Here is a 57,671-nt window from a genome sequence, read left to right on the forward strand (position 1 = left end):
TTTATGGCTCTAAAAGATTTATCTACTATTGATATGTATTTACGACGTTGGATTATTAGTGCAAGTCTTAGCGTGGAACATTCTTTAAAAGTCAATATATTAAAAGATATACAAGAAAAAAATATTGATGAATTCAATATAGTAAGTGAATATATTGCAAAATATCCTCGTATTATAACAGAGCTTGATAATAGACGATCTACTGCGTATGTGAAAACCCTATTGGGTAAGTATAATCACCCTAATTATCCTATATATGTTTTTCTAGAAGTGATTCCATTTGGAGAATTCGTTAATTTTTATAAGTATTACTGTGCAAAGTATGAATATGATGGATTTAATTGTACATTGCTGGACAATATAAGAAATATACGGAATGCTGCAGCTCATAGCAATTGTGTTATTCATGATTTAACAAATAAAGCTGGGTTTTACAATAATTATTTAGTTTCTCGAGTTGTTAAGTTGTTGGCAGGTGTGAAAAAGAGAACTATTCAAGACAGGTTGAAAAATAAATGCGTGCAAGATTTTATTTCGCTGCTTATTGCGGTGGATGATGTTATAAAGAGTGAGGATTTAAAGAATCATTGTTTACAGGAAATCAAGGAATTGTTTGACGGTAGGATGGTTAGGAATAAGGATTTGTACAAGTCGTCTACGTCATTGCAGCAGATGTATATTTTTTGTAAAGAGATTGTACATAATGTACAGCCATCATAGTAATTTATTAAATACGATTTGAAAACGAAAGTTTTGCGGGCGATGCATTTATGCGTCGCCCGATTTTTTTCTGATTACATCTGAATTAGTTAGTGGTATTTTTGCTGGAGGTGCGTATGACAACAATCTTTAATGTGGCATCGTACATCCTTGATATTGCTGGAACTATTACTACTATGAAGCGTCAGAAGTTAGCTTACTATTCGCAAGCGTATTCTTTGGCTACTACTGGATATCCATTATTTAACGAGGATTTTCAGGCATGGAGAAATGGTCCTGTTTGCCCAGAATTATTCGCATTGCATCGCGGTAAGTTTTTGATTCGTAAAGGGGAGCTTGTGCTTCCTAGCACTGATAAGTTGAATGATGATTCTTTAACAGATGGCCAAAAGCTTCTTGTGGAAAAAGTGTGCAAAAAGTTTGCTGAGTGTTCTGGTAGTGATTTGAGTGCTATGACACATCGTGAGGATCCATGGAAGAATGCTTATGATGCTACTAATAGTTCGGCAATATGCGTTCAAAAAATTACTAAAGATTCTTTGAAAGATTACTATTCAACTCATAATTTTTTGCGGTAAGCGCTGCGTAGTAGGAGATGTGCAGTAAGAGCTGCATTTTCGATATGTAATACACTTCTACTTATGCGTTGTCTAAGCGACCAAAACAGCACGTGCGTGAGTAGTTTAGGTCGCCTACGCAAGAAAATCCGGTCTAAACATCACGCGCGCGAGTAGTTTAGGCCGCGCGTCTTTATTGTCGTGCACTTCGTCTTAGTGCGAATCACGAATTCTGCCAATTGTTATAGCTGTTTGCAGCACATAAGCGGCGCGCGGATCCGTAGCATCCCATCCTGTAGTTTGCGCAACTTTACGTAAACGGTAACGAACAGTATTTGGATGCACATTAAGTTCGTGTGCTGTTTGGTCAAGAGCTCCACCAAAGCGTAAGAACATGTCAATAGTTTCCAGAGTCGGATCGTCATGATTGTAAGGAGCCAAACTTTGATACACCTTGTTGTAAAGAGTATCAAAAGCTGTGGCATCGCCAATAAGCGCTCGTTCTGGAAGCAAATCATCTGTGTGAATGATTTGCGGCAAATGCTTTACTGCTGGAGCAACAGCAATCGCGGCAAGAGTAGCAGTAAGAGCGGAAGAAATCTGCTCAACGCCTTCAACCATGCTGCTAACACAAATCGTCTTATGAGAATTCTCAAAAACTTTGCACAGCTTCTCTAAAGCCTGATCGCTAGGATTTTCGCGCACAGCAAGCAGAATAATATGAGAAGGCGCTGCAAAAGTAGAAGAATTTTTCGTAGATGCTGATATCAGTGCTTGCGTTTTTTGCCAAGCTCCCGTAATGCGCTGCAAAGCACTACTTTGTGTGCGCTCAACTATTGCATCATACGCATTGCAACTACCAAGCTGTGGCCAAATATTTCGACGCAAAGTGTCAGTGTTATCAGGTGGAATATCTGGTGCTGGCTTGCGATTTGGTCCGTCATCTGGCTTAATTGCAGTGCCGAAAGTTCCTGCAATAACAATAACTTTTGGCGAATCTGACCATTGAAGTAAATGCATGAAAGCGTCAATACGAGCGTCTGCAATACCATTCATTAAACACGTGGCAATAATCGAGTGTAATTGCAAGCGCATCGCCGCGTCAAAAACTTGGCCATCACGATTGTCGAAAATTCTAAGCGGTTCCGAGCTAGTTGATTTTTGCGCGCTGGGCAATGGAGTAAAACTCGGTGAATTATTACCTTTAGTATTTTCAGAAGATTGACTTGAATGACTCGAACGACTTTGATTTGATGAAAGACGATGCCACAAGTGGTGTTTGTGCTTTTCTTCGTTTTCTTGCTCTGCTTTAGATTGCTTTGCTGTAGAAGAGCTTTCTTGATCATTTGATACAGCGTTTACTTGCGTTTTGTTTAACTGTTGATTTTCAAGAGAATTGGCAATATTAGAATCCTCCGCGTGCTTTTCTGCTGCCTGTACGCTTGCTAGTATCGAAAGAAAATCGTTACTAAGTAAGCTGTTTCCTGCAAGTTTATCTTCATAATTTTCTTCGGACATAACAGAAGAAGCAGCGCTGCTATCTTGCGCAAACTGAGGTGTATTCTTCTCGTCCATCTTATGCCTTTGATCCTAACATTCTCTACTATTATAGCGCGATTGAGTAAAAGTATCTCGCCAAAAAGTAAGTGCTACAAAGCAGAAAACAAAAGCTAACGGTAGCATGTGTCGCTCAAAATTATTAGCTGGAGCAAGAATCATAACTCCAACCAGCAAGGCAAGTGGAATGTGCCATAACAATGTGCGCCAACGGCGAAGAATAATTTCTGCAACACCAATAAGTAGTGTAAAAATAACGAAAGTATTTCCGTGAATTGGCCAACTTAAAACAGGAATATCACTAAACGTGCTAATATCTTCTGCAAATTTAGTTCGCCACTTAGGATTCCAATATTTAATCCAATCAGATTTGTGTATGCTGTCAGTGTCTATGTAATATTCTGGCCCAACATACGGGCGGTCAAAAATATCAAAGTATCCGTAAGTCTTCGCAAGAAAAGCGTCAGTTGCAACGAGTGGACTATGCGTAATCATTTGCCACCAAGCGAAATCTAATTTACGAATATTATCTTTAGTAACGTATCGCCAACGATAACTCACTTTTTTAGACTGCAATCCGGAAGATTTCACAGGATCTGCGTCATAAGGTTTGTATGCTTCTGCAGTTTGATCCAGATTAAAAATTGGTGCAATAATGCGCTTTGCGCTACGCGGTATGCTATGCGGATCGAGCTTAGCTATACGTGCAATTTGTTGTAACTGAATGCCGCGACTCTCAATAGGATCGCCGCTAATAATAGCACCGCTCGAAATAAGCATAATTAACGAGCCGTGAATCACAACGATTGGAAGCAAAATTCCGCAAACCCACAAACGCCAGCGTTTGCGCTCAAAAATAATCAAAAGCACGAATTGAACAACCAGAATATACCAAGCGTATTTTGCAGCAATAAGCATTACGCACACTGAAACAATTAATTCCAAAACAGTGTGAAGTCTAGGCTTTTGCGCATTTGGCTTTGTGCTAGGTGTATTTTTAGTGTCCTTCGCATGATAGCAATTAGTTAACTCGTAATTTATACCAAACCACCAAACAAAAGCGAATGCAAAAAGCGGAGATTTTGTAAGCGCAATAGTTGAGCACAACACAAGCGGATTAAGTAAAAACATAAGCAGAATAACGAATCTTGCAAAAGTTGTTGTGCTGCAATTTGTTGAGCTAGATTCTGCATCAAGCCAAGGTTTGTTTAAGAAGCGGTGTGCTGTTGCAGAAACGCACCATGCTGCAAATACAAATTGTGCAAAGGCAAGAACTACAATTCCAGCGTCGTTTGAGTCGGTAAAGTATCTGGAGACTGCTGTTGTTGCGCCATAAATAACAGTTAGAACAATGTTGTGCTGATTTGTTAAATAAGTTGGATAAGTTGGCCACAAGTAGTGCGCAGTTGGGTAAATATCCATTGGGACAAAGCTAAAGAAGCCGATATAAGGCTGATCTAAGCCTGTAATTTTATTCCAAGTCCAACTGTACTCACGAATTTGCGAGCATATATCTGCACCGTATGCGGCAAGTAACGTAACTGGAACCCAAATCCAGCCCACGAAAAAAGTAAGAAGTAGGTTTCTTCTGTTGCGAGTGGAGTGGTTAATGAACCATTTAGCGCAATTAAAAAATAGTTTTGCAAATTTTAAAAGAAAATGCGAAATATTGCGGAAAATAGTGTGTTTAGTAGTAAATTTTTGTAATTTTGACTGTTTTTTATTTTCGCTATTTTTTCTTAACGCAATTGATTTTATTAATTTCGTAAAACGTTGATATTTAGGCAAAAACTTTTTATTTTTACCGTAGTAAATAAGCGCAGTCAGTATTAATGCGTATATTATGAAGGCAGCAACGAAAATAAAAGCATTAACCAACGAAAAATCAGCGATTGATCCTAAATGAACTTTAATATCTTGACTGCGGAAAATTGGTCCCAAGCTAGTGCAAAAAGCAAGTACAAAGCATAGCAAAGCAGCAAGAGTGTAATCTAAAAAACGTGCTACAACTGCACGCAATTTGCGCGGCTTTTCGTACTGCGTTTTGCGACGTATGCGCTCCATGTGTTAACACCTGCTTAATTGATGCTCAGCTACTTTGTTTGCTATTGCGCGCAAAACATGCAATGACGCGCGCAAAAATATAATCTGATGTAAATTATACATATGACTATTTTTTCTTCGCAAAGTGTGGCATTGATGACGCAGACCTCAGAAGTAGCAGATCTGGTAAAATATTTCGCAATTACAGATTCTACGCAAAATATTGCGCGAGAAATGATACAAAAAGGCGAAATAATCGCGCGAGATGACGGAAAGCCAGCAATAGTTGCGATTGTGGCAGACGAGCAAACAGCAGGAAGAGGACGATTAGGGCGTGCGTGGGTAAGCCGTGCGGGAGAAAGCTTTTTAGTTTCATTCGTAACGTTGCTGCCGAAGTCAATTGTTATGGACGCAAGTCACAATGGGTGGCTGCCTATTATTGCAGGGCTTGCAGCGCGTGACGCACTTCTAGAAACGTTTAAAGAGTGCGGAAGCTCGCCGATGCACGGTGATGCTTGCGCGATAAAACTTAAATGGCCTAACGACGTGTTTTTGCACGATTGTAAAGAAGGCGGAATATTAACAGAAATTGTAGCTGATCCAAGCAAAGATGATGTTGTTGGAGTAATTTTTGGAATCGGATTGAACTTGTGTGTGCCTAAAGAAGTGCTGCCAATTAAAATGGCAACTTCGCTGCAAATGCATATGACTGATTTGCCGGAAGCTAAAGAATTGCGTGATACGATTGCTGCGAAAATCGTTACTGGATTGCGTTCTAGACTTGGTGATTTTATGCGCGATTATCCAAGCAACGCTGCAGATTTGCTTCAAGAAGTAAATGGTGTGTGTTGGACTCTTGGGCGCGAAGTTAACGTGCATCCAGTTGACGGAAGCGTGGTGACAGGAACTGCTGTGCGGCTTGGAGAAGATGCGTCGCTTACGATTCGTGAGGCATCTGGCGAGGAGATTGTGGTAAAAAGCGGCGATGTGCAGGCCGTTTCGTATGAAGAGTGAGATTTAAAGAAAGCGAGCGACAACAAACGCCGGGAAAATTCCCGGCGTTTGTTGTCGTTTTTGTGTTTTGTGGAAACATTTGCCGGAAATTTTCCGACAAATGTTCCCGTTTAGAGCATTTAGGTTTAGTTGTTACGCGCGCTTTTTGTTAAGTGCGTTGTACAAGCCGGAGCAAGCTGCGCTCGCAACAAAAGCCTTAATCAAATCGCCAATCATGAAGATAATCAAGGTTGCGGCGGCAGTTGAAAGTGGCATGCCAGTTAGGTAGCTTTGACCGAAAATGCCGAATGCGTAAATCACGATCGTGCCGATTATAGAAGCTACAGAGTAAGTGCAGAAGCGTGCGAAAGTCTTCTTGAAGGAGTTTTCTGGCATCATTGCGTCAAGAGCTACGTCAAATACGCGCTTCAAAGCTGCGGTTGCAGCAACGCCAAAAATGAAACCAGCTAAGAATCCTGCAGTAGGGCCAACAAAAACAGCCCAGCCGCCCTTAAAGCCAGCAAACACAGGCAAACCTGCTGCGCCAACAGCAAGATACATAACCACAGAAGCTACGCCTTCGCGCCAGCTCAACGTTAAACCAATAATGCACAAAACAAGAGTTTGCAACGTAATAGGCACAGGAGTAATAGGAAGATAAATTGCGCCTGCCATAGTAGAAAGAGCCAAAAGCACAGTGAGAAGCGCTGGCTTTGCAAGCCATGCTGCAGCTACTTTCAACTTATTCGCAACGTTTGAATTTGCTGATGCTGTTGTTGCATTATTTTGATTTATGTTAGTCATGAAAACCTTCTTTTGGTTATTTCCGGTTCGCCGTTTGCAGCTAATAGGTTGTCAATTAAACGGTTTTGCCGGTTGTTTTCCGTTTCGCTAATCACATTACGTGTTATAAAAATCATGTGCATTGGAGAAGTGTACAAAATTTTGCTCTAGCTTTTGTGTATGTCGACTCATCCGTAAACGCAACTTTTCTAATATCTTGTAACGTATGGTTACGAATATCAAAAAAATCCTCATCGCAAACCGCGGTGAAATTGCCTTGCGAGTTATTCGCACGGCTCACGAAATGGGCATTTCTACCGTTGCTATTTACGCACCGACTGATCGCAACGCGCAGTTTGTAGAAATGGCAGACGAAGCGTACGCACTTTCCGGAGACACATATCGCGATACTTATTTAAACGAAGATGCGATTCTTGACATTATTAAAAGAAGCGGCACGGATGCGGTGCATCCGGGTTACGGTTTCCTTTCGGAAGTTGCGTCTTTTGCGAAAAAAGTTAACGATGCTGGAGTTATTTGGATTGGTCCTCGTCCGGAAGCGCTTATTGATTTGGGAGATAAGATTACGGCTCGTCGCGTGGCAGTTCGTGCGAAAGTGCCGCCAGTTCCAGGAATTTCGGAGCCTGTGAAAGATATTCGAGAACTTTTAACTTTTGCGCAAACTCACGGCTATCCAGTGATGATGAAGCGCACGGATGGCGGCGGCGGACGCGGCATTACAGTCGTTCGTAACGATGACGAGTTGCGAGGCTTTTATATGAATCACGACGCTCTTCAAGGCGGCGATTTAGACGAATATTTTATTGAGCGTTTTATTGACAAAGCTCGCCACGTAGAAACGCAGTGCGGCCGCGACGCTCACGGAAATTTCACCGTATATTCCACGCGCGATTGCTCGGTGCAGCGCCGAAACCAAAAGCTGGTTGAGGAGGCTCCTGCACCGTTCTTGACTGACGATGAAAAGGATCAGCTTTACCGATATTCTCGTAACCTATTTGAAGCTGTTGACTACGTTGGTCTTGGCACGTGCGAATATATGGTGACTTCTCAGCATAAAGTCTACTTCTTGGAAGTTAATCCGCGATTGCAAGTTGAGCACACGGTTAGTGAGGAAGTTAGTGGACTTGATTTAGTGCGAGAACAGCTCAATATTGCTGACGGCGGCGAGTTGATTAAGGATCCAGAGCCTCGCGGACACAGCTTCGAGCTTCGCATTACTTCGGAAGATCCTGCTACGAATTTGACTCCAAGTTCCGGCACTTTGACGAAAATAAAGTGGCCTTCCGGTCCTGGTATTCGCGTCGATTTTGGCGTTGAAGTTGGCGATAATATTTCGCCAAAATTCGATTCGATGATGGGCAAGCTTATTATTACTGCGCAAAGTCGCGAAACTGCTGTTGCTCGCGTGCGTCGCGCTTTGAAGGAACTTTGTATTGAGGGCGTGCCAACTCCTGCGAAACTTTTTGAGCAGATTTTTAACGACCCTGAGTTTACGGCGGAAAATCACAGTTTTGATGTGTCTACTAAGTGGATGGAACGCAAGTATTTGAACCGCGTTCCTGCAGCTTCTTTGGGCGGTCAGCCGGCTTCGCTTGTTTCTGGAAAGTCTGCGGATGAATCCGAAAATAAGCAGCCTGCAATGGAATCCTTCATTATTGAGGTTGATAATAAGCGCGTAAAGCTTACGATTCCGCAAGATATTGTTGACAATTTGACTGGTTCTGCGCGAGTTCGTAGCGTTTCTAGAGCTTCGCAACCTTTGCGTGGACGTTCGCTTCGCGGAAGTACTCATAAATCTGAAGAACAAAAGCAGATTCCTGGCGTAATCGCAGCGCCTATGCAAGCTGTTATTACGCGCGTGAATGTTGCTGAAGGTCAGCAGGTTGCCAAGGGTGATTTGCTTGTGGTGCTTGAGTCTATGAAAATGGAAAATTACGTTTACGCGCCGGCTGCAGGCACGGTTACTGGAATTTTTGTTGGGCCTGGTGACGGCGTGGAATCGGGCGCAAAGCTTGTGACGATTGACATTTCTGGTTCAAATAATGGAGATTCGTCTGAAGGTGAGAAGTCTTCCGAAAAGCCGGAAGGAGAGCAGAAATGAGCGCTTTAGTAAAAGAAAAGTCTGAAATTTCAGAGAAAAGTGTGAATAATTCTGACGATACAAACTTGCAGCCTCGTCGCGGAAAAGCTGCAGTTCAGCACGCAGCACAACTTGCTCGTGACGCAGAACAAAAAGCTTGTGAGCGTCAGCACGCAAAAGGAAAGTCAACTGCAAGAGAGCGTCTTGACTTGCTTTTTGACACCGGATCGTTCGTGGAAATCGGACGTTTTAACGGCGGTGACATAAATAACGACGTTGCAGGATGCGCTGTAATCACCGGTTTTGGCGAAGTCTATGGCAGAAAAGTTGCAGTTTACGCACAAGACTTTTCTGTGCGCGGTGGAACTTTAGGCAAAGCTGAGGGCGAGAAAATCTGCCATCTTTTAGATATGGCTGTTGAACTTCGCGTGCCAGTTGTTGCCGTAATTGATTCCGGCGGCGCTCGCATTCAAGAAGGCGTGAGCGCGCTTATGCAATACGGGCGTATCTTCAAAAAAACTTGCGAAGCAAGCGGCTTGATTCCGCAAATCTCAATTATTCTGGGGCCTTGCGCTGGTGGTGCTGTGTATTGCCCTGCATTGACGGATTTGATTATTATGACTCGCGAGCACTCAAATATGTTCGTAACTGGCCCGGATGTTGTTAAAGCTGCAACCGGCGAGGCGATTAGCATGGACGATTTGGGCGGCGGTCTTGTACATAACGCAACTTCCGGTGTCGCTCACTATTTGGGAGAGGATGAAGCTGACGCAATTGACTACGCGCGCACAGTTTTGGCTTATTTGCCATCTAGCTGTGAGGTAGAGCCTCCAACTTTTGCATATTCTGCTACTCGTGCCGATCGCGAAACTGCGCGCGAGTTGGCGAATATTGTGCCGGATAACGACCGTCAGCCTTACGATGTGCTCGACGTGATTCGCAGAATTGTCGACTACGGTGAGTTCGTGCAAGTGCAGGAATTGTATGCTGCTTCTGCAGTGGTTGGTTTTGCTTGCATTGAGGGTCATCCTGTTGGAATCGTGGCAAATCAGCCGAAGGTGAACGCTGGTATTTTGGATGTAAATTCTTCCGAAAAAGTCGCGCGATTTGTGCGATTGTGCGACGCGTTTAATTTGCCTGTGGTGACTCTAGTAGATACTCCTGGTTATAAGCCTGGTTCAGATCAAGAGCACGCAGGAATTATTCGCCGAGGTGCGAAAGTGATTTATGCGTACGCGAATGCGCAAGTTCCGCTGGTTACAGTTATTTTGCGCAAAGCTTTCGGTGGAGCTTATATCGTTATGGGTTCCAAGTCGATGGGTGCGGACGTAAATTACGCGTGGCCAACCAGCCAGATTGCAGTTTTGGGTGCGCAAGGTGCCGTAAATATTATTCACCGCAAGGATTTGCAAAAAGCTAAAGAGCGTGGGCAAGACGTTGCAGCTCTTAGAAAGCAGCTGGTTGACGAGTATGAGGCGACTACTGTGAACGCAAATCTTTCGTTGGAAACTGGTCAGATTGACGCAATGATTGACCCGGAGCAGACTCGCGATATGATTGCCGGCTCATTGAAGCTTTTGCGCAGTAAAAAGCGGGTTTCCAGAACTGGAAAGCATCACGGAAATCAGCCAATGTAAGTGATTTATAAAAATTATAGGGGTTATCAAACTTATAACTAAAAACTATAGAACTTACAAAACTTATAAACCTTACAAAACTTACAGAATTTATAAAACTTATCCAAATCAACGAGAAGGAAACATCATGACAACATACTTTTTCGACCAACTCGCTAATAATCCGCACGCACTCGTGTTTGCAGGTCAGTCGACTCCGTGGGTTGAAGCTTTGCGTGAGCTTGGTTCAGACGAAGAATTAAACGCAGAACTTCATGAGTACGAAGCAGGCGCAAAAGCTTTGCTATCGCCAATTTATTCTGAGCTTTTAGCAAATGCAGGCGGCGACATAAACGTGTTTGACGCGCTAGAAAATAAGCATATTAACGCTGCAAACGCGCTTCTTAGTGTGCCTGGAATTACGCTTGCACAATTCGGTGCAGTGCGCGACTTAACAAATCTTGGATACAACTTTGAAGTAAACAAGCCGTGCGCAGTTTTGGGTCATTCTCAAGGCGTAATCGCAGCAGAAATGGTAAAAGCTCGCATAAAAGCAAAGTCTTGGCAAAAAGCTCGCGCGCAAATCGAAGAATTACTTGCAATTGCCTACTTAATTGGAGCTGCAGGAGATCGTGAATCTCGAATGCTTGAAATTACTGGTGACGGCGAGCACACGCCAATGCTGTCACTTAAAGGAGTTACTAAAAAGCAGGCAGAAGCGTTAATTTCACGCGTAGAGCGCACGCGCGGTGAAGTGTCAATTGCTGTTAAAAACGCTTACAATCACGTGGTTATTGCAGGATACCCGGAAGATATGGAAGCTGTTGCAAACGAAGCGCAAAAAGAAACAAAGCGTTCGAAAAAATTGCGCGAAATGAAAGTTCGCGGTGGAGCTGTATTTGCGCCAGTTGCTGAATATTTGGATGTTACAGTGCCATTCCATTCGCCAATGCTTCAATCTGCAGTTGAGCAGGTAGTAGAGTGGGCTAGTGAGGCTGGTTTGAACACTACAGTTGCGCGCGAATTGGCTGATGCTGTGCTTGTAACTCCTGTTGATTGGGCTGCGCAAATTGGCGAAGTTTTGGAGCAGAACGACGCGCGCTCGCTTTGGATTTTAGACATGGGTCCTAGCGAGGTGCTCGGAAAGCTTACTGGAGTGCTTGTGCAAGGAACCGGCGCTGGAATCGTAGAGGCTGCTACATTGCGCTCTCGCGCTGAGCTTTCAACAGCTGACTCAGCTTCTGAACCAGAGCGTACAGGCTGCTGGGCTGCTTTTGCGCCTCGAGTAATCAACACGCCTGCAGGACGCAAAGTGCTTACCAAATTTAGCAAGCTTACAGGCAAAGCTCCTGTGCTTCTTGCAGGAATGACACCAACGACAGTAGAGCCGGAAATCGTTGCTGCAGCAGCAAATGCAGGCTACTGGGCTGAGCTTGCTGGCGGCGGTCAAGTAACTGCAGAAGTTTTCGATCGTCATATGAAGTCGCTTGAAAATCAGCTTCGCGAAGGCGCAACTATCGAATTTAACGCCATGTTTATGGATCGCTATCTGTGGAATTTGCAATTTGGTTCGAAGCGAATCGTGCCAAAAAAGAGGCAGTCGGGAGCTCCTATTGATGGTGTAGTTATTTCTGCTGGCATTCCAGAACTTGACGAAGCCAAGGAATTAGTAGCATCTTTACAAGCTGATGGATTCCCTTACGTAACGTTTAAGCCTGGAACAGTTGACCAAATTCGTCAAGTTGTGCGAATTGCTAAGGCTGTTGCTCCAGCCACGATTATTGTACAGGTTGAGGGCGGTGCTGCAGGTGGTCACCATTCGTGGGAATCTCTTGACGATTTGCTTATGACAACTTACGCGCAAGTGCGCGAGTGCGAAAATTTGGTGCTTGTTGCAGGCGGTGGTATTGGCACTCCTGAGCGTGCTGCAGACTACATTTCTGGCGAATGGGCGAATGAATACGGTTTGCCAAATATGCCAGTTGATGCTGTAATGATTGGCACAGCTGCAATGACAGCTAAGGAAGCACATACAAGTCCTGAAGTAAAGCGTATGCTTGTGGAAACTCCGGGTATTGCGATGCCGAAATCTTCTAGCATTGAAGGTTTTGATGAGGATTCGTTCGCACCTTTGGGTGAGCGTTGGGTGCCTTCTGGCAAAGTGATTGGCGGTGTGACGAGTGGTTTAAGCCATTTGCACGCAGATATTTACGAGTTAGAAAACGCTTCTGCTCGCTGCGGTCGATTGCTCGTTCGTATGATGAAACATCCTGAAGAGCTTGAAGCGCGTCGCGATGAAGTAATCGAAGCACTTAACTCTACTGCAAAACCATATTTTGGTGACGTAGAAAGCATGACTTACGCACAATTTGCTCAACGTTTCCTAGATTTGGCATACCCTTGGGTGGATCCGACTTACGTAGATCGCTACATGCATTTGTTGCAGCGTATTGAAGCGCGTTTAATTAATCAAGATTCAGGCGAATTTACTTCTATTCTGCCTTCTATCGAAGAAGTTTCTAAGCACCCTCAAGCTGCTTTATATACGCTGATTGACGCGTTGCCTCAAGCTCGCGAGATGAACGTTGTGCCAATGGATGCCGCTTGGTTCCCAACTTTGGTGCGCGAATACCCTAAGCCAATGCCATTCGTGCCAGTTATTGACAACGATTTGTTGCGTTGGTGGGGTCAAGATCAGCTTTGGCAGTCGGAAGATTCGCGTTACTCGGCAGACGCTGTGCGTGTAATTCCAGGACCGATTTCCGTGGCTGGAATTACGACTATGGATGAGCCGATTGCCGATATTCTGGGACGTTTTGAAGCAGCTATGCTCAATCGTGCAGAATCTGGCTCGGAAACTGGAGTAGAAGCAGAAAATAAGGAAAATGCGGCGAGCAAGTCTTCAAAATCTGCTTTTAGTCAGATTGCTGATGCTAAAAACGTTGAAGCTTACGTGCGCGCATGCCCGAATATTTCTTGGGTTGGTCATGTAACTGCAAACCCTGCTTACGGAACATCTTTAGGAGACGAAAATTACGTAATTACAGTAACTTCTAGTAATAATGACGTAATTTCGCTTGATTTAGATATTAAGCTAGATACATTCTGGGATAATCAAGAAAATCAGGAAGCAAAACACTCTACAAAAAACGCTGCAAACTCGCCAAAACGCAAGCACGCGGTACGAGATATTGTAATTCCGCTAACTGTTGATGCAAGTCAAGCTGGAATCATACCAGTAGTTGACCGCGAACGTTTGCCAAAGCACGTGTACGAAATGCTTGCAGCAACCGCAGGTATTGGAAATACTGCGATTACTGGCGATGTGCTTGATGCTATGCCTAAGGTTGAAACAGTAAAAGAAGATGGCAGTTTGGCAAAATTGCCGGAAGATTTGCTTGCAGAAGGTTATAGAGATTTCCCGTTTGGATTGGTTCATTCTTCCTATACTTTCTCAAGAAATCTTGGAATTGACCACGAGTCTGCTACTGCTGGAAGACTTCCAGATGGATTGCTTGCTTCTCGCATTGTGCCAGACGCGTTAGTAGGTCCTGCTTGGCCAACTATTTACTCAGCTTTGGGTTCCGTAATGGTTGATGGCTACCCGATTATTGAGGGTCTGCTTAACGCTGTTCACCTAGATCATTTAGTAGAGCTTGACGTCGATGCTGAAGCCTTTAAAAAGTATGTCGACAAGCGAATTAATTTACTAGGCTGGGCTGAGCCGTATGCAGAATCCGCTTCTGGACGCGTGGTAACTATTCACGTAGTGCATACTGCAGCTGACGGCACGCGACTTGCTCACGAAACTGAGCGTTTTGCTATTCGTGGACGAAGCTTCAGCAATGCGCTTCCTGCTCCAGCTGCGCAATATGGCGAAGCTGCAGGATTGCACGGATACGAAATTGAAGACACGCCTCGCAGAGCTTTGCGCAGAGTAGTCGTTCGCGCTCCTCACGATATGACCGCTTTTGCGCGTACTTCTGGAGATTTCAACCCAATCCACACTTCTAAGCGAGGTGCTGCAATTTCCGGTCTTTCTGCTCCTTTGGTACACGGTATGTGGCTTTCTGCAACAGCTCAACATGTGGCTCAAGCAGTTGATGAAAAAGGTGCTCGCTACGAGCTCATTGGCTGGTCCTACAACATGTACGGCATGGTTCAGCTTGATGACGAAGTAGAAATCACAGTTGAGCGCGTTGGAAAAGTTCGTCGCGGCGGACTTGCTTTGGAAGTTACGTGCAGAGTTGATGGGCAAATCGTGTCTAAAGCAAGCGCGCTTACTCGCGCTCCACGTGCAGCATTCGTATACCCAGGTCAGGGTATCCAAAAACAAGGAATGTCGCTGGATGAGCGCGCAAAGTCGCCTGCTGTGCGCGATACTTGGGAGCGAGCAGACAAGCTTACTCGCGAAAAGCTTGGATTCTCAATCCTCGCGGTCGTGCGCGATAATCCAAAGGAGCTTACTGCTCACGGCGTAACTTATCACCATCCTGAAGGATTGCTTAATTTAACACAATTTACGCAAGTTGCGCTCGCAACAGTTGCCTTTGCGCAAACCGCGCGTTTGCGTGAAGCAGGATGCGATATTTGGCCTGCTTACTTTGCAGGACACTCGCTTGGAGAATACAATGCTTTGAGCTCCTTCGCGCAAATTATTCCACTCGAAACTGTGCTTGAATTGGTGTTCCACCGCGGATCTACAATGCATCACTTGATTGAACGCGATGCGCAAGGTCGCTCGAACTACCGCATGGGTGCGCTTCGACCAAACCAGTTTGGAGTGTCAGACGAAGGTGTAAACGCTTACGTTAATGGCATTTCCAAGGCTACTGGCGAATTCTTGCAAATTGTAAACTACAACTTGGCAGGTCAGCAGTACGCAATTGCTGGAACTATTAAAGGCTTGAAGGCATTGGCTGCAGACGCTTCTAAGCGCGCTAAGGAGTATGGTGGTAAGCCTCCATTCATGTTTGTTCCAGGAATTGACGTGCCGTTCCACTCTCGAATTCTTCGAAAGGGTGTGCCGGAATTCCGCGACAAGCTCGATTCGCTGCTGCCGAAGCATATTGATTACTCTGTGCTTGTAGACCGTTACATTCCAAACCTCGTGGCTTGCCCGTTTGAGCTTACGCGAGAATTTGCACAAAAGATTTTGGATGTTGTGCCATCTGAGCGCATTGAAGCAGCTTTGGAAGATGAAACTACGTGGAAATCTTATGCAGAGGATGAGCAGAAGCTCGGTAGATTGCTTCTTACGGAGCTTCTTTCATGGCAGTTCGCTTCTCCAGTTCGTTGGATTGAAACGCAGGCTCTTATGTTTGCCGATCGCGCTCGCGGCGGTCTTGGCGTTGAAGAGTACGTTGAAGTTGGTTTAGGAAACGCGCCAACTTTGGCAAATCTTGGCGCTAAAACTCTTGCTTTGCCGGAGTTTAGTGGCGAAAAAGTGACTGTTTACAACGTTGGTCGTGACGAAGGTCGCGTTTATATGACTGACACGGATTCGCTTGTGCCTGAAGTGTTTACTGAGGAAGATAGTCAAGAAGTAAGTAGCACTGCTGATGCAGCTGCTGCTCCTGCAGCTCCTGCCGCAAATGTTGTCTCTGCTGCTCCTGCGGCTGCTCCTTCTGCTCAAGTTGCTAACGCAGCAGCAAGCGGACCTGTAGCAGACTTGCCATTCAAAGCATCCGACGCAATCTCAATGCTGATTGCGTATAGTGCAAAAATCCGTCTTGACCAAATCGGCGACACTGACACAACTGATACGCTTACAAACGGCGTATCTTCGCGCAGAAACCAGCTTCTTATGGATATTAGTTCCGAGCTTGGCGTGGCTAGCGTGGACGGTGCTGCAGAAGCTCCAATGAGTGCGCTTAAAAAGTTAGTTGATTCGGTTGCTCCGCGCTATAAGGCTTTTGGTGCAGTGCTTTCCGATATTGTGCGCGAACGTTTGCGTGCACTTTTCGGTGCAGCAGGTGTGAAGCCAGCGCAAATTGACAAGCGTATTTCGGAAGTCTGGCAGCTTGGCGAAGGCTGGCGTGCGCACGTGCTTGCGGCTTTGGTTTTGCAAACGCGTGAAGGTGCTAGCGTGCGCGGTGAAAATCTTGCGCAACTTTCAACTGATCCTGCAAAGAATACTGCTGCAGCTGACGCTTTAATCGACGCAGCAATTGCGCAAGTTGCACAAGCTCACGGCGTTAGCGTTTCTCGGCCTGGCGCTGCTGGCGCAGCCGGTGGTGCTGTTGTTGATTCTGCAGCTCTTGACGCTTTTGCGCAGCAAGTTGTTGGCGCAGACGGCGTACTTGCTGCAACTGCTAAGTTTGTGCTAGCAAAGCTTGGTGTTGAAGCTCCTAAAGCAGAAACTGAAAGTGACGAAAATGCTGCTGTTGTAGCTGCTGTTGAAGCAGAATTAGGTGCGGATTGGCCAAAGCAAGTGGCTCCTCGATTTGATGAGCGAAAAGCGATTCTTTTCGACGACCGCTGGGCTTCGGCTCGCGAAGACGTTGCTCGCTTGTACTACAAGTATGCCGGAAAGAATGTTGATATTCAGGTAAATGAAGTTTCTGAAATCTTAAATGATTTTGGTAGTTTCCTCGGTGCCGGGGAAGCAGTAGCTTCGGAAGCTGAGTGGTTTGCAAGTCTTTCTAAATCTCGCGAATTAAACAATCTTGCAACAATATTTAATGGTATTGCTCGCGATTCTCGCACTAAACTTGCACAAAACAACGCCGATACTGCTCAAGCAACTCGTTTTGCAGGAGAAGTTGCAGTAGTTACAGGCGTTGCTCCTAACTCGATTGCTGCTCGCGTAGTAAAGGGTTTGCTTAAGGGTGGAGCTACGGTTATTGCAACTTCGCACAGTTTCAAGCCGAGCGTTAAGTCTTGGGCGAAGAAAGCGTATCGCGAAAACGCTCAAATGGGCGCAAAGTTGTGGCTTGTGCCAGCAAACTTGTCTAGTTATCGCGATGTCGATGCGCTTGTAAAGTGGGTTGGCACGGTTTCAAAGAAAGTAAGTGGCGCAACTACTACTATTTTGAAGCCTGCTTATGAGCCGAGCATGTTCTTCCCGTTTGCAGCTCCTCCAGTTCACGGTACTTTGTCTGATTCTGGTTCGCTTTTTGAATCGCAATCGCGCTTAATGCTGTGGGGAGTGGAGCGTGCAATCGCTGGATTTGCGCAGATTGGAGCAGATACAGATGTACAACATCGTATGCACGTTGTGTTACCTGGCTCTCCAAACCGCGGTATGTTCGGCGGCGACGGTGCTTACGGCGAAGTCAAGAGTGCTTTCGACGCGATTGTGAACCGTGCGCATGCGGAAAGCGTGTGGTCGGATCGCGTGACTTTCGCGCATCCTAAGATTGGATGGGTGCGTGGAACCGGCTTAATGGGCGGAAATGATCCGCTTGTGGCTGTAGTTGAGCGTCACGGATTAACTACCTACTCTACGCAAGAAATGGCAGATCGTTTGCTCGATTTGTGCACGAAGGAAGCGCGAGAGCAGGCAGCAATTGCGCCTTTGGATGTTGATTTTACGGGCGGATTAGGCAAGGAGCCTCTTGATTTGAACGCGCTTCGTGCAGAAGCGTTGGAAGATCAGAAGCGTGCTGAAGTTGCGGAAGAAGCGGTGGAAGCTGTAGAAGAAGCTGCAGAATCTTCTGCTAAATCAACCAACAAAGCACTTCCAACTCCTTACGTGCCAACTCAGCCGCGAGTCAACTTGGCTGATTGGAAGAACGTAACAGCGCGTCCAGAAGACGAAATTGTGATCGTCTCCGTTGGCGAGCTTGGACCATGGGGTTCCGGACGTACTCGTTTCGAAGCAGAACTTGGAATTCGTGAAGACGGTTCCGTGGAGCTTTCTGCAGGAGCAGTACTGGAATTGGCTTGGAATATGGGCTTGCTTACTTGGCAGGATTCGCCAAAGCCAGGCTGGTATGATGCGGACGGCACGCTTGTTCCAGAAGAAGATATTGCAGAGAAATATCGCGATGAAGTAGTAGCACGTTCCGGTATTCGACCATTCGAAACCGGTATGGGCGGCGATTACAAGGATGGAGCAAACGAAGAAGAAGCAGAAATCTTCCTCGATCACGACGTGAGTTTCAGCGTTCCAACAGAAACAATTGCGCGCGAATACGTGGCACTTGACGAATCGCATACTGAGATTGCTCGCGATGCAGAATCTGGCGAATGGACTGTTACGCGCAAGGCAGGTTCTATGATTCGCGTGCCGCGTAGGGCTGCAATGACCAGAACCGTCGGTGGACAATTCCCTAAGGGCTTCGATCCGCTGAAGTGGGGTATTCCAGCTTCAATGGTTGGAAGTGTTGACACGATTGCGCTGTGGAATATTGTCACAACTGTAGACGCTTATATTTCTGCTGGTTTCACGCCTTCGGAGATTTTGCAATCTGTGCATCCGTCAATGGTTGCTTCCACGCAAGGAACCGGTTTCGGCGGCATGAGTTCAATGCGAAAACTGTATTTGGATCGCTTCCTTAACCACGAAATTCCTACGGACGTATTGCAAGAGGCGCTTCCAAACGTTGTTGCAGCTCACGTAATGCAAACCTATATCGGCGGCTACGGAAATATGGTTCAGCCGGTGTCTGCATGCGCAACTGCAGCGGTTTCGCTCGAAGAAGGCGTCGACAAGATTGCTCTCGGCAAAGCTGACTTCGTAGTAACTGGCGCAATTGACGATATCGGTGTGGAATCCGTAGTTGGCTTCGGCAATATGAACGCAACTGCCAATAGCGAAGAAATGTATGCGAAGGGCATCAATCCACGATTCTTCTCTCGCGCAAACGATCGCAGACGTGGAGGCTTCCTTGAAGCACAAGGCGGCGGTACGATTTTGGTTACGCGCGGCGATATTGCTTTGAAGCTTGGCTTGCCTGTTGCTGGTGTGGTTGGTTTCATTCACTCCTACGCTGATGGCATTCACACTTCTATTCCTGCTCCGGGCTTGGGTGCTTTGGCTGCGGGCATGGGTGGAGCTAAGTCTAAGCTCGTGCGTGATTTGGCAGCTCTCGGCGTTACTCCGGACGATATTGCTGTGGTTTCTAAGCATGATACGTCTACGAATGCAAACGATCCGAACGAATCTGAGCTGCACAATACTCTTGCGCACGCAATCGGACGCACGGACGGAAATCCGCTGTTCGTAATCAGCCAAAAGGCGCTGACTGGACATGCAAAGGGCGGCGCGTGCATCTTCCAAATCAACGGTTTGACGCAACTGTTTAGAAGTGGCGTAATCCCTGGAAACGCATCACTTGACTGCGTGGATCCTAAGCTTGCGCGCGACGACCACATGGTTTGGTTGCGTGAGCCGATGCGCATTGGCGATGGTGCAGGTTCTTGTGCAGTGAAGGCTGCTCTCGCAACTTCGCTCGGCTTCGGTCATGTTAGCGGATTTGTGGCATTGGTTCATCCTGGTGCTTTTGAAGCTGCTGTAGCTGCTAGCGCAGGTGTTAATGTGCTTAAGAATTGGCGTACCAAGGCGAATGCGCGTTTGGCTGCGGGCCAGAGGCGATTTGAGGAAGGCATGATGGGTCGATCTGTACTGTTCGAGCCTGTTGAGAATCGTCACTTGCTGAAGGATGGCACGCGCCTTCCGGATGGCACTCGCTACGATGGTCACGAGGCAGAAAAGGCGATGTTACTTAATCCTGAAGCTCGCCTTAATGCGAACGGATACTACTGCTGAGTCGCTGCTACTGCTGAGCTGCTGCTTTAGCTGGTTTTGACTTACAAACGCCGGGGAATTTTCTCCGGCGTTTGTAGTCGTTTTGGCGTTATGTGGAAACATTTGCTGTGAATATTCTCGGCATTTATTTTCGCTCTTGCCTTATTTGACCACATTTGCCGGAAAAATGTAGGGCGATTGGAGTTGCGTTAACAATCACGTAAGTAGCTTTGTAGTTCAGTATGCCATATTTAGTACGTGTAACATTGCGTATGTCGCCTGATATTACTTAATGTCAAGTACGCTGTCATTATCGCAGTGGTGTGCTATCTCGCTACCAGTCCCAGATCATTTAATGGCATCTATGTATCGCACCTATACCTCTGTAGTCTATGTCTCTATAGTCTATGCCTCTATGGCCTATAGCTCTACAGATTTACTACAGATATAACAATGCTCCGTGGTTGAAGGGTTGTCGTAAATTTCGCGAACCCTTTTATCACGGAGCATATGTATATTATTTATTCAATTTTAATATTTGTTGCAACACCAACGTTTAGTCGCGCTTCTTCCTGCGAATAATGACTGCGAGTGCAGCACCTATTGCGGCTGCGAGTGCAGCAACAGCACCTGCTGCAGCAATTGCAGAGCCTGTGTTGGTTAACTTTGATTGCGCAACCTGGCCGGAGGAGTGACGTGCAGGAGACTTAGGAGCTTGTAACTGAGTGTTATTGCTCTTATTCCTGTTGTTTTCACTGTTGCCAGTGTGTTCATCAGAATCATGAGAACCAGATTCATGTTCTGGGGTTGGAGCAGGGGTCGGTGCAGGTGTTGGTTCTGGTTTCTTGGTTGGGTTGTTTCCGACTTTACCGTTTGCCGTGTTGGATGGTTGACCATTCTTCTTGGCTTGCGCGGTAATCGTACTACCATCCTTGATTTGGGTTGCAGGGATGGTGACTTTACCAGTCTTAGGATCAACAGTCACGCCGGTTGGAGTGTTACCGTCAATAGTCCAGTTACCATTCTTATCTTTCTTCACGGTAATTGTTACAGGAGTCGTTGTATCGCCTTCTGGAGTATACGTGATTTCGAGAGTATCAGCGTCTGCTGGTGGGGTAACAGTTGCGGAACCTTGCTCAACACCATCTTGTGGTGTGAGTATAGTCGGCTCACCCGCAGGCGTTGGTGTTGGTGTTGGTTCTGGTTTCTTGGTTGGGTTGTTTCCGACTTTACCGTTTGCCGTGTTGGATGGTTGACCATTCTTCTTGGCTTGCGCGGTAATCGTACTACCATCCTTGATTTGGGTTGCAGGGATGGTGACTTTACCAGTCTTAGGATCAACAGTCACGCCGGTTGGAGTGTTACCGTCAATAGTCCAGTTACCATTCTTATCTTTCTTCACGGTAATTGTTACAGGAGTCGTTGTATCGCCTTCTGGAGTATACGTGATTTCGAGAGTATCAGCATCTGCTGGTGGGGTAACAGTTGCGGAACCTTGCTCAACACCATCTTGTGGCGTGAGTATAGTCGGCTCACCCGCAGGCGTTGGCGTTGGTTCTGGTGCAGGCTTCTCCTTTTCGCCAACTTTAGCAGTTACCACTTCTGACTTGCTCTTGCCAGTCTTATCGCTACTGTCTTCTGATTGCGCAGTAATAGTGCTACCGTGCTTAATCTTGTTTGCTGGAATCGTAACAACGCCAGTTTGCGGATTAACGGTTACGCCTTCTGGAGCGTCTCCGTCAATCTTCCACTCATGCTTGTCGCCTTCAGCAACAACAGTAATCGTTGCGGTTGTTTCACTGCCTTCTGGAGTGTAAGTAACTACAACCTTGTTCACGCGCGTATCCGTGAGATCAGGCGTCACGCTAGCACCACCCTCGGCTGGAGTGTCAATCTTTGGCTTAGTTATATTTCCGTTGACAGTAATATTTACGCTATCGCCTGTCTTTGCACCATCACCCTTACCGTTGGTTGGTGTGAGGGTGACGATGGCACCAGGCTTTTGCTTGTCGATAGTAATAGTGAAGTTGCCATCTTTATCTGCGGTACCAGTTCCGATTTGATTGCCATTGTTATCGGTAACAGTTACTGTTGCGCCCGGAAGAGTCTTTCCAGTGATGATTTGTTTAGTAGAATCATCTGGATTGTCTTTTAGCGTTTGCTCACTAATCTGTGGAGTCTTAAAGCCAGTTACAGCAGTAGCGGGATCAGATGGTTTGTCCGTCTTGTTCTTAGATACTGCAGTAATAGTGCTGCCGTCTTCCAAATTCTTTGTTGGAATAGTAACAACGCCAGTATCTGGATTAACGATTACGCCTTCTGGAGCGTCTCCGTCAATCTTCCACTTACCATTGCTATCCTTCTTAGCAATAATTGTGCGAACTGGCTGTTCTGGACCATTGATTGAATTTGGCTTAGCATTGATTTCAATTTTCACAACCGTTGTGTCATCAGTTGGCGGAGTTACAGTTACGTTTCCGTCGTTCTTCTGGTTGTCGGTTGGTACCGTAATCGTTGGCTTTTGTGGCTTAGCTGTGACGATTACAGTAGTTGCGTCACCATCAACTCCACCCTTGCTTGGAACAAGCTTGAGTGTTGTGCCAGGATCCTTCTTATCGATTTCGATAGTGAAGTTTCCGTCTTTGTTGGCATCTCCAGTACCAACAGTATTACCGCCATTGTCTTTGACAGTTACTGTGTTTCCTGGCTGAGTTTTACCAGTAATAGTTGTCTTATCAGACTTATCTGGTGTGTTTTCTGCTTTGCTACCATTAATAAATGGCTTGTTTTGTGCCACAACGTTTACTGTTACTGGTACATTCACAGGTGCGATACCTGGAATATTTACAACAACAGTGCCAGTTTGCTCACCAGTGTTAGAGGTTGATGGTGTACCGTTTATGTCGGTTGACCACTTGAATGTGGTTCCGGTAGGTAACTCACCATTATTGGCAATCATGTCTTTTGGATCCGGCAAATTGCCATTTTGTGGCACGCTTACCTTCTTGCCAACTGGATTTGGCACAACGAGCACGTTGACTGGAATGTCAATATCTGGCTCGCCTGGCACCTTAACGGTCACAACGCCTGGTTGGTTGCCAGTCTTTGAGGTATCAGGCTTCTTCTTCCAAGAAATACTAGCATCCTTAGGTAGATCCTTATGATTCTTAATAACATCCTCTGGCTTAGGGGTAGTGTCAGTTGTGTCACCATTCTTCTTTTGCAACACAGTTACGTCGTTTGCAACAGGTGCTGGTGTCACAGTAATTGTTACTGGCACTTCTTGAGGTGCTTGCCCTGGAATCTTGACAATCACTGTTCCACTAGCAGTGCCTGGCTTGTCGGTCTTTGGAGCAGCATCTTTCTTCCACTCGAATGTGGTTCCCTTAGGGAGTTTGTTGTTGTTATCAATGCTGTTCTTAGGATCAGGATTGCTGTTCTGTGGGACGGTGGTTTCCTTCGCGATAGGCACAGGGTTTACGTTCACTGTTACAGGAACATCAATCGTATAACCAGACTTGCCATTTACGCCTGGAATGGTGACTTTTACTTTACCGCCTGTCTTTTCTCCAACGGTATCTGTAGTTGGTTTGTCACTGTCTTCCCACTCGAACGTAGTGCCATTAGGGAACTTACTCTTATCGCTAGAATCCTTAATAGCATCTTTAGCTTCTGGCAGTGTGCCATTTTGTGGAACGTTCACAACATTCGCTTCTGGCTTTGGCAAAACGTTCACTGTTACAGGCACTTCTACAGGGGATTGACCTGGGAGGGTAACAATAATCTTGCCATTCTTTGCGCCAGGATTGTTAGTATCTGGTTTATCTTCAGGTTTCCATTCGAACGTAGTGCCATTAGGGAACTTACTAGTATCGTGAGAATCCTTAATAACATCCTTAGCTTCTGGCAAATCCTTGCCCTGTGGCACGTTGACTTCAGATGCACTTGGGTCAACAACGTTAACCTTTACTTCAACTTCTTGAGGAGTATCAGATCCAGGAATAGTAATCTTTACTTTGCCTTTTACGCTGTTACCTTCCTTAGATGTGTCTGGTTTTCCGTTGTTATCCCACTCGAACTTAGTGCCATTAGGGAACTTATCCTTATTGACAATGCTGTCCTCTGGCTTAGGCTCCACGCCCTTTGGCACAGTCACAACTTTAGCTGTAGCAGTTGGAGCCTTGATAGTTACAGGTACGTTAATAACAGTTGTTGATCCATCCGGATACGTAACTGTTACAGGCACTTCAAACTTGCCAGCCTTATCTCCATTAGGGATCTTAGACTTATCTCCCTCAGCAATAGAGTAAGTTGGCTTATTTGTTTCGTTCGTTGGCCAGGTAGGAACACTTACTTTGCCGATAATTTCGTCGTCCGAAGGCTTTTGACCATTATCTTTTTCAAGATTATCTGCCTTAGGTGGGTAAAGTTCAGACTGCTTATTGCTAATAGTTACTGGCACGTCAACAATGTCAGTCGTGCCATCTGGGTAGGTGACTTTAACCTTAACAGTAGAGTTTCCAGGAGTCTTACCATCTGGAAGCTTTGTGTTAGGCTCGTTCAACTCAATCTTTAGCTTACTCTTGTCTGCTTCTGGCCAATTAGGAACAGTTACATTGCTTGTTACATCATCAGATGTAACCTGCTTGCCAAACGGCTTAACAACAGGCTTTGCTTTTGGCTCGAAAGTATCCGACTGCTTGTTCTTAATAGTCACATCAACAGTAACTTCATCAGTTGTGTTATCTGGGTATGTGACTTTAACCTTAACATGATAGGTGCCAGGGGTATTGCCGTCTGGAATATCCTTATCGGCACTTGTGATAGTGACTGTTGGCCTATCGCCGTCCTTCTTTGGCTTAAAATCAGGAACAGTTACAGCCTTCTTAACAGCTTCCTTGGTCTTTTCTTTACCAGTGCCATACGGCTCTTCCACAGGGTCAACTGCAGGAGTGTTTGCAGTGGCATCGGTATCTGTAACTACTACAGGCACTTGCACAACAGTGCTGGAACCATCTGGATATGTGACCTTAACAGGTACGTTAGTTGTGCCAGTCTTGTCTGTAGAAGGCAGAGTGCCATTTGGATCTACAAGTTCTACTGTTGTTTCCTTTGGAGCAGTCTTGTCCTTAACTGTAGAAGTCTTCACAGCATTCTTGATTTCATCAGCATCAGGAGCTTTCTCATTACGCTTCTTGTTGATAGCTTCTGCGCCTGGTTTATAGGTCTCGTTATCTGGATTGCCAACTGTTACAGGAACTTCCACGTGATCCTCAGAACCGTCAGGATACTTAACAGTAACCTTAACGTTTACGGTTCCAGGAGTCTTAGTGTCGATAGGTGTTTGACCTTTATCAATAGCAATTGTTGTACCAGTTGGTTGGTTTGGAACAGTGACTTTAGTAATGATGTCACTGTCAGAAGGAACCTTACCGTTATATCCAACGCTGATTCCCTCAGGCTGCTTTGGCTCATACTTCTTATTCTGAGGCTCGCCAACCTTAACGGTTACCGTTGCGTGATCCGTTGAACCATCGCCATAGGTGATTGTTACAGGAACAGTAAAATCGCCAGATTGAGTGCCATTTGGAACAGTGTTTGCGTTGTCAATGGTCACTTTTGCGTCAGTAGGCAAAGTTGTGTCAGTGCCATTCTTCTTTAGCTTAATACCATTATTCTTTATGCTGTTTTCAATGGTTTTATTCGGCGTCTTATTGTAGTCAATGTTAATTGTTTGACCTTCTGGCGTATAAGTTTCGCTTTGTGGCTTCAGCACTTTAACAGTTACTGTTGCAACGTCACTAGAGCCATCCTTATACGTAACCTTAACCTGCACTTGTCTCTCGCCAGGCTTATCGGTACTTGGAACGTCTTTCGTGTTGACGATTTCTACTGTTGGATCTTGCTTTGGAGAGTTGCCGTTCCACTTCAAGCCATTGCCACTGCCAAACGACTTAATTTTCTTAGTCAATTCTTCTGGCTTAGTGTTCCATGGAACTTCAACTGTTTGACCCTTTGGATCATAATCCTTAGCATCCTTATGAATCAACACAGGAACATTAACTATTGTAGTTGAATGATCCGGGTATGTAATTGTTACAGGAACAGTGTGAACACCATCATCTTGAGGAATATTTCCAACTGTGAAAGTCAAATCTTTCTTATCAATTGGGGTCTTCTTCGGGTCATCCTTCTTGGTAATAGTAATTGCGTTGGTAATTGCGTTTTGGTCAGGATTCTTTGGTGTAGCATTAGGAGCAGCATTATGCTCTTCAGCATCCGTGTATACGGAAATCTGAACCTTAAGCTTAGACTCGTTGCCAGCTTCGTCTGTAACAACAAGCTCACGAGACCACTTATTGTCTGACGAATTGGTTATCTTCGCATCTCGCTGAGCAGTGCCTTTAATATGAATAGTCGCAGGCTTTTCTGCAGAATTCCCGTTTTGATTGTCAACAGTGATTTTTCCGTCATGACCTGGGAATGTTGCTATTGTTGCACTCTTGATCTTTCCGCTGTTGTCATAAGCGTTGATATCAATGCTGAACGGTTTGCCATTATGTACCTTGAACTGGTAGTACTCAGGTGTTTTATCGGTATCTGCTCTCTTTGCCTTATTGGTACTAGGTGTGTTAATAACAGGCGCGATATCGTCCTTAACGGTAACGGTTGTAGTAACGTCTTTAGTTGAACCGTCCTTAAATGTTATGCGAACTTTAGCATCTTTCTGCTCGCCAGGCTTATTCCAATCTGGTTCCTTAGCCCAAGAGTAGGTAGCGTCGCTAGGTAGTTTCTTTAGATCATCTGCATTAATACCGCTCTTAGGATCCGGATGCTTTGTGCCGCTGCCCATGTTGTACGTAACAGGCTTGCCTTTAACATCACCATATTTGTCGGATTGCGGCTTAACAATAAACTTAACAGTTACTTCATTAAGATTGCCCGAAGGGTCCACCGCTTTTAAGGTACGCGTATACTCGCCAGGCTTAGTGTTGAGCGGAGTAGTGCCATCAAGCGTCAAAGTCTTAGGCTCTGTAGTTGTGCCAGTTCCGGTAGGAGCTTTTTCTGTTTCTCCTGGAGTTTTAGACGTTAAAGTAAGAGTTGTAACGTTGCCACTGTTGTCTGTTGCAGTAATCTTAATATCGTTCTTATCGCCGCGGTATGTAGTAATAGTTGCTGTTTTAGTAACGACTTTTTGTGAACTATCAACAGTAATCTGAACATCTTTATAGTTGCCATCATTGCCTTTTTGCTTAATCGTAACTTCAGGCTCTTTATGATCCTTAACAGTTACCTTAACGTCAACAGTTTCAACGCGCGGATTCTTTGGGTCGTTAGTAGGAATAGTTACAATAACTTTTCCAGTCTTTTCCTTGCCAATAGTGGAAGTGTCTGGAGTTCCGCCAGTTTCAGTGCTCCACTTGAAGGTTGCACCTGCTTTTTTAAGCTTTCTTCCGTTGGCAATAGCTTTTTCGGCGTCTTTCTCGGTGAGTTTGTGACCTAAGTCAACAGTAATATTCTTAGGCTGAAGATCTTCTTTTTTCTCCACTTTTACAGTCACAGTTTTTTCTGTTTTGTGACCAGCAGCATCAGTTGCGGAGAACGTAAGAGTATAAGTGCCAACTTCTTCAGGCTTAAAGCCAGAGAATGTATAAGTAAGTTTCTTCTGTGTGTCTGTATTATTCTTAGAATCGTACTTGACTCCAGCGCGAGTTGGGTTACTAAGCAGCTTTGTTGGGTCATTTTTAAACAGAGCCATCGTTGCTGTTGCTGTGTCAATAGATTCAATCTTTACATCATCTTTTGCAGTAAGCTGAATTTTCAGATCGTCGCCAACTTTTACGGTAAAGCTATCTTTATCAGCAGTAAGCGTTGGAGCTTTGTCATCCTTAGTAGCCTTCTTAGCGTCGCTTGCGTCAGAGCTTACGGAATCTGCAGTAGTAGTTACTGCAGTAATGCTTCCTTCAGGAATTTCATCCTTAACAGTAATTGTAACTTTGCCATCAGCTCCAACGGTTCCCGTGCCGATTGTATTCTTACCGTTATCCTTAAGAGTTACAGTGCTTCCAGCTGTTCCAGGACCTGCATAAACTTCAACTTCCTTGCCCTTTACGCCTGCAACACCAGTCAAATCAGTCTTAATTGTAGGCTTTTGAGGGCGAACTGTGAAAGTAACCTTTTCTTCCGCTGTGCTGCCGTCATTAAACGTGACTTTAACAGTGTACTCTCTTTTTCCGGCAACAGCTGTGGAAGGCTCGCCATTAACCCACTCTGCGCTCTTGATGTTATCTTTAACCTTCTTATCGGTTATACCAAGATATTCCTTAGCGTCAACCTTGTTGCCATCTTTGGTCTTTGTGAGCTTATCGTTAACGTTCACTTCAACAGTGTGATCCTTAAGCTCGCTCTTATGTTGCAAAGAAAGTGGCTTCTTAACATTCACAGGAACAGTCACATTGTGATACGAGCCATCGCTATACGTCACTTTTCCAGAAGCGTATGCAGGAATAGTATCTTTTCCGTTAAAGTACTGCTCAGGAATTTCAGTATTTGGAATAGAGTCAAAAGTAAGCGTGCCGCCGTCGGCTCCAGAAACATGCTTCTTGAGCTCATCTGCAGTTGGCTTATAACCCCAATCAACAGTAATTGGGGTAGCGGTTGGAACCTTATGCTTAAGATTTTGGTTCTTAAGATGTACAGTGACTTTCTTTTCTGCTTTGTTGCCGGAAGCGTCGGTTGCAGAAACAGTAATCGTGTAGTCGGAGTTTACTGGCGTATTGCCGTTCTTGTGCTCAAACTTAACGTTTTCAACAACCTTGGTATGAGGATTGCTTTCGCTAGCGTTAATGCCATTATCGTTTTTCTCGTCAACATTGCCATTTTTAGCAAAGTCTGGGAAACCGCTTACAGAGAACTTCGTCACCTTTTCGCTATTGTCAGACGTGCCGAAAGTAATCTTTGGTGACTCACCCTGATACACGTCAATGCTGTTGTTGGAATCGCTAATCTCTTTGCCATTAAAATACAGCTTTGGAGCAGTGTTATCGCTTTTTGTGCGCTTAAGATTTTGTTCAGTCCAGCGCTCGCGACCAGAAATAAAGGTGTATGCTGAGTTAGTCGTTCTACCATAAGTACTTGTATTTGCCCATGTATAAGCATCTTGGATGTCGTCAAGAGTGACTCCTTGACGTAACTTTACTTTGCAATGCATGTGCACTGCATAGTCGACGTTTGTAGTTCTTAAGCCGATGCCGTAGCTCTTGCCGCTATATACGCCTCTCAGTTGTGTAGCATTGCTAATAACCCCGTCGCCTGCATTATTGTGGAAAGTATCACTCAAATCTTGCTTGTTGCTGTTTCCTCCTCTTATGCCTAAGGTTATTTTGTATAAAGAGTTTCCAAGGTGCTGGTCATCTTGCAAGGGGTTATTAAGATTTTTTGACTGGCTATTTTCTTTAGTGAATAATGAAAAATCGCGTGAAAGAACAGCGTTTTTTGTTTGTGGACTAGTGCTATTTCGTTTATAAAAATTAAAACTTAAATCACTTAATGTGTTGCCTGGCTTGTAATAACCATTATTTAAGTCAGCAACTGTAAAAGGAATTTGCCAAACATACTGTTGTTGCTTGGAAGCGCCAGTCATATCTTTACCATCGTTGTTAAAGAACACATCGAAGATTAGGTACTGGTCGTTTCCGTTCTTTTCAAGGTGTGCATACATATCCGACTTTTTAGTAACATTACTGTAATCACCCAAACCGTCGGATCCTATTTGACCGATTGTTCCATTGCTGTTAGCAAAGCGATACCTTTGGAACTCAAGAATGTTTGGTGTATGCAGCCAAGGAGTAGGGTCGTTCTTACGCACTTCTTCCGCAAATGCCGCAGTAGTTGGAGGAAGAAGAATATTAGAGGATGCGAGGATTGGCTGACCACCCAAGCAGGTTGCTGCAGTGAGAACTGTGGCAAGTGTGCTCAATGACACCTTGCGCATGGTTGCATACGCAGAAGATGAATCAACGTTTTTAAACGAGCTCTCAACTTGCTCGCGTGCATGCTTTTTGCGGTTGTTATTTGCCATAATAATCCGTAATCCTTTATTCTTGTGCTTCTTAATTTAGCGTTCCCTAATGTGCGTCGTATATAAACGTGTGTCTAGTTCTTCTTCAAACACTAATTCTGTGTTTGCATAAAGCAACGATAGACAATAAGTACGCTTATACACATGCTGCATAATATTATATCGTATTTTTGCTATTTTGTCGTAATTTTTTTATTGTTAAGTATTCCATAACTGTAAAATTTCCTGCCGGGGGGGGGGTGCTCTATGTATAAAATATTGTCATAACGACGAATTATTTAAAATTATCTAAAAGTTTATCGTTTTATAGTAATTTATTCGTATATGAATTAATCACGCTTGTAACGTTTCTTGTGCACATGCTTAAGCAATTTGTCGCGTGCGTAATTTTCTGGTGTTTGTTGCTGTTTTGTAGTTTTGGAAAACATTTGCCGGTGACTTTTTCGGCGTTTGCTACTGCAGTAAAAGCGCGTAAGTGATTGTTGATTTAAATATATTTTATACAAGATTTTATATAGTATTTTTGCGTAGAACATAAAAAAGTAGGTATGTGTGTTAAAAGTAGGTGCGTATGATTGCAGGAATAGGGCACGACTTGGTAAACGTTGCGCAGTTTGCTGAGCAGATGCAGGATGGCAATGGTTGGCGTGCGCTGTTTTCTGTGCGAGAGCTTCGACAATGTGATCTTCGTGCGCAAGTGAAGAATGATGAGAGAGCTTTACATATTGCAGCACGCTGGGCTGGCAAAGAAGCTGTGATTAAAGCGTGGTCCGAGGCGTTATGCACAATAAATAACCCTTATCCATATACTCTGGATAACATGCCGTGGGCGAGTATTGAGATTCTTAACGATTCCCATGGTTGCCCACGCATTATTCTCAGCTCAGATGTGCATTCGCAACTTGTAAAATCGTTTTTCAGTGCGTCCAGCGAGTGTGTAGATAGTAGTGAGCACATAGATAATATTCGTTGGCATATTTCGCTTAGTCATGACGGATTATTAGACGATAATTCAGCTTTTGCATCAGCTGTTGTAATGCTTGAAGTCTTATAAGAAAAGCTACATTATAAGAAAAATATGTTTTGTGCACTTGTGTCGATGTCACAAGCATCTGTATACTTGAACGAGTCGATATTTGTGCGTGAATATTTCGTGCAAATATGGTGCGTAATTGCGGACGTAGCTCAATGGTAGAGTCTCAGTCTTCCAAACTGATTACGCGGGTCCGATTCCCGTCGTCCGCTCCATTTTTTATTTTTGCTTTACGTTTTGCAATTTTCTTTTTAATGGTTTATTTATTTCAGTTTTTTGTGAAAATCACATGTTTTGCATATTGTTTTCACATTTTCATTGAATTTATGCTTGCTATTAGGGTGCTATTGCTATGGTAATAGCGGAGAGACACGTAAAAAACATGTCTGGAGGACTCGTGGGACAGATTATCGTACGTGTATTAGCTGGATTAGTGTCGGCTGCTACTGCTTTCACTATGAATGTCGTTGCGCCGCAAAAATCTTCATCGATTGAACATGTGCATGCAAATGTGCGTGCTAATGTGTATACCAATGTGCATACTAAAAGTGTTGTTAAACCTATTATTCAATCACATTCTGGCACTGTGTATCAAAGCTCGTTTATTGATAATGAGTATGGTGCGCATTGGAGTGATGCTGATGGCACTACGGCTTTTATTGATGGAAATGATGATGTGTTCGTTAATAACGCTAAAGCGGTTATTGATGTTTCTGAGCATCAAAAAGAAATTGATTGGGATGCTGTAAAAGCTTCTGGAGTAGATGGTGCGATTATTCGTATTAGCTATGGCTGGGATAATGGATATGACAAGCAAGCTTTGCGCAATATTAGCGAATGCAAGCGTCTTGGTATTCCATTCGGCATTTACATGTATTCCTATGCTGAAAAAGCTGAAGATGGTGCTGCTGAAGGTGCCGACATTGTAAATCTTTTGCAGGGTGCTGGAGTAAGTCCTCAAGATTTAACGTATCCTGTTTATTACGATTTGGAAAAGTGGAGCTGGAGTGGTCATAAACCACCAACATCACCATACGTTTACCAGGATATTGTTGCTTCCTGGTGGAATCAGTTAGTTTCTGCAGGCTACCATAAGCTCGGCGTTTACTCTTATGCAAATTATTTGAGAGGACCATTAAATTCTCAGTATATTCACGAGCGTACAAGCTGGGTTGCTAGCTACGGTTCTCGCGTAGGCTTCCCTATTTCTACAGCATTGCGCGGATGGCAGTACACTTCCGACGGCAGCGTTGACGGAATTGATGGTCGCGTCGATTTGAACGCATTCGGCATGGCTGATGGCGGCGAAATCAATGGTGTTTCTGAGTTTGGTAGCACTATTACTAAGCCTAATTCGTCTAAGCCTTCTGGAGAAACGCGCAACTATGGTAGCTGGACTGTAAAGAGTTTTGGTCGTCGTGAAGTATGGACTAATGGAGACAAGAAGTTTGTGCTCCAGTACGAGCTTCGCGATTCATATTATGCTCATGGCGGTCCTGGTCGTCTTGGTGCTCCTGTTGCTGATGAGGAGAATTTGGGTGCTGGCTGGTGGCGTCAGCGTTGCCAGCACGGCGATGTGTTTACGCAGGGTCGAGATAAGAAGTACGTAATCCAGTACGAATTGCGTGACTCCTACTACAAGCATGGTGGTTATGGTCGTCTTGGTGCTCCTGTTGCTGATGAGGAGAATTTGGGTGCTGGCTGGTGGCGTCAGCACTGCAAGCACGGCGATGTGTTTACGCAAGGCCGAGATAAGAAGTACGTAATCCAGTACGAATTGCGCGACTCCTACTATAAGCACGGAAGCTATTCGCGACTTGGCTCGCCTATTTCCGACGAGGAAAACATGGGTGCTGGCTGGTGGCGTCAGCGTTGCCAGAATGGTGATGTTTGGACGCATGGCAGAGACATTAAGTACGTGATTCAGTTTGAGTTACGCGACTCTTACCAAGGACATCGTGGTGCTGCTTGGCTTGGCGCTCCTGTTGCCGAAGAGGAAAACATGGGCGGCGGCTGGTGGCGTCAGCGTTGCCAGAATGGTGATGTTTGGACGCATGGTAGGGATAAGAAGTTTGTTATCATGTTTGCTCTTCGTGATTCTTACTATAGGCATCGTGGTGCTGGTTGGCTTGGTGCTCCTGTTGCTGATGAGGAGAATTTGGGTGCTGGCTGGTGGCGTCAGCGTTGCCAGAATGGTGATGTTTGGACGCATGGCACAGACAAGAAGTTCGTTATCATGTTCAATCTTCGCAAGGATTATTATGCGCGCGGTGACTTTAAGAAGGTCGGCGCGCCTATTGAAGATGAACACAATGATGGCAATGGCTTATGGCATCAAAAGTGCCAGAATGTTGTGTTAGAAGCCCACTGATAGCATTTGGCTCCATGCAATAAAAGCATCTGGATTTGTGTATTGTATTTCATTCGCAGCTTCTGTGTGATTTGCAAATACAAGCAAGAATCCTAATACTATCGTTAATGTAGTGCATGCAACGATTAGAGTTTGAGTAGACATTTGGTTCCTATTCAATTCGATATTGTTGCATGCATTTTCTTTATCTAATTGCAACTGCGCATCTTGATTAGCTGAGCAATTTCTTCTAGCAAAACCAATAGATGCAATAATCATAAGAATTATTATTGAATCGCAATAATAACGGTAAAGGCTGCCGCCTAAGCAGTAGTTTACGTAGATTAACATAATCGAGAATGTTATTCCGCTTAAGCACATTATGTATTCGATTTTTTGCATGTACTTGCGTCTTATTAAGAAAATGCCCCAAATAAGTGGTATTGATAGCAGACCAAATGTCATGTGATTAAAGAAACTATTTCCATAATCCGAAATGTTTGAGCTGGTTATTGTAATATACGGGAATTCCGTATCTATGCTTGGTGGCTTTATAAAGAAGTTTATTAACAAGTCTTTGATTTTTAGAGGGTCAAATGCTATACGATTAAATCGCAAGTCAAAATTTGTTAATTGTTCTTCGTTACCAAAGTTAAAGAATGAACCAAAACGCAAGTAGTTATATACTAAGATTCCGGCAAACCCAGCTATTGCAGGAGTTAGGAAGCTTAAAGCTGCAGATACTTTATTTACTACGCTTCTGGAGTTGTTAAGCAGTAAAGCAATAAACAGTGGGGCTATAAACGCAACTGTGGAAATGCAAGAATTTGGTCTACAACCGCATTGCAAAGCTAAGCTTAATCCAGCTAAAGCAAATAATGCGTACTGAGCAAATTTAGTCTTAAGCCTTACGGCTTTCAGTGATGCGTAAACAAATAATGTTCCGAAAAATATAGCGCTTACCATAGGAATGTAGTAAATCGATGCAGATGCTTGCAGATAAAAAACAAGGCATCCAAATGGTAAGGCTGCTCCTATAAGCAGCATTGAGCAGTAGTTTATTCGTATTTCAAAGAATGTTATTATTTCTTTCCACAATGCAAATAATGCTGGTATTGTAATTGCTGCAAATAATGTTGTGACCATTATTGCGCTCGGCATCCAAGCTGGGAACAAAGCGTTAAACGGCAAATAAGTTAAAATAAACGGTACTATTCCAAAGTAGCAATAATATTTGCCATTATGCAGCACAACATCCCATATTGCAGGAGTTCCCTCGCGCACTAATTGCATTCTTTTGCCAATGCTAAATGGGTTTGTTGAATGCAATAAGCCATTTGGTGGGTCTTGTAGCAAAGATAGCGATCCTTGTTTCCAGGCTTTTAACTGCTCTGTATATGGGTTTCCGTCTATAAAATCGTATTTATCGTAGGAGAGTGGAACGCGTATTCGATTATAAGTGTTTAATCGGAGCCAAATATACAGTGAGAATCCGGTTACTATTGCGCACAAAGCCCAAAAAATTATGGTTTGAGCTCGATCTCCTTGAATATAGGCTATTTTGTGCCATTTTTTCTTACGTATAGTTATAATCGCGGATCTAAAAACGAATAATATAGCCCATTTCGCATAGTTTATGTGCAACTTGTATTTTGGATTAATTGTTATATTTTTAACAACGATTCCGTTTGGCGTTTCATTAAAGTGTAATTTTATTTTGTTTAGTTTTCCGTGACTTTCTAAACGTACTTTAGTCGTATTAAATTTTCCTGTTGTTATTTTAAATTGGCTAGCTAAAGCGTATCCAGGAGCTACACCAAAGTCTTCTAATTCTACGCTTCCAGTTACGTAATAAACTGGTTTTGTTTGTTGTAGCGAAATCTCTAATGTTTTGCTGTACGTGTTTAAGTTTGTGAATTCTACATCTGCGCCATTTTTAGATATATGTACGCCGTCATTTTTGTATTTTGCATATATTTCATCACGGCTTGCGTTTGTAGAGTCTTCTGCTTGTTCAGCTTTTACTTCTTTTACTGTGCTTAAATTTATGCTTTGTGTTTTAAATCCTAATTCGGATGCTTGAAATAAGTTACTAAAAAACATTAGTGTTATTAGTCCGCTTATAACAAAGCACACTATATATGGCAAATAAGTTTTTAGTTTAAGATTGTTTTTTATGACGGCTCGCACAGGTTACTACTTTCTATTTCTTTTTATGTAATCAAAAAGGTTTACTTGTTCTATAAAACGTTTGCGCTCATTTTTGGCTAAAATCTCAAGAATAATTCCGGAAATAAAGAATAGTAATCCTGTAATAATTAGCATTACAGCACCAATTAGAGTAGGGAAGCGTGTTACTAGGTGTGTGCGCCAAAATTCTATGAATGGAAGCATGCATGCTCCTACTCCGCACAGTGTTATTATTACGCCAAGTGTTCCAAAGAAAGGCATTGGTTTGTATTCGCGAATCATGTGAAAAATGGTTGAAAGCACTCGAATACCGTCTCCAACTGTGTCTAGCTTGCTAACTGATCCTTCTGGGCGGTCACGATACTGAATTGGCATTTCGTACAGTTTTATATTGTTGTTGAGTGAATGAATAGTCATTTCTGTTTCAACTTCAAATCCGCGCGAAAGTACAGGATAAGTCTTTACGAATGAAAAAGAAAAAGCGCGATAGCCTGTCATAATATCAGTTACTTTTGCGTGGAAAAGCGTGTTGATTGCGCCTCTAACTAAACGATTTCCAAAATTGTGGAATGGTCGCTTATTCTCTTGGAAATACGTAGAACTTAGACGGTCGCCAATAACCATGTCGTAGCCTTCAATAACTTTGGCGACCATGTTTGGTGCCGCTTCAGCGGGATATGTGTCGTCGCCGTCTGCCATTACGTAAACATCTGCGTCTATGTCTTGGAACATTGCACGAATCACATTGCCTTTGCCTTGTCTAGGTTCTTTGCGAACTACAGCACCTGCTTCTTTGGCTATTTTTGCAGTATTGTCCGTTGAGTTGTTGTCGTACACGTATATTGTTGCTTCTGGAAGTGCCGCCTTAAAGTCTTTAACAACTTTTTCAATGGTGATTGCCTCGTTATAGCACGGCAGCAGCACTGCGACAGAAGTCATAATATGTCCCTTCATAATGGCGAATGGTGCGCATGGAATGAGCAGTAATGTTCTTATACTATGTGCATATCACTGTTATCTTACCTATTGTTGTGGATTGTAGTGCAACAATCTATTTGCGTTTATGTGGCAGTGTGCAGTACTGTGCGTAGTACTTGCGCATATAGTCTGCTATACTGCGTGGCAAGTGTTATGTAATTTTTTCAAGTTATGTAATGAATGTGAGTATTAAGAATAGTTATGGTGCCATGCAATACGTATAAAAGTGTATGCTGCAAACAGTGTCAAATGTTCAAAATAAACTAATAATAATTATTTTTGAACACCTTTGTGCATACTATACTAATGCAACAAAATGTATAGAGTCATCATTATGCACCTCGGCTAGTGCATGGAGACACTGTTATGGAAGCATATTCAGCATTAACTCATAACGAATTTGCTGTAATATCAGCATTGCAACGTTTGCCAGGAAGTAATCAACGTACTATAGCTGAGCATACGAAGCTTTCATTAGGCACAGTCAATAGTGCGTTACGCGATGCTATTCAGCATGGGTTTGTTGTTAATGGTGAAGTTACATCAAAAGGTCTTACCGCACTCGAACCGCATCGCGTCCACAATGCGGTGATCATGGCAGCCGGCCTTTCCTCCCGCTTTTCCCCGATTTCTTACGAATTGCCAAAAGGTTTACTCACTGTGCGCGGCGAAGTGCTTATTGAACGACAAATTCGTCAATTACAAGCGGCAGGAATTAACGATATTAGCGTAGTAGTTGGATACAAGCAGGAACGTTTCTTCTATTTGGAAGACAAGTTTACTAAAGGCGATTTTTGCGTAAAAATCGTGCCAAATAAGGAATATCGTGAGCGCAACAACAACAGTTCAATCATGGCTGTTGCTCACCTTTTAAGTAACACGTATATTTGTTCTTCTGACAATTATTTCGACGAAAATCCTTTTGAACCATACGTGTGGAAGGCTTACTATTCTGCGCAATATCAGCGGGGCCGCACTAAAGAGTGGTGTATGAGTGTAGGTGCGCACGATCGCATTACTTCGGTAACTATTGGTGGCAGTGATGCGTGGTACATGATTGGTCACGTGTATTTTGACAGCGAATTTTCGGCTAAGTTTGTGCGAATTTTGCGTGCGGAATATGATTTGCCGCAGACTGCTGGCAAGCTGTGGGAAGACATTTTGATTGAGCATTTAGACGAGCTTGATATGCGCATGCGCCGCTACGATACGCCGATTATTCACGAGTTCGATTCGTTAGATGAGCTTCGCGAGTTTGATCCGCTGTTTTTGGAAAATGTTGACAGTGAAGTTTTTGACCGCATCGTTAAGGTGCTTGGTTGCAAAAAGTCGGATATTCGCGACGTTTACCCGTTGAAAAATGGTTTGACGAATCTTTCTTGCCATTTTATGGTTGGTTCTAACGAGTATGTGTACCGTCATCCGGGGGTTGGCACGGATGTGTTGGTGAATCGCCAGGCTGAGGATGAGGCTTTGCGTGCGGCGCAGCGCCTTGGTTTGGACGGTACGTTGGTTGCGGATGATCCGAAGTATGGCTGGAAAATTTCGCATTTTTTGAAAGGTTGTCGTACCGCTGATTTTCACGATTCTTGCGATTTGCGCGAAGGTATGTGTCTGATTCGTAAGCTTCACAACAGTGGTGCTACGGTGAGTAGGTGCTTCGATTTTTATGAGGAATCTCAGCGTTATTTGCGCGATTTGCGCGCTCGCCGTGTTGCGTTGCCTGAGGGTGCTGACGCTTTGCTTCATAAGGTTGATTGTTTGCATGAGTGCGTGAGTAAAGATGCTTGTCAAAAAATTTGCTTGGCGCACAACGATATATTGGGTGCGAATGTGCTTGTGGATGTTGCTGGACGCTACCATCTGATTGATTGGGAGTATGCGGGGATGTCGGATTATGCGCAGGATTTGGGTACGTTGTGCGTGTCTGACGCGCTTAATGAGCAGGAATTTGACGCGGTTCTAGCGGAGTATTTTGAGCGCAATCCTACTTGTGCTGAGCGTCGTCATTGCATGGCGTACGTTGGTTTTGCGGGGTGGTGTTGGTATTTGTGGTCGTTGGTAAAAGAGGCTGAGGGGGAGCCTGTAGGTGACTGTCGTTATTTGTATTACCGTTATGCGAAACGTTATGTCGACCGCGCTTCGAGCGAATATGGTGCCGTATCCGCTGAATCCTCTGAATCTGCTGGTTGTGACGGGTCTGCAGGCTCTGTAGTAAAGGTGTGATTTATGAAATATTCCTTAATAAGCGGACTGTTTTGGGGACTTGATACTGCTTTGCTTGCGGTATTGGTTGCGTTATCTGTTCATGGTTTAACACCTTCTGCAGTATGGTATGTGGGCGTTGTGGGCGCTTGCGTTCACGATGTTGTGTGTGCTGTAATATTGTGGATTTATATGGCTTGTCGTTCAAAGTTGCGCGAAACTGTTGCTCTTTGCAAACGTACGAAATTGATTGTGCCTATTGTGTTGAGTTCGCTTCTTGGAGGCCCAATTGGTATGACCGGTTACGCTATTGCGGCAAGCAATATTGGTGCCGGTTACGCTGCTGCGATTTCCGCACTGTACCCGGCTTTTGGCATAGTACTTTCTTCTATTGTGTTGCGCGAACGCTTAAGTGCGTTGAAATATTGTGCTTTTGCTGTAACGCTTATTGCGGTAGGAGTGCTTGGCTACTGTTCTTGCGCGGAATCTTCAACCGCAACTGTCTTCTCTCCGGGCAGCATAGTCTTAGGTTTGATTGCGGCTATTTTCAGTGTTATTGGTTGGGGAAGTGAAGCCGTTGCTTGCGCGTGGGCTACCAGAAAGCAAAGCGTGGACGACGAAGTAATGCTGCACGTGCGCGAAACTGTTTCCGCACTGTCGTACGCCTTACTCATTGTGCCGTTGTGTACGATACTGCCGGTTTTTAGCGTAAAGATTATGCAATCAGCCGGCTTTATTGCGTTAGCTATATTTATAGCGTTACTTGGTGCTGCTTCCTACTTGTGCTACTACCGCGGTATTGCTCAGGTTGGTGCGACGCGCGCTATGGCTGGAAATATTACGTACGCGGCGTGGAGCATGATTGCAGCAGCGTTACTTTCTCAAACGATTCCGCCGCTTATTGCGTGGGTTTGTTGCGTGGTGATAATTGCGGGGACGGTAGTGGTGGCTTCCGAAAAATAATCGCAACGGAGTATGATAAACCTGTATTGCATTGTGGCAACAGTTTATAGCAGTACGCTATAGCAAGTATGTTTTTAAATAATGAGGGAGTAATGAACTTATGGTTTCGCAGTTACGTCGCATAGTGAGTTGGATAATAGGCAGACTCCCTTCGTCAAAACGCTCTATTGTGGAAGTGCGCGAGCAGCTGAGTGCTATTCAAACGCAAATTTCTCGATTGCAAGAATGTGTCGACGCTCGCTGCGCTCATCTTGAGGTTGGGCAGTATAACGTTGAGAAGTCGTTGCGTGCGGAGATTTTGACGAATCGTGAGCAGTCTTCGATTATGGCTTGGTCAAACTATAGGAAAGATGGCGAAAGTAGCGTGGATGCACATAAGCGTTTCTTCCTTAGTTTGCCGAAAGCTACAGGTTCTATGCGCGTTATACAACGTGGTTGCGCGTCGCTGCTGAGCGAGTTTGCGCAGATTGCGCAGCAGCATAATCTTCAGTATTGGGCTGATTTTGGTACGCTGCTCGGTTGCGTGCGTCATCGTGGGTTTATACCTTGGGATGACGATGTTGACTTGGGTATGATGCGAGAGGATATTGATAAGCTGCTAACGATGTTGCGCGAGGATGCCGCGTTGTGCGCGCGCTACCGTGCGGTGCTCGTGTACGATCCGTACGTGTGCTGCCGTCAGTTGCGGTTCCGCTACGCGAATAATAGTAATCCTTGTTTTTTGGATATTTTCTTCTACGATTACGCGCCTGATTTGACGTCTGAACAGCAGCAGAGTTTTGTGTCTTTGCGTAAGGATTTGCAGCAAGAGTTGCGTTCGCAGACTTTTTTCAACACATGGCTTGACCGCGGTTATGTTGAGCAGGGCGGCGAATACACTGCTGATATTGAACAGATTTTTCAGAGTTTCCAAAAGAAGGCTGTAAACCAGGGGCTTGTGGTGAGTAAGTCTTGCGCGCGCAACGTGGTGTACGGTTTGGATAATGTTGATGCTGAGAATTTGTATATTGCACGATGTGCCGAAATGTTTCCAGTAAAAATGGCAACTTTTGAAGATTTTTCTGTTGCTATACCGCAGTTATCGGAAGATATTTTGGAACGCGTGTATGGTGATATTTATCAGCTGCCGTCGGATATTATTACGCACTTCCGTCATGTTGACTGCGAATCCTTGCATAGCAGTCATACTGACGATGTAATCGAGCAGGATATTCGTTCAAATCCGTATGCGATCGATTGTGGCAGACTTGAGTGAGTTATGTAACGCTACAAAACGGTAACTCTACAAAACAGTAACGTTAAGAATGGCAATAGTACGAAGGAATTAACAGGTGTGCATATGGGCGATACGAGCAATAGTAACGGTAATGCGACTGCTGTAAATGATGTGGCGGCAGAAAGAAACGTAACGATGGCGGGTAGTGCAGTAAGTAGCACAATAAGTGGTGCAATAAGCAGTGCGATACAGTGCAGTCGCGATTGTGCTCGCGCTATGCGTTCTGTTTTACGACGCATATCGCTAATTATGCCGCTTATTATTGTGCTTCTGCTGGAACTTGTATGGTTCAACTTTCCGGCAATCGAATCGTCAGGATTCAAGCCAACTCCTGTTCAGAGAGTTTCAACCGGTGCAGGTTTGACGCGTCACGGCGACGTGTACACAGTTACCGGCAAAAACGATCAATACATACAATTGCATTACGCTCAGCCTTCTCAAATAAATAACATTTACGTCGATACGCGTTCGTCTCACACTCGCACACTTGATATTGCTGTGTATGTGTTGGATGGCGGCAATAGTACTTCCTATATTCAAGTTGCGTCTCAGCCAGTTACGTCGAATGTGAACGATACGAAGTATGTGCGCGTGCATGCGGTTGATAAAGTTGCGGGCTTGCGTTTGAGCACGAAGCTTCAGAAAGGCGATTCTTTTACAATTGCTAATCTTGCGTTGAACCAGCGTAGACCGTTACATATTTCACTTGTTCGGGTCGTGATGTTGTTGCTGATTGCTTACGCGATATACGCGTTGGCTCCGCGTTCGCGCATTTATAAAGAAGCACTTGATTTGCGTGTGCGCAAGCAGCAGTTGTGGCTTGTTGCGTTAATGCTAGTGCAGTGCGCAATACTTATTGGAGTAACGAAAGTTACTGGTACTCAACACATGTTTACAGCTGGTGTGTGTAATAACGGCGGCTTTATATGTGACGCCAACCAGTACAATCACCTCGCGAACAGTCTGCTCAAAGGTCACCTGTACTTGGATCTGCCGGTTCCTGACTGGCTGCCGAATATGAGCAACCCTTACGATGCAGGCGCGCGCTACGCCATGTCGATAAAAACTGGTCAACCAACTTACTGGGATTATGCGTTCCACGGAAGCCACTACTTTACTTACTTCGGCGCACTTCCTGCACTGTTACTTTTTGTGCCGTTCAAAGTACTTACCGGCCACGATTTGCGCACAGATTACGCCGTCGCCTTCTTTGCTGTCTCTTTCGCAATTGCTTCTATCTATCTTATGGTGCAATTACTTCGACGCTTCTTCCCAAAGCGATCCTTCGGCTTCCTTGTGCTGTCGCATCTCGTTATGCTCATGTCCAGCGGAGTGCTAATTCAGGCGTATCTGCCGCAAATCTACTCGCTTCCTATGCTGTCATCATTGTGTTTCACCTGCTTAGGACTGGGATTGTGGCTACAAGCGCGAACTACTCAAGATACTCTTTCTGAAACCCCGTACTTACGGAAGTCGCTACTCATTCTGGGAGCAGTATGTATTGCACTAAACCTATGGTGTAGACCGCAATTTATTCTGGCGTCACTGTTTGCTTTCGTAATTTTTAAGGAAGAAATCGTAAAGTACCGTCTATTTTTTGCCTTCAAACGAAGCAGCGTAATCAATACTATATGCGTAATCGCACCAATGATTCTTATAGGCTTAGCCGCCTGCTGGTACAACTACGCGCGTTTCGGTTCTCCACTCGATTTTGGTGCAACCTACAATCTCACCGGTTTTGACATGGTTCACCGCTCCTACTCTTGGGCGCGAATCCCATGGGGAGTATGGATGTACCTGTTCCAGCCTATTACTATTACGCCAGTTTTTCCGTTTATGGAACAATCCGTGCTGCCGTCAATGTTCCACGGGCAAATCATTATGGAGCCATTCTTTGGCGGCCTACTCGCTTACTCTCCTGTATGCGCAGCCGTAGTACTGTACCCGGTAGTAAAGCAACAATTACGCAAAAAGCAGCTTGCTGGATTCTTTACGCTCGGCTTAACATTGTCGATACTGCTTATGGTATTAGACGCGGAAGTAGTAGGAATTTCCAGCAGGTACTTTAGTGATTTCGGCTGGCTGCTAGCGTTGTGTGCAATTATGGTGATTGCAAGTCTTGTAGACAAAGTCTCGTCTTGCGTGCACACGGTTGACGTTCCTTCTGGTTGCGTCAACGAAACAGGCGAGGAGCCGCCTTCTAAAGCCAACTTTAAGTTAATGCACAAAGTTTTGATTATTCTGGTGATTTCCAGCGTTGGCTTGTGTTCCTTAAACCTCCTTGCCAACGGACGATACTCAGACCTTCAAGGCACTAGGCCGAGTATATACAGAAGTATCGAATCCTGGTTCTCGCCACTTACGTAACAGACGAATCAGTTGCAATTTGGTTACTATTAGTAAATTACAATTCAGATAATTTGAATAAAAAAATTTTGAAGAAGAAAATATGGTAGTAGAACAGAAACAATCAGCGCAAAAAGTAGCGTCTTCTGCACAAGCTCAAGCGGTATTACAATCGACCAAAGACCTGCAAAATGGCACGCAAAAAGACCTGCAAGTTGAAGTCTTGCGAATTATTGCAATGCTTATGATTGTGGCCTGCCACATGATCATACATTTGAACATTCGCGAGCACAGTTTCAATATGGAACTTTTGCCGGCTCCAGGCTTGCGTTCAGCACTTAAATTCTTAGTCGTACAATACGGTCAAGTTGGTGTCTCAACCTTCTTTATTATTTCCGGCTACTTTTTATGTCGCAAAACCTTCCGCTACCGACGCGTTTTTGCAGCGTGGGCGCAAATGTTCTTCTACTGCATTATCGTGCTGGCAGTAACCTTCGTAGCAGACTGCTTTGGCTTACTTCCGGAAAATTTGAGCAACTTACTTCACGGAAAAGAACTTGTCTACACGCTGTTATGGAATGTGACGCCATTTACTTACCGAAGCTATTGGTTCATGAGCGCGTACTTAATCATGCTCATGTTCATGCCTTTTATCAACATTCTTATAAGTCACATGACTCAGCGCAATCATGCTATGCTGCTGGTACTTCTTGCGTCAATCTCACTTATTCCGCTATATTTTGGCAAAAATTATACTTGGAACGATATTATTTACGCAATTTTTGGATATTTAGCCGGAGCTTTTATTGCGCAGTACGGTAGCGGAATAAAAAAACTTACTACGAAGCGACTTTGTGCGTGCGTAGCAATATCTACTGTTCTTATGCTCGCTTTCGACTATGTTGCTTCGTCCGGGAATAAGTTTGTGCGAGTTCTTACGTGGGATCAGCAGGTCCACGGCGGCATTGGAATACTGCCAATGATTATTGCAATGTGTATTTTCATTCTCGTACACCGAATAAATATGCTGCGAATTAAAGGACTAGCAAGAACTGTAATTTTGCGCGTTTCCAAAGCAACTTTCGGAGTGTACCTTCTTCACGAGCACATGTTTATTTTCATAGCGTTGTGGACGTTCGTGGCGTGGATGCTTCCTACAACTTCCTCAAGCGCACTCATAGTGCTACTTTACGCAATTACTTTAATTTGTACGTACGCAGCACTTTCAGTTGTTGCAGTTGTAATAGATCTCGTTATCAAACCAATTTCCAACCGAATTGCGCTAACTTTGGAGCATGTCGCCAATTGCGTATGTTCTGTGCACAAAACGGATTCGCAATCCAAAATGGAGTAAGTAACTGGTAAACTATATATCTTGTGAAAAACATTGTAGATAAGTTGCGCGCAAGATACCACTATTCGTGGGTGGTTCTTAAAGAGCTGGTGAAAACTGATTTCAAATTGCGCTACCAAGGGTCTTTCTTGGGAGTTGCGTGGTCGGTTTTACGACCGCTTATGCTGTTTTGCGTAATGTATGCAGTGTTTGCAAAGTTTTTGCGAATGTCGGATGGCACGCCCACCTATCCAGTTGTGCTTTTGCTTGGCATTAGCGCATGGCAGTTCTTTGGCGAGGCTACTTCGATTGGTTTACGTGCGGTGGTAGACCGTGGAGATTTGCTGCGTAAAATCCATTTTCCTAACTATATTGTGGTGGTTTCGGCAACTGTTGGCGCGTTAATCAGTTTTGCAATAAATCTTGTGGTAGTAATCATTTTCGCCATCTGCTCAGGCGTGCAATTTACGTGGTGGGTGCTATTAGTTCCTTTGAATTGTATACAGTTGTACGCATTAGCATTAGGCGTAACGCTGCTGCTAGCAACTATGTACGTGTATTTTCGCGACATTGCGCACTTGTGGGACGTGGCGCAACAAGTACTGTTTTACGCAATGCCAATCATTTACCCTCTAAGCATGGTGATTGGTAATAATTCTTTAGGAAGATGGGGAACGGTTATTGCAAAAGTGCAGTTACTTAACCCTATTGCACAATGTATTCAAGATTTGCGCCACAATCTTGTAGCACCTCTTACTCAGCCTACTGTGTGGAATTTAGTAGGGTCTCCTTTGCTGATGATGGTTCCGGTAGTATTAACCGTAATCTTGTGTGTGCTCGGCGTCGCAGTGTTCCGCAAGTGCAATCGTAAGTTTGCTGAGGTGATGTAATGAGCGAGATTGAGTTGACAAATACTGAAAAAGAAGAGTTGCAACCAGTCGTACTTTCAGTAGAACACGTAGGCAAATACTTTAAGCTACCAACTGAGCAAGCAAGCGGTTTGAAACAGGCGTTTATTAATTGGACGCGTGGTATCAAAGGCTACAAAGAACAGCACGTTCTGCGTGATATCAACTTTGAAGTACGCAAAGGCGACTTCTTCGGCATCGTAGGACGCAACGGAAGCGGCAAATCAACCCTACTTAAACTCATCTCTGGAATCTACGTACCAGACTCCGGACGCATACACGTCAACGGAAAACTCGTGCCATTCATTGAGCTTGGCGTAGGCTTCAACCCAGAACTAACCGGTCGCGAAAACGTGTTTTTAAATGGAGCACTATTAGGTTTTACGCGCTCGCAAATTGAAAACATGTATGACGATATAGTGCATTTTGCAGAACTTGAAGAGTTTATGGATCAAAAACTTAAAAACTACTCTTCTGGTATGCAAGTGCGTCTTGCATTTTCAGTTGCAATTCAAGCTCAGGGAGATATTCTAGTACTTGATGAAGTTCTTGCAGTTGGAGATGAAGCTTTTCAAAGAAAATGCGATGAATATTTTGCAAAGGTTAAAAAAGACGTAAGTAAAACAGTTATTCTCGTTACGCACGATATGAACGCAGTAAAGCGTTATTGCAATAAAGCTATTCTTATTAAGAATGGCGAAGTGATTGTTAACGGAGATAAAGACGATGTTGCAAATCGTTATACTCTAGAAAATCTTTCTAGCCAAAATGGCGGAGAAAGTGAAGATAGTTATGCTGTTGGCTTGAATGAGCGAGTGCCATTTATGCGCATTGTTCCTTTGAGTAAGCAGTTGCTTAATTGTAAAGGAAAATTCCGTTTTGCTATTGAATATGAATTCAATGAGCCTGGAAAATATTTTATAGCTGTAGCAATGCACGACATAAAACGTGGAGGAATCACGTATGATTCTGGAGCAGATAAAATTGAGCTCGAAGGAACAGGAAGACAAAAAGTTGAATTTGAAGTGCCTCTTAAAATCTTAAATAATGGCGAATTTAAGCTTGTTGCCTCTCTTCGTACTAGAAGCAAAACTGATCCTGAATTAACAGATATGGTTGCGTTTACTAACGACAGTAATTCATGCATGTTTGCTGTAAGAGATAGTCGAAACCGTGAGTATGCGCTCTTAAATGACAATGCAATGACTTTTACTTGCTTAAAGCATTATAAATGCTAGCTTTATTTATTGCTGGTTTTATATGTGCTAAAGGCTAAAAATAAGGGTGTTTTAGTAATGAATTTCTTTAATCTAGATGTTAATGCAAAAGCTTATATAGACTCTTTAAGCGAGCGTCAACGCAGGCTTATTGTGGGCGCTATAAACTATCATTCATTAACTGCACCGTCTAGAACTTTGCAATATCAAGTTTACATGGGTCAAAAATGGCAGTATCCGCGATTGGCTGATTTTTCAGTTTTTGACGGTGCTTGTACAAAAAACGAAGGATTAAAACCAATCGCAACTTTTAGTGCACAATCAACTGTTAAAACTAATAGCGAATACACAAAAGAATTTTGGAATGAAGGCAAACTGTTTAAAGATAATGGCGTTAGGTATTTGTTGCTGACACCAGATGATGCAACCGACGATGATGTGATGTCTCACTGGGCTTCTGATACGTTAAAGCAGCACATTTACAAAGAGTGTGAATTACACGCCCCTTCTAAGTTTGATGTTGTTAGGGAAGTAATGCGCAAAAAACGCGAGTGTGATTCGAAGAAACTTGTTGAAGCGTATTGTCCTTGGAATAAAAAGAAGTTTGATTATGTTGCAAATGCTCACCAAAGAGAAATTGCAAAACAAGAAAATTGGGATTTATCAAATATAAAAGATGCTAGATTGGACTGTGTTTCTCCTGCTAAAAGAGTTGAAGGAGCTAAAAAAGCTATTATTATAGGTTTGCATTGGCTGCAAGCTGGTGGTGCAGAAAGATGGGCTGTAGAAACAATAAAACTTGCCAAAAAAGCTGGTTTTGTGCCAATTGTTATCACAGATAGAGACGGTCACCAGCCGTGGATTACGAAAGATTTCTGTGATGATGCTCTTGTATTACCACTTACTCCACCAATTAGAGAATATTGGGCGGATGTTCCACTTTTAAGATCTTTGTTTGAGCAATTTGACATTAAAGCAATAGCAATACACCATTGCCAATGGCTTTACGACCATATCTGGTGGGTTAAACAATTCTTCCCAGAAACACATATTATTGATTCGCTGCATATTGTTGAATACATAAATTGTGGAGGATATCCGCATGAAGCTGTAACACACGATAAGTGGATTGATTTGCACCATGTTATTTCTCCACAACTTGAAAATTGGTTGCATGATGTGCATGGTATTGAATCTTCCAAGATTGTTGACGCTCCACTTATTGGTCTTACTGCTGGAATTGGAAACGATTGCGTATCGCCGAGAAAAAATAAAAATGTTCTGAATGTTGCTTTTGTTGGAAGGATTGCAAGACAAAAACGTCCAGAAGCGTTTGTTCTTGTTGCAAAAGCTTTAAACAAAAAATATCCAGGGAAATTCCACTTTATTTTGCATGGAGATGGCGAATTAGACACATTTGTTTCAGAACTTATATCTAGGTATGGTCTTGAAAACGTTATTGAGCGCAGATCTATGAAAATTCCAGCTCAAAAAACGTATGATGATGCGGACGTGCTACTTATTAGCTCTGTAAACGAGGGTATTACGCTTACAACTATTGAAGCACTTTCTAATGGAGTTCCAGTAATTTCATCGGATGTTGGATCGCAAAAAACTGTTATAGCAAAAAGTGCGTTATTGCCAAGAATGACTTCTAGTTTTGTTAAAGCGTCTGTAAAGGAATTGTTTAATATTATGGAGAATGATTCATATCGTTCATTATTGTTAAAAGAAGAAGTTGAAAAATTGCGCAATTTCGCAAAACTCGAATCTGCAGAAACGTTATTTACTAAGTTATTTGAAGAATGGAGCAAATAATGTCAAATGCTCAAGTAGTGAATGCTAATAAATCAAAAGATAGCGTTAATGTTGCGGCTGTTGTAGTAACTTTTAACAGGTTAGAGAAACTAAAAACCGTATTGGCTTCGTTAGAATCTCAAACGCGACTTCCAAATCAACTAATCATTGTTAACAATGCTTCAACTGATGGCACAGATAAATATTTGCAAGAGTACACTCGCGATTTTGCGAATGGTCATTTGGGGAATCGAGTAAATCTTACTGTTGTAAATTTGCCAGAAAACGTTGGCGGTGCAGGTGGCTTTAGTGCTGGTATGCGTAAAGGCTACGAGCTTGGCGCAGATTTCGTGTGGATTTTTGACGACGATGGCTACCCTCAGCCACAAGCTTTGGAAAAGCTTCTAGATGGATTTAATGCTGCCGTAGGTGAGCTTGGTGCGGATGTTCCGTATGCTTGCTCAATGGTTAAGTTTGTTGATGGATCAATATGTGAAATGAACAATCCAGTACCAACGTGGGATTGGGGAAGGCTTATTGCTAAAGGATTTAACAATCTCGTTATGGTTACAAGCTGTTCGTTTGTGTCGGTGCTTATTCCTCGTTGGGTTATAGAAAAGTACGGATTGCCATTTAAAGAATACTTTATTTGGTTCGATGATGCTGAATATACGCTTCGTATTACGCGTGTATGCCCGGGCGTGCAGGTTCTCGATAGTGTAATTATGCATGATATGGGAGCAAACAAGGGTGTGAACTTTACAATGATTGACAAAAAGAATGCTTGGAAATTCGCATACGGCGTGCGTAATCAAGCATCTTACCGTTTGCATCACGAAGGTAAAGCAAAATACTTGCTTTTCTGCGCAAATGTAGTTCGTCAAATGCGAAGAGGGCATGTTGAGAGAAAGTTGCGCCGCAAAATGATTGGTCAAATGTTAAAAGCGATTAGATTTAATCCAAAAGTTGATTTTCCTAAAAGTAAGTAGCGCAACAAGCGAAGTGCTAGGTTAATGACTGGAATATGTTAATGATTGGAATAGCTTAATAACGGGAATATATAAAGCATAATTTCAAAATAGACGTATCTTATAAAGGAATAAAATGTACGAAAAAGCAAAATCAGCAACTTACCCAGATTTAGTAGTTGTTGGAGCGGGCTTGTTTGGCTTAACTGTAGCTCAGCAAGCAGTGGAGCATACGGGTGCTCGCGTTGAAATTATTGACGTTCGAAATCATATCGGTGGAAACGCTTACTCGTATTTTGACGAGCGCACAGGAATCGAAATTCACAAGTACGGAGCGCATCTTTTCCACACAAGCAACAAGCGCGTGTGGGATTATGTGAACCGTTTTACGTCGTTTACTAACTACGTGCATCGCGTGTACGCAACGCATGACGGCGAAGTGTATCCGCTGCCAATTAACTTGGGTACAATTAATCAGTTCTTCCACGCGCACTACACGCCAGAGGAAGCAAAGGCTTTGATTGCAAGCCAAGCGGGGGAGTTGGCTGGCAAAGATCCGCAAAATTTGAACGATAAGGGCATTAGCTTAATTGGTCGTCCGCTTTATGAAGCGTTTATTAAAAACTACACGGCAAAGCAGTGGCAGACGGATCCTTCCGAGCTTCCTGCTGGAATTATTAAACGCTTGCCTGTGCGATTTAACTACAATAATCGCTATTTTAAAGACACTTGGGAAGGCTTGCCAACGGACGGCTACACAGCTTGGATGCAGCGCATGATTGACGATCCGCGTATTCACGTTTCGCTTGGTGTAGACTTTTTCGACGAGTCGCAGCCGTTTAATAAGCGCGCGTTGGCGGAGGCTGGAGTGCCGGTTGTTTATACCGGTCCGGTTGATAGGTATTTTGACTATGCGCTCGGCGAGTTGAAGTGGCGCACTGTGGACTTTAAGGAAGTGCGTTACGAGGAGAGCGACCACTTTGGCTGCCCAGTTATGAACTATTCGGATGCTGATGTGCCGTTTACGCGCGCGATTGAGTTTAAGAACTTTAATCCAGAGCGCGAGGAAGTTGGCGGAGAGGCTAGTGGCGATGCTGACGATTGCGCAACTTTCGTGCCGGGCAAAAGCGTGAAAGCTGGGGAAACTGTAGTGTGGCAGGAGTATTCTCGCGCTGCAACTCGCGACGATGAGCCTTACTATCCTGTGAATACTGATGCAGATAAAGCCTTGTACGCGCGCTATGCGGAGCTTGCTGCGGCTGAGCCTCGCACAGTTTTCGGCGGTCGCTTGGGAACTTACAGCTATTACGACATGCACAACGTAATCGACATGGCTTTGCGCGCTTACGAATCTCAAGTAGCGCCGCTGCTTAAGTAGTCTCAACTTTCGTCGCAGCAAACATTTGCCGGGGATTTTTTAGCTGTGGCGCGAGTTTTGGCTGGCGTTTGGCTGGCGGATTTCTTTGTAGGGTTGCGAGTGGTGGGGTTGCTTGTCTCGCAGCGCTCCGCTCTTATACCTTATTTGGACTTAGCGGTTGCGTAGTTAAGTTTAGTTTTTACTTACTTTTTCTGCAGAAATAGTATTCGTCAACGAGATTATTACTATCGTTCCGCTTTTATATTGCTCGGCCAAGCAACACCCACCCCTCACTGCTAATAAAGCCGCTAGTGTTTTTTGGTGTGGTAGGTGCGTCTGGTGTGGCGTGTGCAGCAGCAATGACGCTAGTGTTCTTTAAACAATAAATACTCAGCGTCTGCAGAGCATTAATGTTAAAGTTCACTAATCAACAAGTAATCACCGTTCGCAGAAGCATTACTGCAAAGCTACAGGAACATTTGCCGGAGATTTTCCGGCATTTGTAGCTGCTTCAGCCGATTTATGGAACATTTGTCGGGGATTTGGTCGTGGTTAGTCGCCTCGGCGCGCGCGAGTTTGCAATATCCGCGATTCGTGGTATTCTATTTAAGTTGTTTGCTTGGCAAGCAGTTTGATTGCTAAGTTAGCAGTTTGGAGAATTCGCCTAGTGGTCTATGGCGCACGCTTGGAAAGCGTGTTGGTGTAACAGCCTCACGAGTTCGAATCTCGTATTCTCCGCGCCTAGGGTTTCTAGCCAATCGCTAGAAGCCCTTTTTTCATGCCGAAAACCCGATTGCCGCTTACCCGACGTCGCGCATGTTACGCTCTAATCACTCATGCAGGTCGTCGAGCGCAATTTCGTCACGCAAATTCAGTGCCCTAATTCAGCGTAATGCTGCTCGACTTGCGCTTTAATAGGCTTCCATAAATCAGTGTGAGAGTCGTACCACGATATTGTTTCTTGCAATTCTTGCTTCAAATTATCGTGCTTAGGCTCCCATTTTAATTGTGTTCGAATTTTCGTAGTATCTAGTGCGTAACGCCTATCCTCGCCTATTCTGGGATTTACATACGTTATATTTGATTCTGGCACGCCCATGAGTTGCATCAAAATCCGCAAAATATTTATGTTGTTAACTTCACAGTTAGCGCCAATATTATATGTTTCACCGATTGTTCCACGCGTTAGAACATGCCATATTGCGTCGCAATTATCTTCAACGTGAATCCAATCGCGTATCGAATCTCCTACGCCGTACAATTTTGCTGGCATATTGCACATAATATTTGTAATTTGGCGAGGAATAAACTTTTCAATATGCTGTCGTGGCCCGTAATTATTGCTGCTATTCGAAATAGTTGCGCGCAAACCGTAAGTTCTACACCATGCTTTTACCAAGAGATCGCCTGCAGCTTTGCTTGCAGAATATGGACTAGATGGACAATATGGGCTTGACTCGTCGAATTTAAGCACGCTGTCAATAGGAAAATCTCCGTAAATTTCATCGGTGCTTACTTGATGGAAGCGAATATTATATTTGTGTGCGAATTTAATGAGTGTATGCGTTCCTAAAATATTTGTGCTTATAAACGGGTCAGAAAACTCGATTGCATTATCGTTGTGTGATTCTGCAGCAAAATTTACGATTGCGTCTATAGCAGGAAGTGTTGTTCCTTCTGCAGTTTTAATTGGATTATGCGGATCTAATAGCTGATCAACTATATTTTCGTCTCGAATATCTCCGCGAATAAAAGCGTATCGGTTGTTTGCAAAATCTTGAGGTAAGTCGTAAAGATTTGCCATATTCCCAGCGTAAGTAAGCAAATCAAGTACCGTAACAGCAACCGTTACATGATATTTAGCTATGTAATGCACAAAATTAGATCCAATAAAGCCTGCGCCGCCAGTAACTAAAATGTGGTGTGGTTGAAAAATATTACTGTTTGATGCGTAGTTGTGCATGTTTCCGCCTTCATATGACTAGTGCGTTGGTTTATGGCTTAAGTCACGTTGTTATTTTGGTTTATTTCGTTGATTTTATTGTTTAATGCGCGCGTTTTGAATTGTAATTTTTTAATACTATACATTTCTTTCGTGTGTGCAAGTAGAGTATGTTTTTCTAAAGTGTTGTTTACCAGCAAATTAGTTGAGTAGATGTGCAATAATTACTGCATGTTTGCTTGTTTTGGGGATGCGAGGTGAATCTAATAATGGTTAAGTTTTCTTGGCGTAGCAGTGCGCATGATTTGGATTCATCAAATATTGATTCCTCTTCAACAAAAAAGCAACAATCTTCAAAATTGCAATCAACAGGTTCAAAGACTTTTGACACATCAAAATCTGCAACAAAAGCAATCGAAGGTACTCCAAATAAACCTAATCCAGCGTTAAATCATTCTACAAACGCTATTCTTGTAGGAATATTTTTAACTCTTTTAGGTGGCGCATTTTGGGGTGCAAACGCAACAGTTTCGAAAATCCTCATGTCGACGTATCGCGTATCTCCTTTGCAAATCGCTTGCGTTCGTCAAATTGCTGCTGGCATGTTATTTGTCATTACTGCTGCAGCTTGCACTCCTAAGCAGTTAAGTGGTGCTGTGAAAACTGGTCGCACGTGGATTTCGATGGCGGTTACAGGCGTAGTTTGCGTGCTTCTTACGCAAGTTTCGTACTTGTGCACAATCGACTGGACTAATTCCGGCACTGCAACTGTGCTTCAGAGCCTTAATCTTCTGTTCGTGCTGGTTTACGCATGCTTGCACACGCGCCGCGTGCCAACTATGCGCGAAACTATTGGAGTTGTGCTAGCTTTTGCAGGAACTGCTTTAATGGCTACAGGTGGTAATCTTTCTTCACTGTCTTTGCCTGTTATGGGTTTGCTTTGGGGTCTTGCAGATGCTGCGTCTACAGCGGCGCTTGCTATTATGCCTGTGAAATTGATTGCAAAATGGGGAAATCTGACTGTTAATGGCATTACGTTTATTATTTCTGGTTGTATTATGCTCCCGTTTGTGCGACCGTGGGAAACGATGCCTGCATTAGATTTGCGCGCTATGCTGCTTTTTACTTTTACTGTTATTGCTGGAACTTTTGGAGCATATTGGCTGTTCTTAGAGGGCATTATGCGAGTAGGCTCTGTTCGTGGCACTTTGCTTGGAGCTAGCGAGCCTGTTACTGCTGCAATTACTGCTGTTATGTTTACTGGAGCTGTTTTTTCATGGGCAGATTTTGTGGGATTCGGGCTTATTTTCGTAATGATGATTTTGCTTTGCAAGCGTAGTTCTTAATGATTTTAAAGTAACGCGCTAAAATAAAACGCTTGTTGTGTCGTACGAGGCGCACAAGCTGCTAAAATAGAAAGCGACTATGTCGCGCAACACCAGTTTGCAAACGGGAAGGCAATTATGTCAACAATTCTTGAAGGCAATCCAAAAAAGCAGATGATGTTAGTTACGGGTCGCGCATACCCAGAACTTGCTAATGAGACTGCACAGTATCTTGGTATTGATGTGCTTGAGACTACTGCCTACGATTTTGCGAATGGCGAAATGTATGTGCGCTTTACTCAGCCTGTTCGTGGTTCGGATGTGTTTGTGCTTCAGGCACACACGAATCCTATTAACAATTGGATTATGGAACAGCTGCTTATGGTCGATTCTTTGCGACGCGCATCTGCTCGCAGTATTAACGTGGTTGCACCGTTCTTTGGATATTCTCGCCAAGATAAGAAGCATCAGGGACGTGAGCCTATTACTGCTCGACTCATGTTTGACTTATTCCGCGCTGCTGGTGCCACGCGCATTTTGACTGTTGACATGCACGCAACTCAGGAGCAGGGTTTCTTTGACGGGCCTGTTGACCATTTGACTGCGATGCCTGTGCTTATTGATTATGTGCGAAACTCTATGAAGCTCGATAATGCAACTATTGTGTCTCCTGATGCTGGTCGCATCAAAGTCTCTGAGCAATGGGCTGCAAAACTCGGAGATTTACCTCTTGCTTTTATTCATAAAACGCGCGATATTACGCGCCCTAACCATGCTGAAGCTCACGGCATCATTGGTGAGATTAAAGGACGCGATTGCATTGTTGTAGACGATATGATCGATACTGCTGGCACTATTTGCGAAGCTGTACGTACTTTGCGTGAGGCTGGAGCAAAATCTGTTACTTTGGTTGCAACGCATGCTTTGCTTTCTGGACCTGCTGTTGAGCGTTTGAAAGCTGCTGGAGTTCGCGAGATTATTGTGACGGATACAGTTCCTGTGCCTGAAGAGAAGCGTCTTGATAATATGACGGTTCTTTCGATTGCGCCGCTTCTTGCTGCTGGCATTCGTTCCGTGTTCCGCTCTGGATCGCTTGTGTCGCTTCGCAATGCACTTCCGGAAGATATGAAGCAGCATAATATTTACGCATAAAAAATGTATAAAAGCGCATAAAGCGCATAAAAACGTATGATGTGTAAAATTGAAACAAATAACCGCATAATTTGCGTTAATGCATAAACTTTATGCATTAACATGCGGGTTCAAAACGGCAGGAGGCAAATATGGTCGCCAATAACACAACAGCAGTTGCAGAGAATAATGAATCGCAAGAAGCGTTGCAATCTGATGCTTTCAGGGCGATTATTACCGTTGTCGGCTGCGATACCGTTGGTATTATTGCAAAAGTTACTTCACATGCTGCCGAGCATAATGTAAATATTTTGAATATTTCTCAAACAATTGTCGACGGATTCTTCAACATGATGATGATTGTTGACGTGTCTACTGTTGATTGCGAATTTGGCAATTTTGCTGCAGGATTAGAAACGCTAGGAGACGAAATTGGCGTGCGTATTCGCTGCCAGCGTAGCAATATTTTCACTGCAATGCACAGAATCTAAAATCCGCAGCAATCTAAGTAAACGTAAGGAAGTGCATAATGCTCAACCTGATGGAAGTAAGCGAAACTAATTCGATGATTGAGCAAGAACAGCTCGACGTTCGCACAATCACCATGGGAATCAACCTACTAGATTGCGCTTGCGAAAACGTGCAGGACGTTTGTTGTAAAGTTGAAGCAAAAATCACACGTCTTGCGAAAGATTTAGTAAAAACCGGTAACGATATTTCGCGCGACTACGGAATTCCAATTGTAAACAAGCGAATTACTGTAACTCCGATTTCGCTTGTTGGAGCGTCATCTTGTAAAAAGTCTGAAGATTTTGTGCAAATTGCGCACGCATTAGACAGAGCAGCACACACTGTTGGAGTTGATTTAATTGGTGGGTATTCTGCGCTTCCTGCAAAGTCGATGACTGCAGCAGACCGCATGCTTATTGAGTCGCTTCCGCAAGCCTTAAGCGAGACGGAAATTGTGTGCTCGTCTGTGAATGTTGGCTCAACACGAACCGGTATAGACATGGATTGCGTAGAGCTGCTCGGACGTACGATTAAAAAGATTGCTGAAGCTACAGCTGGAAACGATTCTTACGGTTGCGTTAAATTCGTGGCTTTTTGCAATGCTCCGGACGACAATCCGTTCATGGCAGGCGGCTTCCATGGTGTAACTGAAGGCGATGCTGTGATCAATGTTGGCGTGTCTGGTCCTGGCGTTGTTTCGAGTGCACTCGATGCTGCTAGAGGAAAAGACTTTGCTTTTCTGTGCGAAACTATTAAACGCACTGCGTTTAAAATTACTCGCGTAGGTCAGTTGGTTGCGCAAGAGGCTTCTCGCAGGCTTGGTGTGCCGTTTGGAATTATAGACTTGTCGCTTGCTCCAACTCCTGCAGTTGGCGATTCTGTTGGCGAAGTGCTTGAGAAAATCGGTTTGGATCAGGTTGGTGCTCCCGGCACAACTGCAGCGCTCGCTATGCTGAACGATCAAGTTAAGAAGGGCGGCATTATGGCAAGTAGCTATGTTGGCGGTCTTTCTGGAGCGTTTATACCCGTTTCGGAAGATGCAAATATGATTGCTGCTGCGAAGTCTGGCTGCTTGACTATTGAAAAGCTTGAAGCAATGACTTGCGTTTGCTCAGTCGGTCTTGACATGATTGCAATTCCTGGAAACACTTCCGCTGCAACGATTTCTGGCATGATTGCGGATGAATCTGCAATCGGCATGATTAATCAAAAAACTACCGCTGTGCGAATTATTCCAGTAATTGGAAAAGGTGTAGGCGAAATGGCGAACTTCGGCGGATTAATGGGATATGCGCCGATTATGCCAGTAAACCAAACAAGCTGCGAAGCTTTCGTAACTCGCGGTGGACGTATTCCTGCTCCAGTACACAGCTTCAAGAATTAGCGTGCGCTTTGACCGAGCTTGAAATCACAGGATTTCAAGCTCCTTCAAAGCGGAAACTCGCTTAAGTTGGAAGTCCGGGGGACTTCCAACGCGAGTTTCGTAGCGAGCGCGTTACCCGCGCGAGCGTCACCGTTTTTTCGTTACTGGTGCAGTCGTCAGCGCAAATGCCGGAGAACATGCGCGCAATTGGGGACTTACACCCCACATAAGTCCACAAAAACGAGCGCAGCGCTTCGGCAGGTCGTCGCACGCATAAATCCTACTGCACATTAATGATCACTGGCTCGCTGTGAAGCCCTGGCACGCGCTTATG

General features: G+C 44.2%; 30 protein-coding genes and 2 tRNA genes (2 of these 32 cut by a window edge). 24 read left to right on the forward strand and 8 right to left on the reverse strand.

The window, feature by feature from the left end; all coding sequences use genetic code 11:
- Together HXT40_RS01420 and HXT40_RS01425 are read left to right on the forward strand one after the other, a co-directional pair.
- On the forward strand, positions 1-720 hold the 3' portion of the coding sequence (locus HXT40_RS01420; RefSeq protein WP_102704457.1) for an Abi family protein. It extends 171 nt beyond the left edge of the window; 720 of the gene's 891 nt are visible here — the last part of the coding sequence; its start codon lies off the left edge, out of view; the stop codon is at positions 718-720.
- A gap of 116 nt (positions 721-836) precedes the next feature.
- Entirely contained in the window at positions 837-1,298 is a 462-nt protein-coding gene (locus tag HXT40_RS01425; protein WP_421777268.1) for a Panacea domain-containing protein, read from the forward strand.
- A gap of 192 nt (positions 1,299-1,490) precedes the next feature.
- Here HXT40_RS01425 and HXT40_RS01430 read toward each other — a convergent pair whose 3' ends face one another.
- Complete coding sequence (locus HXT40_RS01430; RefSeq protein WP_004109186.1) at positions 1,491-2,852, reverse strand: PucR family transcriptional regulator; 1,362 nt, start codon at positions 2,850-2,852, stop codon at positions 1,491-1,493.
- A 15-nt stretch (positions 2,853-2,867) separates the two neighbouring features.
- Entirely contained in the window at positions 2,868-4,898 is a 2,031-nt protein-coding gene (locus HXT40_RS01435; protein ID WP_421777269.1) for a DUF6020 family protein, read from the reverse strand.
- Between the two features lie 102 nt (positions 4,899-5,000).
- Here HXT40_RS01435 and HXT40_RS01440 point away from each other — a divergent pair, with 102 nt between their 5' ends.
- Positions 5,001-5,891, forward strand: a complete 891-nt coding sequence (locus HXT40_RS01440) for a biotin--[acetyl-CoA-carboxylase] ligase (RefSeq protein ID WP_421777270.1) — start codon at positions 5,001-5,003, stop codon at positions 5,889-5,891.
- Positions 5,892-6,023: 132 nt separating this feature from the next.
- Here HXT40_RS01440 and HXT40_RS01445 read toward each other — a convergent pair whose 3' ends face one another.
- On the reverse strand, positions 6,024-6,674 hold the full coding sequence (locus tag HXT40_RS01445) for a biotin transporter BioY (RefSeq protein WP_004109189.1): 651 nt from the start codon (positions 6,672-6,674) through the stop codon (positions 6,024-6,026).
- A 205-nt stretch (positions 6,675-6,879) separates the two neighbouring features.
- Between HXT40_RS01445 and HXT40_RS01450 the strand changes: the two genes are divergently transcribed.
- From HXT40_RS01450 to HXT40_RS01460, 3 genes are all read left to right on the forward strand, one after another.
- Entirely contained in the window at positions 6,880-8,775 is a 1,896-nt protein-coding gene (locus HXT40_RS01450) for a biotin carboxylase N-terminal domain-containing protein (RefSeq protein WP_410299546.1), read from the forward strand.
- Positions 8,772-10,391 (forward strand): acyl-CoA carboxylase subunit beta, encoded by a 1,620-nt coding sequence (locus tag HXT40_RS01455; protein WP_421777271.1) that lies wholly within the window; start codon positions 8,772-8,774, stop codon positions 10,389-10,391. The genes HXT40_RS01450 and HXT40_RS01455 overlap by 4 nt, the downstream gene beginning before the upstream one ends.
- A gap of 127 nt (positions 10,392-10,518) precedes the next feature.
- A complete protein-coding gene (locus HXT40_RS01460) occupies positions 10,519-20,085 on the forward strand; it encodes a fatty acid synthase subunit beta domain-containing protein (RefSeq protein ID WP_421777272.1) in 9,567 nt (3,188 codons plus the stop codon).
- Positions 20,086-20,620: 535 nt separating this feature from the next.
- Here the strand turns inward: HXT40_RS01460 and HXT40_RS01465 are convergent.
- Complete coding sequence (locus HXT40_RS01465; protein ID WP_421777273.1) at positions 20,621-30,145, reverse strand: Rib/alpha-like domain-containing protein; 9,525 nt, start codon at positions 30,143-30,145, stop codon at positions 20,621-20,623.
- 571 nt (positions 30,146-30,716) lie between these two features.
- On the opposite strand from HXT40_RS01465, the gene HXT40_RS01470 reads away from it, so the two are divergent.
- From HXT40_RS01470 to HXT40_RS01480, 3 genes are all read left to right on the forward strand, one after another.
- A complete protein-coding gene (locus HXT40_RS01470; protein WP_076003061.1) occupies positions 30,717-31,199 on the forward strand; it encodes a holo-ACP synthase in 483 nt (160 codons plus the stop codon).
- Positions 31,200-31,319: 120 nt separating this feature from the next.
- Positions 31,320-31,393: transfer RNA gene (locus HXT40_RS01475), tRNA-Gly, on the forward strand.
- A 137-nt stretch (positions 31,394-31,530) separates the two neighbouring features.
- Complete coding sequence (locus HXT40_RS01480; protein WP_421777274.1) at positions 31,531-33,549, forward strand: GH25 family lysozyme; 2,019 nt, start codon at positions 31,531-31,533, stop codon at positions 33,547-33,549.
- Here the strand turns inward: HXT40_RS01480 and HXT40_RS01485 are convergent.
- Together HXT40_RS01485 and HXT40_RS01490 are read right to left on the reverse strand one after the other, a co-directional pair.
- Positions 33,535-35,631 (reverse strand): hypothetical protein, encoded by a 2,097-nt coding sequence (locus HXT40_RS01485; RefSeq protein WP_421777275.1) that lies wholly within the window; start codon positions 35,629-35,631, stop codon positions 33,535-33,537. The two genes, HXT40_RS01480 and HXT40_RS01485, sit on opposite strands and share 15 nt — an antisense overlap.
- A 93-nt stretch (positions 35,632-35,724) precedes the next feature.
- Positions 35,725-36,657: a glycosyltransferase family 2 protein gene (locus HXT40_RS01490; protein WP_012914461.1), complete on the reverse strand. Its 933-nt coding sequence runs from the start codon at positions 36,655-36,657 to the stop codon at positions 35,725-35,727.
- Between the two features lie 405 nt (positions 36,658-37,062).
- Between HXT40_RS01490 and HXT40_RS01495 the strand changes: the two genes are divergently transcribed.
- The 11 genes from HXT40_RS01495 to HXT40_RS01545 all read left to right on the forward strand — a co-directional run bounded on the left by HXT40_RS01495 (position 37,063) and on the right by HXT40_RS01545 (position 51,804).
- Positions 37,063-38,922, forward strand: coding sequence for a phosphotransferase (locus HXT40_RS01495; RefSeq protein WP_421777276.1), 1,860 nt, complete (start codon positions 37,063-37,065; stop codon positions 38,920-38,922).
- A 3-nt stretch (positions 38,923-38,925) separates the two neighbouring features.
- On the forward strand, positions 38,926-39,864 hold the full coding sequence (locus HXT40_RS01500) for a DMT family transporter (protein ID WP_103013906.1): 939 nt from the start codon (positions 38,926-38,928) through the stop codon (positions 39,862-39,864).
- 100 nt (positions 39,865-39,964) lie between these two features.
- Entirely contained in the window at positions 39,965-41,119 is a 1,155-nt protein-coding gene (locus tag HXT40_RS01505; RefSeq protein WP_415693093.1) for a LicD family protein, read from the forward strand.
- Positions 41,120-41,203: 84 nt separating this feature from the next.
- Positions 41,204-43,507 carry a hypothetical protein gene (locus HXT40_RS01510; RefSeq protein WP_421777277.1) on the forward strand — a complete coding sequence of 768 codons (2,304 nt, stop codon included), beginning with the start codon at positions 41,204-41,206 and terminating at the stop codon, positions 43,505-43,507.
- 82 nt (positions 43,508-43,589) lie between these two features.
- Entirely contained in the window at positions 43,590-44,840 is a 1,251-nt protein-coding gene (locus tag HXT40_RS01515) for an acyltransferase family protein (protein WP_421777278.1), read from the forward strand.
- Positions 44,841-44,863: 23 nt separating this feature from the next.
- Complete coding sequence (locus HXT40_RS01520) at positions 44,864-45,709, forward strand: ABC transporter permease (RefSeq protein WP_004109231.1); 846 nt, start codon at positions 44,864-44,866, stop codon at positions 45,707-45,709.
- Positions 45,709-46,965 carry an ABC transporter ATP-binding protein gene (locus HXT40_RS01525; protein ID WP_421777279.1) on the forward strand — a complete coding sequence of 419 codons (1,257 nt, stop codon included), beginning with the start codon at positions 45,709-45,711 and terminating at the stop codon, positions 46,963-46,965. Before HXT40_RS01520 ends, HXT40_RS01525 begins: the two co-directional genes overlap by 1 nt.
- Before the next feature lie 57 nt (positions 46,966-47,022).
- Entirely contained in the window at positions 47,023-48,762 is a 1,740-nt protein-coding gene (locus HXT40_RS01530; RefSeq protein ID WP_421777280.1) for a glycosyltransferase, read from the forward strand.
- Positions 48,762-49,730, forward strand: a complete 969-nt coding sequence (locus HXT40_RS01535) for a glycosyltransferase family 2 protein (RefSeq protein WP_421777281.1) — start codon at positions 48,762-48,764, stop codon at positions 49,728-49,730. The genes HXT40_RS01530 and HXT40_RS01535 overlap by 1 nt, the downstream gene beginning before the upstream one ends.
- 115 nt (positions 49,731-49,845) lie before the next feature.
- Positions 49,846-51,087 carry a UDP-galactopyranose/dTDP-fucopyranose mutase family protein gene (locus HXT40_RS01540; protein ID WP_421777282.1) on the forward strand — a complete coding sequence of 414 codons (1,242 nt, stop codon included), beginning with the start codon at positions 49,846-49,848 and terminating at the stop codon, positions 51,085-51,087.
- Positions 51,088-51,719: 632 nt separating this feature from the next.
- Positions 51,720-51,804, forward strand: a tRNA-Ser gene (locus tag HXT40_RS01545).
- A 133-nt stretch (positions 51,805-51,937) separates the two neighbouring features.
- Here the strand turns inward: HXT40_RS01545 and rfbB are convergent.
- Complete coding sequence (rfbB, locus tag HXT40_RS01550) at positions 51,938-53,029, reverse strand: dTDP-glucose 4,6-dehydratase (RefSeq protein WP_004109244.1); 1,092 nt, start codon at positions 53,027-53,029, stop codon at positions 51,938-51,940.
- 248 nt (positions 53,030-53,277) lie between these two features.
- Between rfbB and HXT40_RS01555 the strand changes: the two genes are divergently transcribed.
- The 4 genes from HXT40_RS01555 to HXT40_RS01570 all read left to right on the forward strand — a co-directional run bounded on the left by HXT40_RS01555 (position 53,278) and on the right by HXT40_RS01570 (position 57,358).
- Positions 53,278-54,354, forward strand: coding sequence for a DMT family transporter (locus HXT40_RS01555; protein ID WP_012914451.1), 1,077 nt, complete (start codon positions 53,278-53,280; stop codon positions 54,352-54,354).
- Positions 54,355-54,471: 117 nt separating this feature from the next.
- The gene (locus HXT40_RS01560) at positions 54,472-55,485 is read left to right on the forward strand and encodes a ribose-phosphate diphosphokinase (protein WP_012914450.1); all 1,014 of its coding nucleotides are present in this window, start codon (positions 54,472-54,474) and stop codon (positions 55,483-55,485) included.
- A 131-nt stretch (positions 55,486-55,616) separates the two neighbouring features.
- Positions 55,617-55,955: an ACT domain-containing protein gene (locus tag HXT40_RS01565; RefSeq protein ID WP_102155642.1), complete on the forward strand. Its 339-nt coding sequence runs from the start codon at positions 55,617-55,619 to the stop codon at positions 55,953-55,955.
- 38 nt (positions 55,956-55,993) lie between these two features.
- Positions 55,994-57,358 (forward strand): PFL family protein, encoded by a 1,365-nt coding sequence (locus tag HXT40_RS01570; RefSeq protein WP_103013910.1) that lies wholly within the window; start codon positions 55,994-55,996, stop codon positions 57,356-57,358.
- A 259-nt stretch (positions 57,359-57,617) separates the two neighbouring features.
- Here HXT40_RS01570 and HXT40_RS01575 read toward each other — a convergent pair whose 3' ends face one another.
- A protein-coding gene (locus HXT40_RS01575) for a peptide ABC transporter permease (RefSeq protein ID WP_421777330.1) crosses the window boundary here: on the reverse strand, positions 57,618-57,671 show its 3' end. The gene runs 741 nt beyond the window's last position; 54 of the gene's 795 nt are visible here — the last part of the coding sequence; its start codon lies off the right edge, out of view — the gene reads right to left on this strand; its stop codon occupies positions 57,618-57,620.

The sequence above is a fragment of the Gardnerella sp. DNF01180P genome, from assembly GCF_049244205.1.
GTDB classification, from domain to species: Bacteria; Actinomycetota; Actinomycetes; order Actinomycetales; family Bifidobacteriaceae; genus Bifidobacterium; species Bifidobacterium swidsinskii.

What these genes read in the sequence shown, in the direction of transcription:
- HXT40_RS01510 (WP_421777277.1), top strand. Translation starts at nt 41,204, where the DNA reads ATGGGCGATACGAGCAATAGTAACGGTAATGCGACTGCTGTAAATGAT.
- rfbB (WP_004109244.1), bottom strand. Translation starts at nt 53,029, where the DNA reads ATGCACAACTACGCATCAAACAGTAATATTTTTCAACCACACCACATT.
- HXT40_RS01505 (WP_415693093.1), top strand. Translation starts at nt 39,965, where the DNA reads ATGGTTTCGCAGTTACGTCGCATAGTGAGTTGGATAATAGGCAGACTC.
- HXT40_RS01530 (WP_421777280.1), top strand. Translation starts at nt 47,023, where the DNA reads ATGAATTTCTTTAATCTAGATGTTAATGCAAAAGCTTATATAGACTCT.
- HXT40_RS01425 (WP_421777268.1), top strand. Translation starts at nt 837, where the DNA reads ATGACAACAATCTTTAATGTGGCATCGTACATCCTTGATATTGCTGGA.
- HXT40_RS01540 (WP_421777282.1), top strand. Translation starts at nt 49,846, where the DNA reads ATGTACGAAAAAGCAAAATCAGCAACTTACCCAGATTTAGTAGTTGTT.
- HXT40_RS01455 (WP_421777271.1), top strand. Translation starts at nt 8,772, where the DNA reads ATGAGCGCTTTAGTAAAAGAAAAGTCTGAAATTTCAGAGAAAAGTGTG.
- HXT40_RS01445 (WP_004109189.1), bottom strand. Translation starts at nt 6,674, where the DNA reads ATGACTAACATAAATCAAAATAATGCAACAACAGCATCAGCAAATTCA.
- HXT40_RS01430 (WP_004109186.1), bottom strand. Translation starts at nt 2,852, where the DNA reads ATGGACGAGAAGAATACACCTCAGTTTGCGCAAGATAGCAGCGCTGCT.
- HXT40_RS01515 (WP_421777278.1), top strand. Translation starts at nt 43,590, where the DNA reads ATGGTAGTAGAACAGAAACAATCAGCGCAAAAAGTAGCGTCTTCTGCA.
- HXT40_RS01435 (WP_421777269.1), bottom strand. Translation starts at nt 4,898, where the DNA reads ATGGAGCGCATACGTCGCAAAACGCAGTACGAAAAGCCGCGCAAATTG.
- HXT40_RS01450 (WP_410299546.1), top strand. Translation starts at nt 6,880, where the DNA reads ATGGTTACGAATATCAAAAAAATCCTCATCGCAAACCGCGGTGAAATT.
- HXT40_RS01440 (WP_421777270.1), top strand. Translation starts at nt 5,001, where the DNA reads ATGACTATTTTTTCTTCGCAAAGTGTGGCATTGATGACGCAGACCTCA.
- HXT40_RS01555 (WP_012914451.1), top strand. Translation starts at nt 53,278, where the DNA reads ATGGTTAAGTTTTCTTGGCGTAGCAGTGCGCATGATTTGGATTCATCA.
- HXT40_RS01470 (WP_076003061.1), top strand. Translation starts at nt 30,717, where the DNA reads ATGATTGCAGGAATAGGGCACGACTTGGTAAACGTTGCGCAGTTTGCT.
- HXT40_RS01560 (WP_012914450.1), top strand. Translation starts at nt 54,472, where the DNA reads ATGTCAACAATTCTTGAAGGCAATCCAAAAAAGCAGATGATGTTAGTT.
- HXT40_RS01495 (WP_421777276.1), top strand. Translation starts at nt 37,063, where the DNA reads ATGGAAGCATATTCAGCATTAACTCATAACGAATTTGCTGTAATATCA.
- HXT40_RS01570 (WP_103013910.1), top strand. Translation starts at nt 55,994, where the DNA reads ATGCTCAACCTGATGGAAGTAAGCGAAACTAATTCGATGATTGAGCAA.
- HXT40_RS01480 (WP_421777274.1), top strand. Translation starts at nt 31,531, where the DNA reads ATGGTAATAGCGGAGAGACACGTAAAAAACATGTCTGGAGGACTCGTG.
- HXT40_RS01465 (WP_421777273.1), bottom strand. Translation starts at nt 30,145, where the DNA reads ATGGCAAATAACAACCGCAAAAAGCATGCACGCGAGCAAGTTGAGAGC.
- HXT40_RS01525 (WP_421777279.1), top strand. Translation starts at nt 45,709, where the DNA reads ATGAGCGAGATTGAGTTGACAAATACTGAAAAAGAAGAGTTGCAACCA.
- HXT40_RS01460 (WP_421777272.1), top strand. Translation starts at nt 10,519, where the DNA reads ATGACAACATACTTTTTCGACCAACTCGCTAATAATCCGCACGCACTC.
- HXT40_RS01490 (WP_012914461.1), bottom strand. Translation starts at nt 36,657, where the DNA reads ATGACTTCTGTCGCAGTGCTGCTGCCGTGCTATAACGAGGCAATCACC.
- HXT40_RS01485 (WP_421777275.1), bottom strand. Translation starts at nt 35,631, where the DNA reads ATGTTTTTTAGTAACTTATTTCAAGCATCCGAATTAGGATTTAAAACA.
- HXT40_RS01500 (WP_103013906.1), top strand. Translation starts at nt 38,926, where the DNA reads ATGAAATATTCCTTAATAAGCGGACTGTTTTGGGGACTTGATACTGCT.
- HXT40_RS01565 (WP_102155642.1), top strand. Translation starts at nt 55,617, where the DNA reads ATGGTCGCCAATAACACAACAGCAGTTGCAGAGAATAATGAATCGCAA.
- HXT40_RS01535 (WP_421777281.1), top strand. Translation starts at nt 48,762, where the DNA reads ATGTCAAATGCTCAAGTAGTGAATGCTAATAAATCAAAAGATAGCGTT.